General features: G+C 46.3%; 69 protein-coding genes and 1 other annotated feature (1 of these 70 running past the window's edge). Of the genes, 68 read left to right on the forward strand and 1 reads right to left on the reverse strand.

Annotated elements, in window-relative coordinates; genetic code table 11:
• Positions 1 to 236: 236 nt before the first annotated feature.
• The 67 genes from E0698_RS21915 to rpsI all read left to right on the forward strand — a co-directional run bounded on the left by E0698_RS21915 (position 237) and on the right by rpsI (position 53952).
• Positions 237 to 1424, forward strand: a complete 1188-nt coding sequence (locus E0698_RS21915; protein ID WP_192512907.1) for a GNAT family N-acetyltransferase — start codon at positions 237 to 239, stop codon at positions 1422 to 1424.
• Positions 1425 to 1993: 569 nt separating this feature from the next.
• A complete protein-coding gene (locus E0698_RS21920; protein WP_134912275.1) occupies positions 1994 to 2458 on the forward strand; it encodes a CtsR family transcriptional regulator in 465 nt (154 codons plus the stop codon).
• Positions 2459 to 2521: 63 nt separating this feature from the next.
• On the forward strand, positions 2522 to 3046 hold the full coding sequence (locus tag E0698_RS21925; protein ID WP_134912276.1) for a UvrB/UvrC motif-containing protein: 525 nt from the start codon (positions 2522 to 2524) through the stop codon (positions 3044 to 3046).
• A gap of 29 nt (positions 3047 to 3075) precedes the next feature.
• Complete coding sequence (locus tag E0698_RS21930) at positions 3076 to 4140, forward strand: protein arginine kinase (RefSeq protein WP_134912277.1); 1065 nt, start codon at positions 3076 to 3078, stop codon at positions 4138 to 4140.
• A gap of 44 nt (positions 4141 to 4184) precedes the next feature.
• Entirely contained in the window at positions 4185 to 6629 is a 2445-nt protein-coding gene (gene clpC / locus E0698_RS21935) for an ATP-dependent protease ATP-binding subunit ClpC (RefSeq protein ID WP_134912278.1), read from the forward strand.
• A gap of 313 nt (positions 6630 to 6942) precedes the next feature.
• A complete protein-coding gene (gene radA, locus E0698_RS21940) occupies positions 6943 to 8316 on the forward strand; it encodes a DNA repair protein RadA (protein WP_192512908.1) in 1374 nt (457 codons plus the stop codon).
• Between the two features lie 12 nt (positions 8317 to 8328).
• Complete coding sequence (disA, locus tag E0698_RS21945) at positions 8329 to 9405, forward strand: DNA integrity scanning diadenylate cyclase DisA (RefSeq protein ID WP_134912280.1); 1077 nt, start codon at positions 8329 to 8331, stop codon at positions 9403 to 9405.
• A 54-nt stretch (positions 9406 to 9459) separates the two neighbouring features.
• Positions 9460 to 10206: a CDP-diacylglycerol--serine O-phosphatidyltransferase gene (pssA, locus tag E0698_RS21950; RefSeq protein WP_134912282.1), complete on the forward strand. Its 747-nt coding sequence runs from the start codon at positions 9460 to 9462 to the stop codon at positions 10204 to 10206.
• Between the two features lie 191 nt (positions 10207 to 10397).
• Positions 10398 to 11483: a PIN/TRAM domain-containing protein gene (locus E0698_RS21955; RefSeq protein ID WP_192512909.1), complete on the forward strand. Its 1086-nt coding sequence runs from the start codon at positions 10398 to 10400 to the stop codon at positions 11481 to 11483.
• Positions 11484 to 11553: 70 nt separating this feature from the next.
• The gene (gene ispD / locus E0698_RS21960) at positions 11554 to 12252 is read left to right on the forward strand and encodes a 2-C-methyl-D-erythritol 4-phosphate cytidylyltransferase (RefSeq protein WP_192512910.1); all 699 of its coding nucleotides are present in this window, start codon (positions 11554 to 11556) and stop codon (positions 12250 to 12252) included.
• Entirely contained in the window at positions 12249 to 12740 is a 492-nt protein-coding gene (gene ispF / locus E0698_RS21965) for a 2-C-methyl-D-erythritol 2,4-cyclodiphosphate synthase (RefSeq protein WP_134912287.1), read from the forward strand. Before ispD ends, ispF begins: the two co-directional genes overlap by 4 nt.
• 24 nt (positions 12741 to 12764) lie before the next feature.
• Positions 12765 to 14225 (forward strand): glutamate--tRNA ligase, encoded by a 1461-nt coding sequence (gltX, locus tag E0698_RS21970; protein WP_134912289.1) that lies wholly within the window; start codon positions 12765 to 12767, stop codon positions 14223 to 14225.
• A 485-nt stretch (positions 14226 to 14710) separates the two neighbouring features.
• A complete protein-coding gene (gene cysE, locus E0698_RS21975) occupies positions 14711 to 15391 on the forward strand; it encodes a serine O-acetyltransferase (RefSeq protein ID WP_192512911.1) in 681 nt (226 codons plus the stop codon).
• Between the two features lie 24 nt (positions 15392 to 15415).
• Positions 15416 to 16819, forward strand: a complete 1404-nt coding sequence (gene cysS / locus E0698_RS21980; RefSeq protein ID WP_192512912.1) for a cysteine--tRNA ligase — start codon at positions 15416 to 15418, stop codon at positions 16817 to 16819.
• Positions 16816 to 17274 carry a Mini-ribonuclease 3 gene (locus E0698_RS21985; RefSeq protein ID WP_134912295.1) on the forward strand — a complete coding sequence of 153 codons (459 nt, stop codon included), beginning with the start codon at positions 16816 to 16818 and terminating at the stop codon, positions 17272 to 17274. Before cysS ends, E0698_RS21985 begins: the two co-directional genes overlap by 4 nt.
• A gap of 59 nt (positions 17275 to 17333) precedes the next feature.
• Positions 17334 to 18080, forward strand: a complete 747-nt coding sequence (gene rlmB, locus E0698_RS21990; protein ID WP_025685949.1) for a 23S rRNA (guanosine(2251)-2'-O)-methyltransferase RlmB — start codon at positions 17334 to 17336, stop codon at positions 18078 to 18080.
• Between the two features lie 4 nt (positions 18081 to 18084).
• Positions 18085 to 18606, forward strand: coding sequence for an NYN domain-containing protein (locus E0698_RS21995; protein WP_149096353.1), 522 nt, complete (start codon positions 18085 to 18087; stop codon positions 18604 to 18606).
• A 177-nt stretch (positions 18607 to 18783) separates the two neighbouring features.
• A complete protein-coding gene (gene sigH, locus E0698_RS22000) occupies positions 18784 to 19428 on the forward strand; it encodes an RNA polymerase sporulation sigma factor SigH (RefSeq protein WP_016324748.1) in 645 nt (214 codons plus the stop codon).
• A 332-nt stretch (positions 19429 to 19760) separates the two neighbouring features.
• On the forward strand, positions 19761 to 19910 hold the full coding sequence (gene rpmG, locus E0698_RS22005; RefSeq protein ID WP_023990562.1) for a 50S ribosomal protein L33: 150 nt from the start codon (positions 19761 to 19763) through the stop codon (positions 19908 to 19910).
• A gap of 20 nt (positions 19911 to 19930) precedes the next feature.
• The gene (gene secE / locus E0698_RS22010) at positions 19931 to 20122 is read left to right on the forward strand and encodes a preprotein translocase subunit SecE (RefSeq protein WP_013312170.1); all 192 of its coding nucleotides are present in this window, start codon (positions 19931 to 19933) and stop codon (positions 20120 to 20122) included.
• A gap of 22 nt (positions 20123 to 20144) precedes the next feature.
• Positions 20145 to 20678 (forward strand): transcription termination/antitermination protein NusG, encoded by a 534-nt coding sequence (gene nusG, locus E0698_RS22015; protein WP_014278324.1) that lies wholly within the window; start codon positions 20145 to 20147, stop codon positions 20676 to 20678.
• Between the two features lie 73 nt (positions 20679 to 20751).
• Positions 20752 to 21177: a 50S ribosomal protein L11 gene (gene rplK, locus E0698_RS22020; protein WP_014278323.1), complete on the forward strand. Its 426-nt coding sequence runs from the start codon at positions 20752 to 20754 to the stop codon at positions 21175 to 21177.
• An 88-nt stretch (positions 21178 to 21265) separates the two neighbouring features.
• The gene (rplA, locus tag E0698_RS22025) at positions 21266 to 21958 is read left to right on the forward strand and encodes a 50S ribosomal protein L1 (protein WP_014278322.1); all 693 of its coding nucleotides are present in this window, start codon (positions 21266 to 21268) and stop codon (positions 21956 to 21958) included.
• Between the two features lie 68 nt (positions 21959 to 22026).
• Positions 22027 to 22178: a sequence feature (ribosomal protein L10 leader region), on the forward strand.
• A 72-nt stretch (positions 22179 to 22250) separates the two neighbouring features.
• Positions 22251 to 22754, forward strand: coding sequence for a 50S ribosomal protein L10 (rplJ, locus tag E0698_RS22030; RefSeq protein ID WP_134912299.1), 504 nt, complete (start codon positions 22251 to 22253; stop codon positions 22752 to 22754).
• Between the two features lie 69 nt (positions 22755 to 22823).
• Positions 22824 to 23189: a 50S ribosomal protein L7/L12 gene (rplL, locus tag E0698_RS22035; RefSeq protein WP_025685943.1), complete on the forward strand. Its 366-nt coding sequence runs from the start codon at positions 22824 to 22826 to the stop codon at positions 23187 to 23189.
• Positions 23190 to 23336: 147 nt separating this feature from the next.
• On the forward strand, positions 23337 to 23951 hold the full coding sequence (locus E0698_RS22040; protein WP_192512913.1) for a class I SAM-dependent methyltransferase: 615 nt from the start codon (positions 23337 to 23339) through the stop codon (positions 23949 to 23951).
• A 342-nt stretch (positions 23952 to 24293) separates the two neighbouring features.
• Entirely contained in the window at positions 24294 to 27839 is a 3546-nt protein-coding gene (rpoB, locus tag E0698_RS22045; RefSeq protein WP_192512914.1) for a DNA-directed RNA polymerase subunit beta, read from the forward strand.
• A 144-nt stretch (positions 27840 to 27983) separates the two neighbouring features.
• On the forward strand, positions 27984 to 31598 hold the full coding sequence (gene rpoC / locus E0698_RS22050; protein ID WP_134912304.1) for a DNA-directed RNA polymerase subunit beta': 3615 nt from the start codon (positions 27984 to 27986) through the stop codon (positions 31596 to 31598).
• A gap of 231 nt (positions 31599 to 31829) precedes the next feature.
• A complete protein-coding gene (locus E0698_RS22055; protein WP_014278316.1) occupies positions 31830 to 32081 on the forward strand; it encodes a ribosomal L7Ae/L30e/S12e/Gadd45 family protein in 252 nt (83 codons plus the stop codon).
• 143 nt (positions 32082 to 32224) lie between these two features.
• Positions 32225 to 32647, forward strand: coding sequence for a 30S ribosomal protein S12 (gene rpsL / locus E0698_RS22060; RefSeq protein WP_007432587.1), 423 nt, complete (start codon positions 32225 to 32227; stop codon positions 32645 to 32647).
• A 50-nt stretch (positions 32648 to 32697) separates the two neighbouring features.
• Positions 32698 to 33168 carry a 30S ribosomal protein S7 gene (gene rpsG, locus E0698_RS22065; protein ID WP_007432586.1) on the forward strand — a complete coding sequence of 157 codons (471 nt, stop codon included), beginning with the start codon at positions 32698 to 32700 and terminating at the stop codon, positions 33166 to 33168.
• Between the two features lie 47 nt (positions 33169 to 33215).
• On the forward strand, positions 33216 to 35294 hold the full coding sequence (gene fusA / locus E0698_RS22070) for an elongation factor G (RefSeq protein WP_192512915.1): 2079 nt from the start codon (positions 33216 to 33218) through the stop codon (positions 35292 to 35294).
• Positions 35295 to 35388: 94 nt separating this feature from the next.
• Positions 35389 to 36579 carry an elongation factor Tu gene (gene tuf, locus E0698_RS22075; protein ID WP_044647207.1) on the forward strand — a complete coding sequence of 397 codons (1191 nt, stop codon included), beginning with the start codon at positions 35389 to 35391 and terminating at the stop codon, positions 36577 to 36579.
• A gap of 339 nt (positions 36580 to 36918) precedes the next feature.
• On the forward strand, positions 36919 to 37227 hold the full coding sequence (rpsJ, locus tag E0698_RS22080; RefSeq protein ID WP_005544556.1) for a 30S ribosomal protein S10: 309 nt from the start codon (positions 36919 to 36921) through the stop codon (positions 37225 to 37227).
• 32 nt (positions 37228 to 37259) lie between these two features.
• Complete coding sequence (gene rplC / locus E0698_RS22085) at positions 37260 to 37883, forward strand: 50S ribosomal protein L3 (protein WP_192512916.1); 624 nt, start codon at positions 37260 to 37262, stop codon at positions 37881 to 37883.
• 26 nt (positions 37884 to 37909) lie between these two features.
• On the forward strand, positions 37910 to 38533 hold the full coding sequence (gene rplD, locus E0698_RS22090) for a 50S ribosomal protein L4 (protein WP_192512917.1): 624 nt from the start codon (positions 37910 to 37912) through the stop codon (positions 38531 to 38533).
• Positions 38533 to 38823, forward strand: a complete 291-nt coding sequence (rplW, locus tag E0698_RS22095; RefSeq protein WP_013312159.1) for a 50S ribosomal protein L23 — start codon at positions 38533 to 38535, stop codon at positions 38821 to 38823. Before rplD ends, rplW begins: the two co-directional genes overlap by 1 nt.
• 30 nt (positions 38824 to 38853) lie before the next feature.
• Positions 38854 to 39684, forward strand: coding sequence for a 50S ribosomal protein L2 (rplB, locus tag E0698_RS22100; protein WP_134912313.1), 831 nt, complete (start codon positions 38854 to 38856; stop codon positions 39682 to 39684).
• 72 nt (positions 39685 to 39756) lie between these two features.
• The gene (gene rpsS, locus E0698_RS22105; protein WP_025685935.1) at positions 39757 to 40035 is read left to right on the forward strand and encodes a 30S ribosomal protein S19; all 279 of its coding nucleotides are present in this window, start codon (positions 39757 to 39759) and stop codon (positions 40033 to 40035) included.
• A gap of 36 nt (positions 40036 to 40071) precedes the next feature.
• Positions 40072 to 40404 (forward strand): 50S ribosomal protein L22, encoded by a 333-nt coding sequence (rplV, locus tag E0698_RS22110; RefSeq protein WP_013312157.1) that lies wholly within the window; start codon positions 40072 to 40074, stop codon positions 40402 to 40404.
• A gap of 13 nt (positions 40405 to 40417) precedes the next feature.
• Positions 40418 to 41083: a 30S ribosomal protein S3 gene (gene rpsC, locus E0698_RS22115; RefSeq protein WP_014278312.1), complete on the forward strand. Its 666-nt coding sequence runs from the start codon at positions 40418 to 40420 to the stop codon at positions 41081 to 41083.
• Positions 41084 to 41085: 2 nt separating this feature from the next.
• Complete coding sequence (gene rplP / locus E0698_RS22120) at positions 41086 to 41520, forward strand: 50S ribosomal protein L16 (RefSeq protein WP_192512918.1); 435 nt, start codon at positions 41086 to 41088, stop codon at positions 41518 to 41520.
• Positions 41510 to 41707: a 50S ribosomal protein L29 gene (gene rpmC / locus E0698_RS22125; RefSeq protein WP_014278310.1), complete on the forward strand. Its 198-nt coding sequence runs from the start codon at positions 41510 to 41512 to the stop codon at positions 41705 to 41707. The genes rplP and rpmC overlap by 11 nt, the downstream gene beginning before the upstream one ends.
• 50 nt (positions 41708 to 41757) lie before the next feature.
• Positions 41758 to 42021 (forward strand): 30S ribosomal protein S17, encoded by a 264-nt coding sequence (gene rpsQ, locus E0698_RS22130; RefSeq protein ID WP_025685934.1) that lies wholly within the window; start codon positions 41758 to 41760, stop codon positions 42019 to 42021.
• A 34-nt stretch (positions 42022 to 42055) separates the two neighbouring features.
• A complete protein-coding gene (gene rplN / locus E0698_RS22135) occupies positions 42056 to 42424 on the forward strand; it encodes a 50S ribosomal protein L14 (protein WP_007432573.1) in 369 nt (122 codons plus the stop codon).
• 36 nt (positions 42425 to 42460) lie between these two features.
• Positions 42461 to 42814, forward strand: a complete 354-nt coding sequence (gene rplX, locus E0698_RS22140) for a 50S ribosomal protein L24 (RefSeq protein WP_013312155.1) — start codon at positions 42461 to 42463, stop codon at positions 42812 to 42814.
• A 31-nt stretch (positions 42815 to 42845) separates the two neighbouring features.
• Positions 42846 to 43391, forward strand: coding sequence for a 50S ribosomal protein L5 (gene rplE / locus E0698_RS22145; RefSeq protein WP_025685933.1), 546 nt, complete (start codon positions 42846 to 42848; stop codon positions 43389 to 43391).
• Between the two features lie 76 nt (positions 43392 to 43467).
• Positions 43468 to 43653, forward strand: a complete 186-nt coding sequence (locus E0698_RS22150) for a type Z 30S ribosomal protein S14 (RefSeq protein ID WP_013312154.1) — start codon at positions 43468 to 43470, stop codon at positions 43651 to 43653.
• A gap of 32 nt (positions 43654 to 43685) precedes the next feature.
• A complete protein-coding gene (gene rpsH / locus E0698_RS22155; protein WP_014278308.1) occupies positions 43686 to 44084 on the forward strand; it encodes a 30S ribosomal protein S8 in 399 nt (132 codons plus the stop codon).
• 33 nt (positions 44085 to 44117) lie between these two features.
• Entirely contained in the window at positions 44118 to 44660 is a 543-nt protein-coding gene (rplF, locus tag E0698_RS22160; RefSeq protein WP_014278307.1) for a 50S ribosomal protein L6, read from the forward strand.
• Positions 44661 to 44775: 115 nt separating this feature from the next.
• Positions 44776 to 45144, forward strand: coding sequence for a 50S ribosomal protein L18 (gene rplR, locus E0698_RS22165; RefSeq protein ID WP_044647212.1), 369 nt, complete (start codon positions 44776 to 44778; stop codon positions 45142 to 45144).
• A gap of 27 nt (positions 45145 to 45171) precedes the next feature.
• Entirely contained in the window at positions 45172 to 45669 is a 498-nt protein-coding gene (gene rpsE / locus E0698_RS22170) for a 30S ribosomal protein S5 (protein ID WP_013312151.1), read from the forward strand.
• Between the two features lie 12 nt (positions 45670 to 45681).
• Entirely contained in the window at positions 45682 to 45867 is a 186-nt protein-coding gene (gene rpmD / locus E0698_RS22175; RefSeq protein ID WP_014278305.1) for a 50S ribosomal protein L30, read from the forward strand.
• A gap of 43 nt (positions 45868 to 45910) precedes the next feature.
• Complete coding sequence (gene rplO, locus E0698_RS22180) at positions 45911 to 46351, forward strand: 50S ribosomal protein L15 (RefSeq protein WP_013312149.1); 441 nt, start codon at positions 45911 to 45913, stop codon at positions 46349 to 46351.
• The gene (gene secY, locus E0698_RS22185; RefSeq protein ID WP_025685931.1) at positions 46351 to 47649 is read left to right on the forward strand and encodes a preprotein translocase subunit SecY; all 1299 of its coding nucleotides are present in this window, start codon (positions 46351 to 46353) and stop codon (positions 47647 to 47649) included. Before rplO ends, secY begins: the two co-directional genes overlap by 1 nt.
• Positions 47650 to 47739: 90 nt before the next feature.
• The gene (locus E0698_RS22190; protein ID WP_149096347.1) at positions 47740 to 48384 is read left to right on the forward strand and encodes an adenylate kinase; all 645 of its coding nucleotides are present in this window, start codon (positions 47740 to 47742) and stop codon (positions 48382 to 48384) included.
• Between the two features lie 5 nt (positions 48385 to 48389).
• Positions 48390 to 48929 (forward strand): M24 family metallopeptidase, encoded by a 540-nt coding sequence (locus E0698_RS22195; protein ID WP_149096346.1) that lies wholly within the window; start codon positions 48390 to 48392, stop codon positions 48927 to 48929.
• Positions 48930 to 48938: 9 nt separating this feature from the next.
• The gene (locus E0698_RS22200) at positions 48939 to 49247 is read left to right on the forward strand and encodes a KOW domain-containing RNA-binding protein (RefSeq protein ID WP_134912322.1); all 309 of its coding nucleotides are present in this window, start codon (positions 48939 to 48941) and stop codon (positions 49245 to 49247) included.
• A 2-nt stretch (positions 49248 to 49249) separates the two neighbouring features.
• Positions 49250 to 49465, forward strand: coding sequence for a translation initiation factor IF-1 (gene infA, locus E0698_RS22205; protein WP_006212898.1), 216 nt, complete (start codon positions 49250 to 49252; stop codon positions 49463 to 49465).
• Positions 49466 to 49583: 118 nt separating this feature from the next.
• The gene (rpmJ, locus tag E0698_RS22210) at positions 49584 to 49697 is read left to right on the forward strand and encodes a 50S ribosomal protein L36 (RefSeq protein WP_003333770.1); all 114 of its coding nucleotides are present in this window, start codon (positions 49584 to 49586) and stop codon (positions 49695 to 49697) included.
• A 21-nt stretch (positions 49698 to 49718) separates the two neighbouring features.
• A complete protein-coding gene (gene rpsM / locus E0698_RS22215) occupies positions 49719 to 50087 on the forward strand; it encodes a 30S ribosomal protein S13 (protein WP_007432560.1) in 369 nt (122 codons plus the stop codon).
• Between the two features lie 19 nt (positions 50088 to 50106).
• Positions 50107 to 50502: a 30S ribosomal protein S11 gene (gene rpsK, locus E0698_RS22220; RefSeq protein WP_013312144.1), complete on the forward strand. Its 396-nt coding sequence runs from the start codon at positions 50107 to 50109 to the stop codon at positions 50500 to 50502.
• Between the two features lie 135 nt (positions 50503 to 50637).
• Entirely contained in the window at positions 50638 to 51582 is a 945-nt protein-coding gene (locus E0698_RS22225; RefSeq protein WP_014278300.1) for a DNA-directed RNA polymerase subunit alpha, read from the forward strand.
• A gap of 34 nt (positions 51583 to 51616) precedes the next feature.
• Positions 51617 to 51982, forward strand: a complete 366-nt coding sequence (gene rplQ / locus E0698_RS22230; protein WP_013312143.1) for a 50S ribosomal protein L17 — start codon at positions 51617 to 51619, stop codon at positions 51980 to 51982.
• Positions 51983 to 52132: 150 nt separating this feature from the next.
• On the forward strand, positions 52133 to 52918 hold the full coding sequence (truA, locus tag E0698_RS22235) for a tRNA pseudouridine(38-40) synthase TruA (protein WP_192512919.1): 786 nt from the start codon (positions 52133 to 52135) through the stop codon (positions 52916 to 52918).
• Positions 52919 to 53101: 183 nt separating this feature from the next.
• Positions 53102 to 53539: a 50S ribosomal protein L13 gene (gene rplM / locus E0698_RS22240; protein WP_014278298.1), complete on the forward strand. Its 438-nt coding sequence runs from the start codon at positions 53102 to 53104 to the stop codon at positions 53537 to 53539.
• Positions 53540 to 53559: 20 nt separating this feature from the next.
• On the forward strand, positions 53560 to 53952 hold the full coding sequence (gene rpsI, locus E0698_RS22245; protein WP_134912326.1) for a 30S ribosomal protein S9: 393 nt from the start codon (positions 53560 to 53562) through the stop codon (positions 53950 to 53952).
• Between the two features lie 365 nt (positions 53953 to 54317).
• On the opposite strand, the gene E0698_RS22250 is transcribed toward rpsI, so the two are convergent.
• Complete coding sequence (locus E0698_RS22250; protein WP_192512920.1) at positions 54318 to 56018, reverse strand: NAD-dependent malic enzyme; 1701 nt, start codon at positions 56016 to 56018, stop codon at positions 54318 to 54320.
• Positions 56019 to 56329: 311 nt separating this feature from the next.
• Here E0698_RS22250 and E0698_RS22255 point away from each other — a divergent pair, with 311 nt between their 5' ends.
• A protein-coding gene (locus E0698_RS22255; RefSeq protein ID WP_192512921.1) for a phosphoadenylyl-sulfate reductase crosses the window boundary here: on the forward strand, positions 56330 to 56609 show its 5' end (the start). 413 nt of this gene lie beyond the right edge of the window; the window shows 280 of its 693 coding nt (coding positions 1-280); it begins with the start codon at positions 56330 to 56332; its stop codon lies beyond the right edge, outside the window.

A 56609-nucleotide genomic window follows, 5' to 3' on the forward strand; every position in this document is an offset into this window, starting at 1 on the left:
ACGACCGTTAAGCCCTCCAGCGCCGATGGTACTTGGACCGCAGGGTCCTGGGAGAGTAGGACGTCGCCAAGCAAAAGTAAGAAGGATCATGATCTCCTTGAGATTGTGGTTCTTTTTTTATACATTTTTACTATAACCATCTGTTCCTAAGGTTGACAGAGAACCAAGGCTTTGCGACACTCTAAAGGTGTGATCTTTTTGTGGAAGTCCAAGTATGCGAGCGAGGTGACAAACTTATGGAAATCAGGCAATTACAACGTGAGGAATTTGAAGCTGCTATTGAGTTGTCTCAATATGCTTTTCAGTTTACAATGTCCTCGGAGGATCTGGAGAAATCCAAAAAGAAATTCAAACCAGAACAAACTTGGGGGATATTCGACGGAACGGACTTGAATGCGAAGCTGACTTTGTTACCGCTACAGGTATACATACAAGGTCAGGTTTTTGACATGGGGGGCATCGCTGGTGTGGCAACGTGGCCGGAAAAACGGCGCGGGGGTCTGGTTTCACGCCTTTTAACGCATGCGCTTGAAGAGATGAAGGATGCGGGGCAGAGTCTTTCTTTTTTACATCCTTTCTCCTTTGCCTTCTATCGTAAATTTGGATGGGAAACGTATATTGAATACAAAAAGTATATCATTCCGATTGATAAATTCCCTGCCAAGCTTAAAACCAAAGGTACGGTCAAACGGGATGTGAAGGATATTTCTGAGCTGGACCAAGTGTATCAAGCCTACGCTTCGCGTTATAATGGTACACTGGTACGAAACAAGGAATGGTGGCAAGAGCGGACATTAAATAAAAACTACCGAACCGTAGTGTACTACTCTGAAGCAGGCGATCCTCAGGGATATGCTTTATACAAAATTGAAGATAAGCAATTGAATTGCGACGAACTGGTATATATTAATGAAACGGCACGGCGGGCGTTGTGGACGTATTTTGCCAATCATGATTCGATGATAACCCAAGGTAAATTTATTTACATTCCGGCCGATGATAAGCTGCCATTTCTACTGGATGATCCACGAATTCAGCAGGAAACAGTGCCTTATTTTATGGGCCGTATTGTAGATGCTGCTGCTTTTGTGGAGAAATATCCTTTTGAGGCCATGGGAGAGGAAACACATTTGAACTTATATCTGACAGATCGATATGCTCCATGGAATGAAGGAATATGGACATTGACGGTCACCGCGGAAGGGCAAGGACATTTGGACAGAGTGGATTCAAACAGTTCTTCCGAGGACGCAATAGAAGCTGACTTGAGTGTGAGTATCCAATCGCTGACCACCCTGATGCTTGGCTATCAGCGGCCTGATGATCTGTATAAGTGGAGTCGTATTACAGGGCGCAGCGAGTCTGTATCTGCATTAGAACGTGTAATACCGGTAACACAAACATTTTTGCTGGATTTTTTCTAATTGTAACGATCTTAAATGCTCCTGAGTCTTCATTTTTTAGGGAATATAGCTTAAATACCTTTTATAAAGTGTGGATGATTTTAACGATATTTTTCAGAACTCTTTCCGTAAAGGGAAGAGTTTTTCTTATATTGTATAAAACATAATTAGATTGCGAAAAATGATATTGACCCCTTGGCAAAAATATATTTTGTGCTATAATGTGAATATAGTCAAAGAAAGTCAAAGTCAATGGAGCCTGTAGTGCTTCATTAGAATGGTGTGAATACGCTGAGTTTTTAGCCGTATATAATACATTGACACCAACACAGCATGAAAAGATAGACCTGATTTGTTGATAAACATCCACTGTAATCTCATGGGCGTGAGGAAAGGTGTATGATCTATTACGAATAAAGGTCACACTAGAAGCTAAACGGGATGTTTTTAAGTGAGGACGGAGGGTGAATTAGCTCCACTACTGGCTTAGATTACTGACTTTACCGTTTGGTTAAGTTCAATATACGGCGGACTCTGTGGAGCGTGAAATGTACTGAATATTTGCGTTTCCGTTAGTGGAGGATGATGAAATGCGCAATGTTTCCGATATTATTGAACAATATTTGAAGAGCATATTGCTGGAAAGTCCCAAAGGTTTAGTGGAAATTCAGCGTAATGATTTGGCTGACCGCTTTTCCTGCGTGCCGTCGCAAATTAATTATGTAATCAGTACCCGCTTTACGCTGGAAAAAGGCTATGTGGTGGAAAGTAAGCGCGGTGGTGGGGGATACATTCGCATTCAGCGAATTCAACTGCCCGCACAGCATGCGATCCATACCCATCTCCATCAAAGCATTGGAGAGGAAATTAGTCAATCGGCAGCGGAAGGACTGATTTATCAGTTGGAGGAAGCCCGTTTTTTAAGCAAAAGGGAAGCTGGTTTAATGAAGGCCGCTTTATCAAGGGACACATTATTGCTGAAGCTTCCCTATCGTGACCAGCTACGGGCAAGGCTGCTTAAGGCTATGCTGATTTCGTTGCTGGTGGCCAGATAGCGTGTGATTCAAGATTTGGATGTAGGGATTTGTAAAAATCCTGACGCTGAAGGAGGTGCTTTTATGCTGTGCCAAGAATGTAATAAACGGCCGGCAACTTTGCATTTCACCAAAATTGTGAATGGCGAAAAGACAGAGTTTCATATTTGTGAGACGTGTGCGAAGGAAAAAGGGGAGATGATCCCTGGTACACCTAATGGCTTTTCAATTCATAGCCTATTGTCGGGTATGCTGGATTTCGAATCCAGTACAAAGAGCCAGTCGCCAGGCCATAGCGGTCCGCAGAACCTGCAATGCAAGGAGTGTGGCATGACCTATGCACAGTTCAGTAAGCTGGGACGCTTTGGGTGCCCGTCGTGCTATCAATATTTTGACAGCCGTCTGGACCCGTTGTTCAAGCGTGTGCAGGGCAATACGAGCCATGTGGGCAAGGTTCCGGTTCGCACCGGAGGTCGATTGAAGGTTAAACGGCAAATTGACGATCTGAAAAAAGAGATGCAACAACATATTGTACAGGAAGAATTCGAATCAGCCGCTGAGCTTAGGGATCAAATCAGAGAGCTTGAAAAAGAAATGACTGAAGAGTAAAGTTTGTGAAGAGTAGGAGGGGATGCGTAATGCCTAATATCCGGTTTACGGAAAAGCCGCTAAGTGATTGGATGCGTGGTGATGCTGCGGATTCAGAGATTGTCATTAGTAGCCGGGTGAGAATTGCGCGTAACTTGCAGCATCTGCCTTTTCCCATGCTTGCTACCAACCAGCAGTCGGAAGAAGCACTTCAACGCTTGACGGATATCCTTCAGTATGATGATTTAGGACGCTTTGGTACCTTTCATACCCTGAAAATATCCGAGTTGGATGAGATCGACAAGCAGGTGCTAGTTGAGAAGCATTTGATTAGTCCTAATTTGGCGAACGAATCTCGTAACGGTGCTGTTTTGATTAGCGATGATGAATCGGTTAGTGTTATGATAAACGAAGAGGATCATCTGCGTATCCAGTGCTTATATCCGGGATGTCAGGTTAGAGAAGCTTGGGAACGTGCTATGGTTATTGATGATGCATTTGAGGCGCATGTCGATTATGCATTTGATGATCGTAGAGGTTTTCTGACCAGTTGTCCGACGAATGTTGGCACAGGGATGAGAGCTTCAGTGATGATGCATCTGCCCGCACTGGTCATGACTCATCAGATTAACCGCATTTTGTCTGCTGTTTCACAGGTAGGTCTTACCGTTCGCGGTATTTATGGTGAAGGCAGCGAAGCGGTCGGCAATCTGTTTCAGGTATCCAATCAGATTACACTGGGACAAACCGAAGCGGAAATTATCGAAAATCTGCATGGCGTTGTGCTGCAAATTATAGAGCACGAACGTTCCGCCAGGGAACGGCTGATGAATGAGTCCATGCTGCGGATTACAGATCGGGTGATGCGTTCATTCGGTATTTTGTCATATGCAGCGGTACTGGATTCCAAGGAGGCCGCACAGCGGTTGTCCGATGTACGTCTTGGCGTGGACTTGGGGATTTTGGAGCGTCCATCCACCGCAGCGATGAATGAGCTGAATGTGATGACGCAACCCGGATTTCTGCAAAAAAGCTTTGGTGATAAAATGAATACCGGTGAGCGCGATATGTACCGGGCGAAGCTGATCCGGCAAAAATTAGGCACAACCCTTTAATATATAGAATGATCTGAAATACACACTGTGGAGGTGCAGGATATATGATGTTTGGAAGATTTACGGAACGCGCACAAAAAGTGCTTGCCTTGGCTCAGGAAGAAGCTGTTCGATTGGGACACAACAACATTGGCACGGAGCACATTTTGCTCGGCCTCATTCGTGAAGGTGAAGGAATTGCAGCGAAAGCCTTGATTGGTTTAGGGCTAGGACTGGAAAAAATTCAGGATGAAGTGGAAACGCTGATTGGACGCGGTCAAGAACAACCGACGAACATTGCCTATACTCCACGCGCCAAAAAGGTTATCGAGCTGTCTATGGATGAAGCTCGTAAGCTGGGCCATACCTATGTAGGTACAGAGCATATTTTGCTCGGTCTTATCCGTGAAGGCGAAGGTGTAGCAGCCCGTGTACTGAATAACTTGGGTATCAGCCTGAACAAAGCACGTCAGCAAGTGCTTCAATTGCTTGGCAGCAGCGAGGCTGTTTCCAGCCATCACGGTGCTCCGGCTAATGTCAGCACACCAACGCTGGACAGCTTGGCACGTGATTTGACGGCATCTGCGAAGGAAAACAATCTGGACCCTGTCATTGGGCGTAGTAAGGAAATTGAGCGTGTAATTCAGGTGCTCAGCCGCCGTACGAAGAACAATCCGGTTCTGATCGGTGAGCCAGGGGTAGGTAAAACGGCAATTGCCGAAGGACTGGCTCAAAAAATTATTGCCAATGAGATTCCCGAAACGCTGCGTGACAAGCGTGTTATGACACTGGATATGGGTTCTGTGGTAGCAGGTACCAAATATCGTGGTGAATTCGAGGATCGCTTGAAAAAGATTATGGACGAGATTCGTCAGGCCGGAAATATCGTACTGTTCATTGACGAGCTGCATACGCTGATCGGTGCAGGTGGAGCGGAAGGTGCAATTGATGCCTCCAACATTTTAAAGCCTGCTCTGGCACGTGGCGAGCTGCAATGCATCGGTGCGACAACGCTGGACGAATACCGCAAATATATTGAGAAGGACGCTGCTTTGGAACGTCGCTTCCAGCCGATTACGGTAGATCAGCCTTCTCCAGAAGAAGCTATTCAAATCTTGTATGGCCTGCGTGACCGTTATGAAGCGCATCACCGTGTGAAAATTACGGATGAAGCCATTGAAGCGGCAGTAAAATTGTCGGATCGTTATATCACCGACCGCTTCCTGCCGGATAAAGCAATTGACCTTATTGATGAAGCAGGCTCCAAGGTAAGGCTGAATTCCTACACGGTACCGCCAGACCTGAAACAGCTGGAAAACCGTCTGGAAGATATCCGTAAGGAAAAGGATTCGGCTGTACAAAGCCAGGAGTTCGAAAAGGCGGCTGCACTGCGTGATACAGAGCAGAAAATTCGTGAAGAGCTGGATGTTACGAAAAACCAATGGAAAGAGCAACAGGGACGTACAGATTCCGAAGTAACACCGGAGGATATTGCTCAGGTCGTTGCGATCTGGACAGGTGTTCCGGTCAGCAAGCTGAAAGAGGAAGAAACGCATCGCTTGCTGAACATGGAAGAGTTGTTGCATGAGCGGGTCATTGGGCAGGATGAAGCAGTTAAGGCAGTTAGCCGGGCTATTCGCCGGGCACGTGCCGGTCTGAAAGATCCGAAACGTCCAATCGGCTCCTTTATTTTCCTCGGTCCAACCGGGGTTGGTAAAACCGAGCTGGCACGCGCTTTGGCTGAATCCATGTTCGGAGATGAAAATGCGGTTATCCGAATCGATATGTCCGAATACATGGAGAAGCATTCCACGTCCCGTCTGGTAGGAGCGCCTCCAGGATATGTTGGATATGAAGAAGGCGGTCAACTGACTGAGAAGGTACGTCGTAAACCTTACTCCGTCGTTCTGCTGGATGAGATTGAAAAAGCACATCCAGAAGTATTCAACATTCTCCTGCAAGTGCTGGAAGATGGACGTCTGACGGATTCCAAAGGCCGTGTTGTCGATTTCCGCAACACACTCATCATCCTAACATCCAATGTGGGTGCACAGGCGATCAAACGTAACTCCACGCTCGGCTTTACAGCTGTTGTGGACGCTGGAGCGGATTATGATAACATGAAGGGCAAAGTGATGGATGAACTGAAGAAAAGCTTCCGTCCCGAGTTCTTGAACCGGATTGATGAAATTATCGTTTTCCATTCTCTCGAAGAAAAACACATTGCCGAAATCGTGTCGCTTATGTCCGAAGAGCTGCGTAAGCGTCTGAATGAGTACGAGGTGGACTTTGAGTTGACAGACAAGGCTAAGGCATTCCTTGCGAAGGCAGGCTTTGATCCGGCGTATGGTGCGCGTCCATTGCGTCGTGCAATCCAGAAGCATATCGAGGACCGTCTGTCCGAGGAGTTGCTGTCGGGTAATATCACTAAAGGTGATTCTCTCTTCATTGATGAAGAGAACGGTGCGTTGACCGTAACGAAAAAGGATAACGTATCTGCGAAGTCCTGAGCATTGTACTGAGTAGGCAATAAGAGTTAACGATAATCCTCGGCTTTTGCCCAAAAGGACAGAAGTACGATAGGTTAGCACAATAAAAGTGGTCAGAAAGGGTGTCTCGCAGGCTGAAAAGCTGTGGCGAAGGCACCCTTTTTGTGCATAAAGCACTGTGGAACGGTCGGATAAGTGCTTTGGAAAAGTTTGTGATATCGCTTTACGTCCGCCAAGCTTCAATGGTAAACTTTTATTGTTACAGCTCTTTCCGGGCTGTGTGAAGATAAATCCGACATTGATCGTTGTCATATAAGGAGCCAAGGAACAAAGTATGGCTAAAGTGAAAACTAAATTTTCCTGTACGGAGTGCGGTTATGAATCGCCCAAATGGTATGGAAAATGTCCCGGATGCCAGGCATGGAATTCCATGGTGGAGGAAACGGAAAGCGTTGTTAAAACTCAAGGAATGGGTTCTTCCCTTCTTACTCATAGCACAAAAGATAAACCGCTTCCTATTATCGAAGTGGAGAGTGGTAAAGAAGCACGAATTTTGACGGGAATTGGCGAATTGAATCGCGTGCTCGGGGGAGGCGTGGTGCCGGGTTCACTCGTTCTGGTGGGCGGTGATCCGGGGATTGGAAAATCTACGCTTATGCTACAGACATCGAATGAGCTGGCTTTAACCGGTTTAAAGGTGCTTTATGTGTCAGGTGAGGAATCCGTTCGTCAGACGAAGCTGCGTGCAGACCGTCTCGGTGCCTTGTCCCCCAATTTATACGTATTATGTGAGACGAATTTGGAGACGATTGAAGAAGCGGTAGACAGCTTGAAACCGGAGTTTCTGGTGATTGACTCTATCCAGACTGTATATTTGCCTGAGGTGACGAGTGCGCCGGGGAGTGTAGCACAGGTACGGGAATGTACTTCACGTTTTATGCGGATTGCCAAGGGATTAGGTATTGCAACGGTGCTGGTAGGACATGTAACCAAGGAAGGGGCCATTGCAGGCCCGCGTCTGTTGGAGCATATGGTCGATTGTGTGCTTTATTTTGAAGGAGAGCGCCATCATACGTATCGGCTGTTGCGTGCGGTTAAGAATCGTTTTGGCTCTACGAATGAAATTGGTATTTTTGAAATGGTTGAAAGCGGCTTGCGTGAGGTGTCGAATCCTTCCGAGCTGTTCTTGTCCGAACGACCTCTAGGGGTGGCTGGTTCCACAGTCGTCGCCAGTATGGAAGGAACCCGACCTGTATTAGTTGAGCTGCAAGCGCTGATTGCGACTACACATTTTCCTTCTCCGCGCCGAATGGGTACAGGGGTTGACCATCACCGAATGGGATTGATTATAGCCGTGTTGGAAAAGCGGATGGGTATGTTTTTGCAAAATCAGGATGCGTATCTAAATGTGGCCGGGGGCGTAAAATTGGATGAACCAGCGGTGGACCTGGCTATAGCGGTGAGTATTGCTTCCAGCTTTCGGGATGCGCCTACCAAGCCGTACGATGTGATTTTTGGCGAGGTGGGGTTGACGGGTGAGGTGCGCGCTGTATCCCGAGCGGAGCAGCGTGTGCGGGAAGCAGAGAAGCTGGGTTTTAAACGGGTGATTATGCCGGAGAAGAGTCTGAAGGGCTGGACGCATCCGAAAGGGATACAAATTGTAGGAGTAGGAACGGTGGCAGATGCATTGGCAGCCGCATTAGATTAGGGGGCAATGAGAATGAAAGAAGCGAGCCAACTGGATAAAATGAATGATTTGCTGCGGCTTGTGGCACCGGGAACTCCCTTTCGCGACGGACTGGAAAACGTGCTGCGCGCCAAAACGGGCGCTCTTCTGGTCGTTGGCTATAGCCCGGAGGTAATGGAGGTCGTGGACGGCGGCTTCTCGATTAACTGTGATTTTTCACCGAACTATTTGTATGAACTGGCTAAGATGGACGGTGCCATCATACTGAGTGAGGATTTGAAACGAATTTTATACGCAAATACGCAATTGATTCCCGATTCTTCTATCTCATCGATTGAAACGGGTATTCGTCACCGGACAGCGGAGCGGGTTGCCAAGCAAACTGGCAAGTTAGTCGTGTCCATTTCCCAGCGGCGTAATATTATTACATTGTATCAGGGAACGCTGAGATACGCGCTCAAGGAAATCGGGGTTATTTTAACGAAAGCCAATCAGGCCATTCAGACGCTAGAAAAGTATAGATCCGTGCTAGGGCAAGCCTCGACGAATTTGACGGCATCCGAATTTGAAGAATTGGTTACCATGCCCGAAGTCGTAAATGTCATCCAACGGATCGAAATGGTGCTGCGCATCAAAATGGAAATCAAACGATTTATTAACGAGCTTGGGAATGAGGGCCGTTTAATTAGCATGCAGATGGATGAGCTTGTCAGTAATATCGAGGAAGAGGCCTGGCTACTGTATAAGGATTATGCCAAAGACGATAGCGATGAGAAAATTCGTGGCATTATATTGGGCCTCAAGCGTTCCACGGACGATGAGCTGCTGGATGCAAATCATATTGTGCGTTTGCTGGGATACCCGTCTTCGGCTGCGACATCAGAAGAATATATCGTGGCGCGCGGTTATCGGGTGCTGAACAAGATACCACGTCTACCGAATGTGATCATTCACAATCTGGTGGAGCGGTTTGGACGTTTTCCGCATGTTATGACAGCGACGATTGAAGAACTGGATGAAGTAGATGGCATTGGAGAAGTCCGTGCGCGTACCATTAAAGAGGGACTCAAACGATTGCAGGAACAAGTTTTCATTGACAGGCAAATGTAAATGTAATACAGTGAAAGGATTATAATGGAACAATTCATACATTGAGGTGAAGAGATGATTACCAAATCAATTCCGAACATGTGTACCTTGGGTAACTTGTTTCTCGGAATGATCGCCATTTTATTGGCCGTAGACGGAAAATACAGTCTTGCCGCTATTATGGTTATTGTCGCCATGTTGTTGGACGGACTGGATGGACGAATGGCCCGGGCGCTAAATGCCCAGAGCGAATTCGGTAAAGAACTTGACTCCTTATCAGATATGATATCTTTTGGTGTAGCTCCCGCAGTTATTATGTACATGGTTGCTTTTCATGATGCTAATTCGGCTTTGGCCTGGACGGTTACGGCTATTTTTCCGATGTGTGGAGCGTTACGTTTGGCTCGTTTTAATGTACGTCCCGGTGTCCCGGGTTATTTTACAGGCTTGCCGATTCCGGCAGCAGGTGGAGTGCTGGCGACTTTATCTTTGTTTCATAATGATGTCTCTATGTTATACATGTCGGTTGCGATGCTGCTTGTCTCTTATTTGATGGTCAGCTCGATGAAATATCCGAATTTAAAAAAGGTGGGCCTTCCGAAGAAAGCGATCTGGATCGCTCCATGGGTTGTGGTTGCTGCCGTTGTACTGGCAGTTAAATTCCCGGATCAATTATCGAAGCTGATTTTCGTACCGTTGGTGCTGTATGCATTGTATGGCATGAAACTGAATATCCGTAAGCTGTCACGTAGACGCGGGCGCGGACGGGGACGTTCCACTCAGGAAGAACAGGATGACCAATACCGTCATTCACAACATTAGAATTAGGCGAGAAAACAATAAAGCATTTATATCCTTGAATCATTTCAGGGAGATAGATGCTTTTTTTATGCATAAAAAATCAAATACATAGGGTTAGTTGCGGGAGAATTGGATCATACTGGTAGGGAAAGTGATGTATAACCAATAAATATCAGGGTGCAAAAAGAAAACAAAGGAGGTATAGAGACTCGATGTTAAGAAAGGCTATTTTAACTTTTACAGGATTGTGCGGAGCATGGTTCGGCTATACGTTATACCATCGGGTAGGAGGTATCGTATCATGGCTGCCCCAGTGGTTGAGTGATGGTTCTTTACCGGGAATGGCTGTTTGGATGATTGCGGGAGCTGTGTTATTTATGGCTGGATGTTCGCTCGCCGGAACAGCTGTGGCGAATCGTTTACAGCAGGGGATCGAAGGTTTGGTACGGATTCCAATGAACGAGATGATGGCAGGTGCGATTGGATTGGCGGTGGGCTTGATCCTTTCCTTAGCAGTTTACCCGCTCTTGTCATGGCTGGGGGCACCAGGTCAACTGATTCAAACGGCTGTTACCATCGTATGCGGATATGTGGGTGTGATGGTCGGACTGGAAAAGCGGGACGAGCTGTCCTCATTTTGGAGTTCGGGATTTTTTGGTCGACATACGGGTGTGGAAGAACGCAAGCTGGAGGAACATAAAATTTTGGACACCAGCGTGATTATAGACGGACGTATTGCGGATATTTGCAAGACGGGTTTTATCGAAGGCACGATTGTTATTCCGGAATTTGTGCTGGAGGAGCTTCAGCATATTGCAGATTCGTCGGATTTGCTCAAGCGTAACCGCGGGCGGCGAGGTCTGGATATTTTGAACAAGATTCAAAAAGAGTTGGATGTAAATGTATTGATTTACGAAGGCGATTTTGAGGAGATTTCAGAGGTCGACAGCAAGCTGGTCAAGCTGGCAAAGGTGCTACAGGGTAAGGTGGTAACGAACGATTTTAACCTGAATAAGGTGTGCGAGCTTCAAGGTGTATCGGTGCTGAATATTAATGACTTGGCAAATGCAGTGAAGCCTGTAGTGCTGCCCGGTGAGGAAATTATGGTGCAGATTATCAAAGACGGCAAGGAGCATGGGCAAGGTGTGGCCTATCTGGATGATGGTACGATGATCGTTGTGGAAGGCGGACGTGACTACATCGGTTCGCTGATGGAGGTGCTGGTTACAAGCGTACTTCAGACCTCTGCGGGGCGTATGATTTTTGCCAAACCGAAATTATTGGAAAAAGCTCAATAAACGCGGTATGATGAAGTAGATGTGTAATCATACGGATCGTCCAGATGCGATCAAGGCAGGAGTCATTTCAATGAACAATCGGGTAGGAGTCGTCATTGTGGCGGCCGGGCGCGGCTCCCGTATGGGAACGCCGGAAAGCAAGCAATTTTTGCTTTTGCGGGACAAGCCCATCTTCATACATACACTTGAAATATTCGCAGCCATGCCCGAAGTGGATGAAATGGTGATGGTGACGGGGGCAGAAGATGTCGAGCGCTGCCAAGAATGGATTCGTCAATACCGGATCAGCAAGGATGTACAAGTGGTGGCTGGTGGCAGTGAACGCCAGCATTCGGTATATCGCGGTCTGAGCCACCTGCAAGCAGATTGGGTGATGGTGCATGATGGTGTGCGTCCACTCATTCAACCTGAGCTTATACGTTCGTGCCTGGAGACAGCTATGCGTACCGGTGCTTCTGTAGCGGCGGTGCCTGTAAAGGATACAGTCAAGCAAGTGAACGGGGATGGTATCATTACAGCAACGCCGGATCGCCGAAGTCTGTGGAGTATTCAAACGCCACAGACTTTTCGTCTTTCCGATCTGTTGCGGGCCTATGAGAAAGCGGACCAGGCGGGATTTTTGGGGACAGACGATTCTATGCTGGTGGAGCGATTAGGGATTCCGGTGACTGTCGTTCAGGGCAGCTACAAAAACATCAAAATTACCACGCCTGAGGATTTGGATATGGCGGCGTTATGGGTAAAGACAGAGGGAGAGGATATCAGATGATCAGAGTGGGACAAGGGTTTGACGTCCACCAACTGGTGGAAGGAAGGCCGTGCATTATCGGGGGCGTGAATATTCCTTATGAAAAGGGATTGCTGGGTCATTCCGATGCTGACGTGCTGCTGCATGCGGTTAGCGACGCTATTCTGGGCGCGCTCGGTCTGGGTGACATCGGGAAGCACTTTCCGGATAACGATCCCGAATTCAAGGATGCCGACAGTCTCAAGTTGCTGGAGCATGTATGGAGTTTGGCCAAAGAGCGGGGATACCGCTTGGGGAATATTGATTCTACGATTATTGCGCAAAAGCCCAAAATGGCATCTTACATCCCGCAGATGAATGAAGTTATCGCTCGTGCGTTGGAAGCAGAAGATCCTTCCCAGGTAAACGTTAAGGCAACTACGACGGAGCAGCTTGGCTTTGCCGGGCGGGGTGAAGGAATCGCGGCTCAATCGGTTGTCTGTCTTGTAAAGGGTATGCTATCATCTTGAGAACTTAGATTTGGAGGAGATTTTATGAGCACGGAAGTTCGTGTACGTTATGCCCCAAGCCCAACAGGGCATCTGCATATTGGAAATGCCAGAACGGCTTTGTTTAATTATTTGTATGCTCGGAACCAAGGTGGCAAATTTATTATTCGTATTGAAGATACAGATGTGAAACGCAACATTGAAGGCGGGGAAGAGAGCCAGCTTAAATATCTGAAATGGCTGGGTATGGATTGGGATGAAAGCGTGGATGTCGGAGGCGAGTATGGACCTTACCGTCAGACTGAACGTTTGGATATATACAAAACCTATTGGCAGGATCTGCTGGATCGTGGCCTGGCTTACCGCTGTTACTGCACCGAAGAAGAACTGGAACGCGAACGTGAAGAACAGACGGAACGTGGGGAGACACCACGCTACTCCGGGAAGCACCGTGATCTGACGGAGGAACAGTGTCAGGCATTCGAAGCGGAGGGTCGTGTACCAAGTATCCGTTTCCGCGTACCAGAAGATCGCGAATATACGTTTAATGATATGGTCAAAGGCCAAATTACGTTTAATTCGAAGGAAAGCGGCGATTTTGTTATCGTCAAAAAAGACGGTATTCCGACATATAACTTCGCTGTAGCAGTAGACGATCATTTGATGAAAATATCACATGTGTTGCGGGGCGAGGACCATGTCTCCAATACACCGCGACAATTGATGATCTTTGAAGCGCTTGGATGGGAGCCTCCAATCTTTGGTCATATGACACTGATCGTGGGCGATGATCACAAAAAGCTTAGCAAACGCAACGAGTCCATTATTCAGTTCATGGAGCAGTACGACAAATTGGGCTACTTGCCAGAAGCTATATTCAATTTTATTGCGCTGCTGGGCTGGTCCCCGGAAGGCGAAGAAGAAATTTATGACCGGGAACAATTGATTTCGATTTTCGATCCTAACCGTTTGTCCAAAAGTCCGGCTGTCTTTGATACGAACAAGCTGGCTTACCTGAACAATCATTATATTAAAAAAGCCGATCCTGAGCGGATTGCTGGTATGGCGATTCCTCATTTGCAAGCAGCGGGGCTGTTACCGAATGAATTATCGGAGGAACAACAGAATTGGGCTAAGGCTCTTGTTCGCTTATATCAGGAACAAATGACCTCTGCGTCCGACATTGTGGCTTTGTCTGAGCTGTTTTTCCGTTCGCATCTGGAGCTTGATGCTGAAGCGGCGGCAGTATTGGCCGAAGAGCAGGTTCCTGAAGTACTTAAAGCCTTTGCTGGCAAGGTTGAAGTGAGCGAGGAATTTACCGCTCCACAAATGGCCAAGCTGATCAAGGAAGTTCAAAAGGAAACTGGCTTTAAAGGGAAACAGTTGTTCATGCCGATTCGTGTGGCCCTTACAGGTCAAACTCATGGACGCGATTTGAACGAAACGATCTTCCTGCTCGGACGTGACAAGGTCCTGGACCGTCTCAAGGCACAAATTAAAGGCTGATATTTCTTGTCAATTTGTTGTCTTTTCGCTATAATGACTCCATTGATACGGATTGATATTTACGTGTAAAGGCTGAGAACAGGAGAAGTACACTGCATAAGGGCATTTGCCAGAGAGGACGGCCGAGGGGAACCCCGGGGCTGGAAGCCGTCCAGATGACCTGCGGAGGAAATGCGCCTGGGAGCCGTGCGCCCGAACCCAATTAGCGTCGACTGCTGATGTGGCAAGGGTGTGCCGAATCGTTCTCGTTACCGGACGCCAAAGACGGGCTTCTCTGCTTATATGCAGCAGGTATGCCCGAAGCAGAGTGGGACCACGTTCATGCGTCTCTGCAGCTTAGGCTGCGGAGGCGCTTTTTCATTTTTATCAGACTCAAACTTGTTAAAGGTGAAAAATGTCGAAGCGTGCTGTCGAATGCAAAAATTGGCGAAACGCGGAGTGGTGTGGAGATGCGGCAAGGAAATGGGGGAAATAGGAGGGGCGACATGTTCAGACATATCAAATCCGACATTCAGACTGTTTTGGATAATGATCCGGCCGCCCGGAGCAAGCTGGAGGTTATTTTTACGTATTCCGGCGTTCATGCACTTTGGGCACATCGAACCGCACATTGGTTTTATCTGCGAAACTGGTGTACTCTAGCTCGTTTTATATCGCAAGTATCGAGGTTTATGACAGGGATTGAAATCCATCCCGGTGCTCGTATTGGAGATCGGCTGTTCATTGACCATGGCATGGGAGTTGTCATTGGGGAAACCTGCGAGATTGGTGATGATGTCGTATTATACCAGGGGGTCACTCTTGGAGGGACGGGGAAAGAGAAAGGGAAGCGCCACCCTACGATTGGGAATAATGTGGTTATAGGCTCTGGGGCCAAGATATTAGGCTCTTTTACGATTGGGGCGCAGTCCAACATTGGCTCCAACTCGGTTGTGCTAAAAGAGGTACCGCCAAACAGTACGGTGGTGGGTATCCCGGGACGGGTTGTCAGACAGGACGGTAGACGTCCGGATCGACTTAGTCACCAGTTACCCGATCCGGTCGTGGATTCTATGCGGGAGCTTCAACTGGAAATAGAACGATTGCGTGCAGAAATATCTGATTTGAAGGATGGGCGATCCGCTCAGAAACATCAGGTGGCCCAAGAGAATAAAATAGAAAAATGATTTTCATGAGGGAGGAACATAACAATGCCGCTTCAAATTTATAATACAATGACGAGGAGTCGGGAGCCTTTTGTGCCACTGGAGCCTGGAAAGGTTAAAATGTATGTATGCGGACCTACCGTGTATGATTACATTCATATTGGCAATGCACGACCTGTAATTGTATTTGACGTGGTGCGCAGCTACCTAGAGTACTTGGGCTATGATGTAAACTATGTGGTGAATTTTACGGATGTCGATGATAAATTAATCCGCAAAGCTCGGGAACTTGATATGGATGTTTCGGCAGTTGCTGAGAGATTTATTGCTGCCTACCATGAGGATCTGGCAGGATTGAATGTTCCTGCTGCCAGCATGAACCCTCGTGTAACAGAGAGCATGGACCTGATTATTGATTTTATTAAGGAATTGGTAGACAAAGACTATGCCTATGAGAATGATGGGGATGTGTTCTATCGGACCAAAAAGTTCAAAGATTACGGACAACTATCAGGTCAAAAATTGGAAGAGCTTCAGTTCGGAATTCGCATCAATGTGGATGAACGCAAGGAAAATGCCGAGGACTTTGTACTCTGGAAGGCAGCGAAGCCGGGCGAAATTTATTGGTCGAGCCCTTGGGGAGATGGACGACCAGGCTGGCATATCGAATGCTCTGCTATGGCTCGCCATTATTTGGGGGATACACTGGATATTCATGGGGGCGGACAGGATCTGCAATTTCCGCATCATGAATGTGAATGCGCACAATCCGAAGTGATTACGGGTAAGCCATTATCTCGCTACTGGATGCATAACGGATATATTCGCATTGATAATGAAAAAATGTCGAAATCACTCGGTAATGGTATTTTGGTAAAAGATTTGCGCGCTCGTCACAAGCCAGAGGCTTTACGCTATTTTATGCTTTCGACTCATTACCGGAATCCGTTGAACTACAACCAAGAGACGATGAGTCAGGCGGAGAATAGTGTCGAACGGATTGCCAATGCAGTTACCAACGTGAAGCATCGTTTAGCCAATGCGCTGGAAGGCAACGGGGAAGTGTCAGTGGAACTGCAAGCCAAGCTTGACGGGATCTTGCAGCAGTTTGGCGAAAAAATGGATGATGATTTCAATACACCTGACGCGATTACTGCTGTATTTGACTGGGTTAGCGAAGCGAATCATCTGTTGCAGCGCGATGTCGTAAATCAGGCGGAATTGAAGGCTGTATTGCATACCTTTCATACGATGAACAACGTACTTCGTATTTATGCGGAACCGAGAGAAGAATTGTTGGATGATGAAATTGAACAATTGATTGCGGAACGTGTCGAGGCACGCAAAACCAAGAACTGGGGCAGAGCCGATGAAATTCGCGATCTGCTGGCTGCCAAAGGAATCGTGCTTGAGGATACAGCACAGGGTATGCGGTGGCGGCGAAAATGAGTGATAAGCCATTGAATACGGGAGCTTCGGAAGGTGCGGGAAACTGGTTCCCGTATCCTGCGTCCAAGCCGGCCCGCCTGATGCCGCCGATTGCGCTGGCTTACATTGGCGATGCCGTGTATGAGGTTGCGGTGCGGCAATATTTGCTGGCGCAGCCCAATCTGCGCCCGAACCATTTACATCGGCGAGCCACAGGGCTAGTCTCTGCCAAGGCGCAGAGCCGTATGCTCACGCTGCTGGAGACGGTACTGACGGAGGAAGAACGTGATATTGTTAGACAAGGCAGAAATGCCAAGTCAGGAAGCCTGCCCAAAAATGCTGATGTGCTTGAGTATCGTCATGCTACTGCGCTGGAGGGACTGTTCGGTTTTCTTTATTGTGACGGACGTTTGGACAGAATGAGAGAATTGATTACGTACGGCATTGCACAAATGGAAAATACAGAAAAATCTTAATTGGGAACGAGCGGATCAAATGCATTGAGCATTGGCCGTTTCCCGGGAGGAAGCTAGATATGGAAGAAGAATGGATTGCCGGTAAGCATTCGGTAACGGAGGCGCTTCGTTCAGGCAGAACGATAAATAAAATATGGATTGCGGATAATGCACAAAAGCACCTGACATTGCCCATTACGGCTGAGGCTAAAAAAGCGGGGATCATTGTGTTACAGGTGGACAAGCGTAAGCTTGATCAAATGGTTCCGGGAATACAGCATCAGGGAGTGGTTGCACAGGCTGCACCTTTTGCCTACGTTGAAGTGGAAGAACTGCTCGCAACTGCTCGTAGCAAGGGAGAGGAGCCGTTTTTAATCCTATTGGATGAGATTGAAGATCCGCATAATCTGGGGTCTATCCTTCGGACAGCGGACTGCACAGGTGCACATGGCGTAATCGTGCCCAAAAGACGTTCGGCGGCAGTAACTGTAACGGTGTCCAAAACATCGGCGGGGGCGGTTGAGTACGTTCCAGTGGCGCGTGTGAACAATTTAGGGCAAACGATCGACCGCCTCAAAGAGGAAGGCGTATGGGTAGTCGGCACGGATGTGACAGCTACGGACCCGGTTTTTGGAAATGGTGTATTCACGGGACCAGTGGCTATTGTCATTGGTAACGAAAATAAAGGGATAGGCCGTTTGATCCGTGAGAAATGTGACGTACTCGTTAAGCTGCCGATGGCTGGGCAAATCAATTCCCTGAATGCTTCTGTAGCCGCAGGTGTCGTGATGTACGAAGTGTTGCGCGGACGACAGGCACGGGGCTGATGATATGGCTGACACGCGGGATGTTCTGCTTGTGGACGGTTACAACATGATTGGAGCCTGGCCCGAACTTTCCGCACTGGTACAATCTGGTATGCAGGAAGCGAGGGACAGACTGCTTGAACGACTCGCGGATCATCAGGCGTATTCCGGCAGAAGAGTCATCGTCGTATTTGATGCTTACCGGGTGCCAGGATTGGGTAAAACGTATGCCCAGAGTAAAGTCCAGATTTATTTTACAAAAGAAAAAGAAACCGCTGACGAGTGTATCGAGCGATTGGTTCGGGAGCTAAGCAGCCGAAGAAGAAGCATTTATGTAGCAACAAGTGATCAGGTGGAACAACATGTCGCTTTTGGACAAGGAGCGCTCAGGGTGTCGGCGCGTGAACTTTTGATTGAGATTGAGGAATCTGAAAAGGAAGTGAAAAAGCGGATAGAGCAGGATAGCGCCAAATTGTCCCGCAATTCGCTGGATGCCAAGCTAAGCCCGGAGCTTCGAAAGCTGTTCGAGCGCTGGAGAAGAGAATAATCCAGAAAAAGAAAATCCAGTAATTGGACAGTTCCCCATTTTGAAACCATTGACAATTTTGTTAGTGCTCTTCTTTTTTAGGCTGTTGTGGTTGACGGTATCAGGTTACATCGCGTATACTTGTCCTATATTTGAGAGAGTAACGGGTATCTTGCGTTGCAGCCGGAGGGATTGTTAGTGAGTGTGGACCTCAAGGATATCATGTTGTCAAAGTTTGATTACAAAAATGATGAAGACATTGTCGGAGCAGTCCATGAAGGTGATGGGGAGGCACTGGAGTTTCTGATTAATAAATATCGGAACTTCGTGCGGGCCAAGGCCAGATCCTACTTCCTGATCGGCGCTGATCGCGAGGATATTATTCAGGAGGGCATGATTGGTCTCTACAAATCTATTCGTGATTTTAAGGGAGACAAGCTTGCTTCGTTCAAGGCCTTCGCCGAGCTGTGCATTACAAGACAGATTATTACGGCAATCAAGACGGCCACACGACAAAAGCACATTCCTCTGAATTCCTACGTATCTCTGGACAAGCCCATTTATGATGAAGAGTCGGATCGGACGTTACTGGACGTGATTTGCGGAACACAGGTAAGTGATCCTGAAGAACTGATTATCAATCAGGAAGAGTTTGTAGGCCTTGAGGACAAAATGTCCGAGATTCTGAGCGAGCTGGAACGGAAGGTACTTATGCTGTATCTGGACGGACGTTCATATCAGGAAATTGCCGAGGATCTTGACCGCCACGTGAAATCTATTGATAATGCGCTGCAACGGGTCAAGCGCAAACTTGAAAAGTATTTGGAAGTAAGGGATAGCTGAAAGTAGAGGCTGGCAGGGAAAAGGCTCGAGTCCGAGTCTTTTTTTATTCGTTAAGGGCAGGATATGCAGGTTTATATGTGTGAAGAATGATTTATACTAAAAAGATAAATAATAGATATCGCATGGATCTTGGAGAGGTTTTTCAGAGATGATTTTACAAGGATGAACAGATGTTAAAATGCACCACAGCCGGGACTGCGAAATGTATGCAAACATTCGTTGACATGGAAAACCGCGTGTGATAAAGTGTTTTAGGTAGGCCTAAATTCGCGGTTTTTTTTAGGATCAATTATGAGACTTCCGGTGTTGGATGTCTTCGGGAGGTGCACATCATGCGGGTAATTATTACTTTGGCTTGTACAACATGCAAACAAAGAAATTACACAACGACTAAAAACAAGCGTAATCACCCCGACCGCATGGAGATGAAGAAATTCTGTAAGTCCTGTAACGAACAGACTTCTCATCGGGAAACCAGATAGTTTTTGGAGGTGTAGTCGGCGTGAAACGCAGTTTCAAGTCTCTGTTTTCCTTTTTCTCTGAAAGCTGGGCTGAACTCAAGAAGGTTCGCTGGCCCAATCGTAAAGAACTGACCAACTATACGCTGATTGTCATTGGGACGATTGCGTTTGTCACGATTTATTTTTGGGTTCTCGATATCGGCATTTCCGCTGTGATCGAAGCGATTATCTAGGAAGGGTTCCAGGTGGCTTGATATGGAAAAAAGATGGTACGTCGTTCATACCTATTCAGGGTATGAGAACAAAGTCAAAGCCAATTTGGAGAAACGCGTTGAGTCCATGGGCATGGAGGACAAGATTTTCCGCGTTCTTGTTCCAATGGAAGAAGAACTGGTAACCAAGGACGGTAAGAAAAAGACCGTTATGCGTAAAGTATACCCTGGTTATGTCTTGGTCGAAATGGTTCAAACCGACGACTCTTGGTATGTTGTGCGCAACACACCAGGTGTTACGGGATTTGTAGGATCAACAGGCTCGGGTTCCAAACCGACAGCTTTGCTTCCAGAAGAAGTTGAACAGATTCTGAAGCATATGGGCATGGTAGAGCCGAAACCGAAGATTGAATTCGATGTTAAGGAATCCGTGCGAATTAAAGTTGGTCCTTTTGCGAATTTTGTGGGCTCCGTGGAAGAAATTTTGGTTGAGAAGAGCAAGCTTAAGGTTCACGTCAACATGTTTGGACGGGAAACCCCGCTTGAGTTAGATTATACTCAGGTGGAGAAAATATAGATTTTTCTTACAGGTTTCTTGTGGGAGGATCATTAGGTCCGTCTACCACTATTGAGTCAAGGAGGTGTCATCCGTGGCAAAAAAGGTAATCAAAATGGTAAAACTGCAGATCCCTGCAGGTAAAGCTAATCCAGCGCCTCCAGTAGGTCCAGCTTTGGGTCAAGCAGGTGTCAACATCATGGCATTCTGTAAAGAGTTCAATGCTCGTACTGCTGATCAAGCAGGCCTGATCATCCCGGTTGAAATTTCGGTGTTTGAAGATCGTTCTTTTACATTCATCACCAAAACTCCACCGGCTGCTGTGCTGTTGAAAGTTGCTGCTAAAATCGAAAAAGGTTCCGGTGAACCGAACAAAACGAAAGTTGCAACTGTAAATCGCGCTACCGTTCGTCAAATTGCTGAGCAAAAAATGCCTGACCTTAACGCAGCTTCCGTAGAATCGGCAATGCGTATGGTTGAAGGTACTGCTCGCAGCATGGGTATCACCATCGTAGATTAATTTATATTAGTCTTCGTGTGCCGGCAGTTTGACTGTCCGGCAAGTGTGGGAGGAATATCCGCTAATACCACATAAGGAGGAAAAGATTATGGCTAAACATGGTAAGAAGTACTTGGAAGCCGCTAAGCTGATCGACAGCGAAGCGACTTATGAGCCTTTAGAAGCCGTTGAATTGGTGAAAAAAGGCGCAACTGCTAAATTTGACGAAACTGTTGAAGCAGCAGTCCGTCTGGGCGTAGATTCCCGTAAACAAGACCAGGCTGTTCGTGGTGTTGTTGTCCTGCCACATGGTACGGGTAAAACACAGCGCGTTCTGGTATTTGCAAAAGGTGACAAAGTGAAAGAAGCCGAAGCGGCTGGCGCTGATTTTGTTGGCGATCAAGATATGATCAACAAAATTCAACAAGGCTGGTTCGAATTCGACGTCTGCGTTGCGACACCTGATATGATGAGTGAGGTTGGTAAACTGGGTCGTTTGCTCGGTGGTAAAGGCTTAATGCCAAACCCTAAAGCAGGCACAGTTACTTTCGACGTTGCCAAGGCTGTTCAAGAAATCAAAGCTGGTAAAATCGAATACCGTCTCGACAAAGCGGGTCAAATTCATGCGCCAATCGGCAAAGCATCCTTCAGTGCTGAACAACTGAACGAGAATCTTAAAGCTTTGATCGAAGCCTTGAACCGTGCGAAGCCAGCGGCTGCTAAAGGTGTTTACCTGAAAAACATCGCTATTTCTTCGACTATGGGACCAAGTGCTCGTGTGAACGCATCTGTTTACAAATAATATTTTGATTGACACGTTCAATTGATTTTGTTATTCTGTAAAAGTTGTGAGTCCGTGTGACTGACCATTAAAGTTGAATATGCTTACCGTAGACAGTAGGGGCCTTCGGGCTTAATCTCCTACCGAGGTGTTATGATAGAGCGTTTCATGTGACGGGCTTGTCCCGTTCATGTAGATTTATCAAGCCTTCGTACTCTACGGAGGCTTTTTTCATGCTCATGAAGGTAGCTTTGTGCGACCGCCGGATAGGTCGGTCGAGCAAAGCGGATAAATTGATCAGGAGGTGTACAGTTTGGCAAATGCAAAAGTGATTCAAGCAAAACAAGAAGCTGTTGAAGTTGTAGCTGCAAAATTGCGCGAGAGCGTAACAACTGTGGTTGCTGACTATCGCGGTCTGAATGTTGCCCAAGTAACTGAGCTGCGTAAGCAGCTTCGCGAAGCCGGAATCGAATTTCAAGTGCTGAAAAACACGCTGCTCCGTCGTGCAACTGCGGCAGCAGAATTGACTGAACTGGACGCAGTATTGACAGGTCCTACTGCAATCGCGTTCGGCAAAGATGATGCAGTGTCTGCAGCTAAAATCTTGAATGATTTCGCTAAGAAAAACACTGCGCTGGAACTGAAAGGTGCAGTTGTAGAAGGCCGTGTTATCGGTGTTGAGGAAATCAAAGCGTTGGCAGAACTGCCATCCCGCGAAGGTCTCCTTTCCATGCTCCTCAGTGTGCTTCAAGCTCCTGTGCGCAACTTCGCGCTTGCAGTTAAAGCTGTTGCGGAAAAAGAAGAGCAAAGCGCATAAGTTAGGGATTAAAGCTGCTGTATAGCAGATTGAAAACAAAAAAATAAGAATTTAAATGGAGGTTCAACCATGAGTAAAGAGCAAATCTTGGAAGCAATTAAAGGTATGTCCGTATTGGAACTGAACGATCTTGTTAAAGCAATCGAAGAAGAATTCGGCGTAACTGCAGCAGCTCCAGTAGCTGTAGCAGGTGGCGCAGCAGGTGGCGCAGCAGAAGCTGAGCAATCCGAGTTCGACGTAATTTTGACAAGCGCTGGCGCTTCCAAAATCAATGTTATCAAAGCAGTTCGCGAAATTACAGGTCTTGGCCTGAAAGAAGCAAAAGAACTGGTTGACAACGCTCCAAAACCACTGAAAGAAAAAATCGCGAAAGAAGAAGCTGATTCCCTGAAAGCAAAATTGGAAGAGGCAGGCGCTTCCGTAGAAGTGAAATAATTGACTGTTATCTAGCAGACAATGCACTAAAACAAACCCCTTGAGGTGATCTTCAAGGGGTTTATTGCTGTAAAACGGCAGTACAAGCATGTCTGAAACATTTTAGTGAAGGCTATGATGGTATTACAACCAAGGAGGTGGTCATGAATGTCTGATCATTATTACTCCAAACGGCCAGAGACGGCGCACGAACGGCGGAGCCTGGAAACAGTGCTGCGGGGGCGGACATACCGTTTTGCCAGCGATTCAGGCGTTTTCTCGAAGCAGGGAATTGATTACGGTAGCCGTGTGTTGATTGAGGCGATGCAGCTTCCTGCGCAGGCTTCAGTGCTGGATGTAGGGTGTGGCTATGGACCGATTGGTTTGACGGCAGCTACGCTTGTACCGAATGGTCACGTTACAATGGTGGATATTAACGAGCGAGCCGTTCAACTGGCTATAGAGAACGCGGAACGGAATGGAATTACCAATGTGACGATAAAGCAAAGCGATCTATTTGAGGCAGTAAAAGATGATCGGTTTGACGTGATTCTAACGAATCCACCTATACGTGCGGGTAAGGAAACGGTGCATACCATTTTCGAGCTTGCTTATGAACATTTAAATGAAGGTGGAGCTTTGTGGGTGGTTATACAGAAAAAGCAGGGTGCCCCTTCGGCAAGCGCTAAAATCGAGAGCCTTTTCGGACGTGTGGAGGAAGTTACGAAGGATAAAGGTTACCGTATTTTGAAGGCGAAAAAAAGTTTCAGAAAAATGCAATAGGACCATTGACTTGAATCCTGGTCTGTGATATCATTATAAAATGTCAGTATTAGGATGCCCTCCATGGCTTTAGTTTGTTGAAATGTCAATAGGTTTATGCGTAGAAGGGTATAGTATTTATACCTATTACGTATAATACAATCATTTTGGGCAAATCTACAAGTGATGAAGATCTTCCGGTAAGAGGATTCTGCAGATACGTTGCTCTTTTTTCGAATGCATTCGAGTAAGGGCTTTTCTGTATTTGTGGATTGAATCTTCTGTCTGTGTCTTATTATAAGGTCACAAACAAAGGTTCGCAATGAATTTTTAAAGTGAGTAGACATGAGGGGTGAGTTTAAGTTGGCAGGACATCTTGTTCAATATGGTCGACGCACTCGGCGCAGTTATGCACGTATTAACGAGGTACTCGAGGTTCCGAACCTGATTGAGATCCAGCAAAAATCCTATGATTGGTTTTTGGAGGAAGGATTGCGGGAGATGTTTCGGGATATTTCGCCAATTCAGGATTTCACAGGAAATCTGATTTTGGAGTTTATCGATTATTCTCTCGGAGAACCCAAATATACCGTTGACGACGCAAAGGAACGCGACGTAACGTATGCAGCACCGCTTCGGGTAAAAGTCCGGCTTATTAATAAAGAGACCGGGGAAGTGAAAGAGCAGGAAGTATTCATGGGAGACTTCCCGCTGATGACTGATACGGGTACGTTTATTATTAACGGTGCGGAACGGGTTATTGTCAGCCAGTTGGTTCGCTCTCCCAGCGTCTATTTCAGCACAAAAGTCGACAAGAATGCGAAAACAACATACACCGCAACGGTAATTCCTAACCGGGGGGCTTGGCTCGAACTGGAGATGGATGCGAAGGACATTATCTATGTCCGGATTGACCGTACCCGTAAAATTCCGGTTACGGTGTTGCTGCGTGCGCTTGGCTTTGGCACTGATGCTGAGATTCTGGATTTGCTCGGCAATGACGAATATATCCGTAACACGCTTGATAAAGACAACACAGACTCTACGGAAAAAGCGCTGATTGAGATTTATGAGCGTCTTCGTCCGGGTGAGCCACCTACACTGGATAATGCAAAGAGCTTGCTCGTTGCACGTTTCTTTGATCCAAAACGTTATGATCTGGCCAACGTAGGCCGTTACAAAATCAATAAAAAGCTTCACATCAAAAACCGTCTGTTCAATCAACGGCTTGCTGAGACTTTGATTGATACGACAACCGGTGAAATCATCGCTGAAGCAGGACAAATGGTGGATCGCCGCTTGTTGGACGAGATTTTGCCCCAACTTGAGGAGTCGGTAGGACACCGTACGTATCATGTTGCTACTGGCGTGCTGGAAAGCAACGATATTCCTCTTCAAACAATCGACATATTCTCGCCGATTGAGGATGGTAAAGTTGTAAAACTGATTGCCAACGGAAATATTGATAAATCGGTTAAAAATATTACGCCTGCCGATATTATTTCCTCCATCAGTTATTTTATTAACTTACTTCACGGAATCGGAAGCACGGACGATATTGACCATTTGGGCAACCGTCGTTTGCGCTCTGTCGGCGAATTGCTCCAGAACCAGTTCCGTATCGGTTTATCCCGTATGGAACGCGTGGTGCGCGAAAGAATGTCGATTCAGGATGCTAATGTGATTACGCCGCAGGCGCTGATTAACATACGTCCGGTAATTGCTTCGATCAAGGAGTTCTTTGGTAGCTCCCAGCTGTCCCAGTTTATGGATCAGACGAATCCACTTGCCGAATTGACACACAAACGCCGTTTGTCCGCACTCGGACCCGGCGGTTTGACACGTGAACGCGCAGGCATGGAAGTACGTGACGTCCATCCGAGTCACTACGGCCGTATGTGTCCTATCGAGACACCAGAGGGACCAAACATTGGTTTGATCAACTCCTTGTCTACCTTCGCACGTATCAACGAGTACGGATTTATCGAAGCTCCTTATCGTTGGGTAGATCCAAAAACCGGAAAAGTTACAGACCAAATTGATTACCTGACGGCTGATGAAGAAGATAACTACATCGTAGCCCAGGCAAATGAGGAACTGACAGAGGACAGCACTTTTAAGGAAGAAGTTGTCATTGTCCGTTACAACAAGCAGTCTGATAACATCATTCCAATGGCAAGTAGCCGTGTTGACTATATGGACGTTTCGCCTAAGCAGGTCGTGTCCGTGGCAACTGCACTGATTCCGTTCCTGGAGAACGATGACTCGAACCGCGCGTTGATGGGTTCCAATATGCAACGGCAGGCCGTTCCTTTGTTGATTCCGAAGTCTCCTTTGGTCGGAACAGGAATGGAGCATAAGGCTGCGAAAGATTCCGGGGTATGTATTGTATCCAAATACGACGGTGTAATCGAACGTTCTTCAGCTAACGAAATTTGGCTGCGTCGCATCGAAGCAGTAGATGGTTCTGAAGTGAAGGGCGACATAGTTAAGTATAAATTACACAAATTTATGCGTTCGAACCAAGGAACATGCATTAACCAACGTCCAATCGTCAATAGAGGCGATGTGGTGAAAGCTGGCGATATTCTCGCAGATGGTCCTTCCACAGAGATGGGCGAGCTGGCATTGGGACGTAACGTTGTCGTTGCCTTCATGACTTGGGAAGGTTACAACTACGAGGATGCGATCCTGCTGAGTGAGAAGCTGGTTAAGGAAGACGTATACACCTCCATTCATATTGAGGAATACGAATCCGAAGCCCGCGACACGAAGCTTGGACCGGAAGAAATCACCCGTGATATTCCGAATGTCGGTGAAGAAGCGCTCCGTAATCTGGATGAGCGTGGAATTATCCGCATTGGTGCCGAAATCGGCGCAGGTGACATTCTCGTTGGTAAAGTAACGCCTAAGGGTGTGACAGAGCTGACAGCCGAAGAACGCCTCTTGCATGCGATCTTTGGTGAGAAGGCACGCGAGGTTCGCGACACTTCTTTGAGAGTTCCTCACGGAACAGACGGGATTGTTGTGGACGTAAAAGTATTTACACGTGAGAATGGCGACGAACTGCCACCAGGCGTAAACCAACTGGTTCGTGTATACATTGCTCAAAAACGTAAAATTTCCGAAGGCGATAAAATGGCCGGACGTCACGGTAACAAGGGTGTCGTTGCCCGTATTTTGCCTGAAGAAGATATGCCGTTCCTTCCGGACGGTACACCAGTACAAGTCGTTCTGAATCCGCTGGGTGTACCTTCACGGATGAACATCGGACAGGTGCTTGAAATTCATCTGGGTATGGCTGCAATGCGTCTTGGTATTCATGTAGCAACGCCTGTATTCGATGGTGCCAAGGAGTATGACGTGTTCGATACGATGGAAGAGGCAGGCATGCAGCGCAATGGTAAGACGGTGTTGTATGACGGACGTACCGGTGATCGTTTTGAACGTGAAGTTACTGTCGGTGTCATGCACATGATCAAACTGGCGCATATGGTTGACGATAAAATCCATGCTCGTTCTACAGGTCCTTACTCTCTCGTTACGCAACAGCCGTTGGGTGGTAAAGCTCAATTCGGTGGTCAGCGCTTCGGGGAGATGGAAGTATGGGCGCTGGAAGCCTACGGCGCGGCTTACACGCTTCAGGAAATTTTGACTGTCAAATCCGATGATGTGGTTGGACGTGTTAAAACATACGAATCCATCGTCAAAGGTGAAAATGTACCTGAACCGGGTGTGCCTGAATCATTCAAGGTCTTGATCAAAGAGCTGCAAAGCTTGGGTATGGACGTGAAGATTCTGTCCGGAGACGAACAAGAGATCGAAATGAGAGAGCTTGATGATGAAGATGATACAACCAGCGACAAGCTGAGTTTGAATCTGGAAGGCTCTGAGGTTGGCGTAGAGTAGTCTGTCTGCTGACTGAATCATATCAGCTTTGTTATATGCCTCGATCCATTCTCTACAGGATGGATCGAGCTTCTTGATACCGCCCGGTGCTGCCGGGCGGTATCAAACCTAAAAACTCAGGATTTGGTTAAGGAGGGTTGCTCCTTGTTGGACGTTAACAATTTCGAATATATGAAAATCGGGCTTGCTTCCCCCGAAAAGATTCGTTCTTGGTCCCGCGGAGAAGTCAAAAAACCGGAGACGATTAACTATCGTACGCTTAAACCGGAAAAAGAAGGACTATTTTGCGAGAAAATTTTCGGACCTACGAAAGACTGGGAATGTCATTGCGGTAAGTACAAGCGCGTGCGCTATAAAGGTGTTGTCTGTGACCGTTGTGGCGTAGAGGTTACCCGCGCTAAGGTTCGTCGTGAGCGTATGGGTCACATCGAACTGGCTGCCCCTGTATCGCATATTTGGTACTTTAAAGGCATTCCGAGCCGTATGGGTCTTGCTCTTGATATGTCTCCAAGATCTCTGGAAGAGATCATTTACTTCGCATCTTATGTTGTAACTGATCCAGGAGATACGCCATTGGAGAAAAAGCAACTCCTGTCCGAGAAAGAATACCGCAGCTACCGTGAAAAATACGGCTACGGATTTCAGGCAGGTATGGGTGCTGAAGCGGTTAAGAAGCTCCTTCAAGATTTGGATATAGACAAAGAACTGGAATTCCTGAAAGAAGAGTTGCGTACAGCTCAAGGACAACGTCGCAACCGTGCGATCAAGCGTCTTGAAGTGATTGAGGCGTTCCGTAACTCCGGCAACCAGCCGGACTGGATGATCATGGACGTGTTGCCTGTTATTCCTCCTGAGCTCCGTCCGATGGTACAGCTGGATGGTGGACGTTTTGCTACCTCTGACCTGAATGACTTGTACCGCCGTGTTATTAACCGTAACAACCGTCTGAAACGCTTGCTAGATCTGGGTGCACCGGATATTATCGTACAAAATGAAAAACGGATGCTGCAGGAAGCTGTTGACGCTCTGATCGATAATGGTCGTCGTGGCCGCCCTGTTACAGGTCCGGGTAACCGTCCTTTGAAATCCCTCAGCCATATGCTGAAAGGTAAACAAGGACGCTTCCGTCAAAACTTGCTCGGAAAACGTGTTGACTACTCCGGTCGTTCCGTTATCGTTGTAGGTCCGTACTTGAAAATGTACCAATGCGGTTTGCCGAAAGAAATGGCATTGGAACTGTTCAAACCTTTTGTCATGAAAGAACTTGTGAACAAAGGTCTTGCACACAACATTAAGAGCGCGAAACGTAAAGTAGAGCGCGTGAGCGCAGAAGTATGGGATGTGCTCGAAGAAGTAATCAGGGAGCATCCGGTTCTTCTGAACCGTGCCCCTACGCTGCATAGACTCGGTATCCAGGCGTTTGAACCGATTTTGGTTGAAGGTCGTGCAATCCGTTTGCATCCGCTCGTATGTACGGCATATAATGCCGACTTTGACGGTGACCAAATGGCGGTTCACGTTCCATTGTCTGCGGAAGCCCAAGCAGAAGCTCGTTTGCTCATGCTGGCATCCGGTAACATTTTGAATCCGAAAGACGGCAAACCTGTTGTTACTCCTTCCCAGGATATGGTCCTTGGTTCTTTCTATCTGACTATGGATAACAAAGAAGAAGAAGGCAGCAACATGATCCTTCGCAATATGAACGAGGCTATATCGGCTTACCAGCGCGGTACAGCGGGTCTTCATGCTCGTGTAGCTATTCCGGTTAAAGCTTTGAATAAAACGAGCTTTACGGAAAAACAACAGGATGCAATGCTGATCACCACGGTTGGTAAAATTATCTTTAATGAAATTTTCCCGGCCAGCTTCCCGTACATCAATGATGCTACCCGTGCCAACCTGCTTTATGGTACTGCTGAGGAGTTCTTTGTTTACGAAAAGGGTGTAAACCTTACAGAAGCGATTCAAAATGCTCCGCAAGCTAACGGGGTAGGTAAGGATTACCTTGGTAACATTATTGCCCGTTGCTTTGAAACTTACCATACAACAGAAACAGCTGTGATTTTGGATAAAATCAAACAGCTTGGCTTTACGTATTCTACTCGTTCAGGTGTAACTGTTGCTGTATCGGACGTTATCGTGCCGGTGGAAAAACAAGGAATTCTTAAAGGTTCTGAGGACAAAGCGCAAGTCGTAACGAATCAATACCGTCGTGGTTTGATTACGAACGAGGAACGCTATGACCGGATTATTGATATTTGGTCCAAAGCGAAAGATGATATTACCGAAGTGCTGATGAAGTCCATGGATCGCTACAACTCGATCATGATGATGGTAGACTCCAAAGCGCGGGGTAACAAATCACAGATTACCCAGCTCGGCGGTATGCGTGGTCTGATGGCGAATCCATCCGGTCGTATTATCGAGCTCCCAATTAAATCGAACTTCCGTGAAGGTTTGACAGTACTCGAGTACTTCATCTCCACTCACGGAGCGCGTAAAGGTTTGGCGGATACAGCGCTTCGTACGGCTGACTCAGGTTACCTGACTCGTCGTCTTGTCGATGTAGCGCAGGATGTTATCGTGCGTGAAGAAGATTGCGGAACGGACAAAGGCTTTACAGTAAGCCGTATTCAGGACGGTAAAGAAGTTATTGAGGATCTGTATGACCGTCTGGAAGGTCGCTATTGCTTTGAAACGGTACGTCATCCGGAGACTGGCGAGATTTTGGCTGGCCGTAACGAATTGATCGATTCCGACAAAGCGGAAGCAATTGTTAAAGCTGGTGTACAAAAGCTTCAAATTCGTTCAGTACTGAGCTGTCGTGCCAAACATGGCGTCTGCAAGAAATGCTACGGTCGCAATCTGGCTACTGGCAAACACGTTGAGATTGGTGAAGCAGTTGGTATTATCGCGGCACAATCCATCGGTGAACCAGGAACCCAGCTTACAATGCGTACATTCCACACAGGCGGTGTAGCGGGCGACGATATTACACAAGGTTTGCCGCGTATTCAGGAGCTTTTCGAAGCACGTAATCCTAAAGGTCAGGCAACCATCAGTGAAATTGACGGTACAGTTAAAGAAATTCGTGAAGGTAAAGATCGCCGTGAGATCGATATTCAGGGTGAAGCTGAAACGAAAACTTATTCGGTTACGTATGGTTCTCGTCTGCGCGTAAGCGAAGGCATGACTGTTGAAGCCGGGGATGAACTGACAGACGGTTCAATCGACCCTAAAGAAATGCTGCGCATTAAAGGTATTCGCGGGGTACAGAACTATATCCTTCAGGAAGTTCAACGCGTATACCGGAATCAGGGCGTAGAAATCAATGATAAGCACGTGGAAGTTATGATTCGTCAAATGTTGCGTAAAATCCGTATCCTTGATGCGGGGAATACAACGCTGCTTCCAGGCTCCTTTGTTGATGTGCACGAGTATGAAAATGCGAACAAGACAGCAATTCTCAGTGGCCAAGAGCCAGCGGTAGCCAAACCGGTTCTGCTTGGTATCACCAAGGCATCTCTGGAAACTGACTCCTTCTTGTCAGCAGCTTCCTTCCAAGAGACCACTCGCGTGCTGACCGATGCGGCTATAAAAGGCAAAGTCGATCAGTTGCTTGGTCTGAAAGAGAACGTTATTATTGGTAAGTTGATCCCTGCGGGTACAGGTATGAATCGTTACCGCAGTGTGAAATTTGCCCAACCGGAAGGGGAGCAACCCTCGTCCGAAGAACTCGAACCGATTTCGGCCGAGTAATATAACGTTAACAAATGGCATGATGGGCCCGGAACATCGCATCTCTGATGAGGCTTTTAGATTGTGGCTTTGTCAGACGGTGTTCCGGCGCTTTTTCTTGAAATGAAATGTATTTCTTTGTTAAGCAAACTATAGTCGATAATTGTCTTGACATTGCTTATAGTCAATGCTAATATAGCAAAGGTGCGTGAGTAGCCTATATGCTATTGTGTCTTTTCGGAGGAATGAGATATGTCTAAAGAACAGGGACTGCAAGATGCTCATGTCAAAATCGGTACCAAACAAACCATTCGTATGGTCGAATTGGGCTTCGCCTCTGAAGTATATGTGGCGGAAGACGCAGATCCGCGTCTCACTTCCAACATCATTGCTTTGTGCAACAAGCAAGGAGTCAAGGTGACTCTTGTAGATACAATGAAAAATCTCGGAGCTGCATGTGGGATTGAAGTGGGAGCCGCTATGGCTGCTATCGTAAAACAATAGGGTAAGGAACGTTTTTGTCTAAGAGAATGAATTCTTGGCGGCAAAGACTTTTCATTTGTTCTTTTATGAACCGCCTGGGTCTGTGGGCTTAGAAATGGTTTGTGAAGCAACAGGAAAAATTGAGGAAGGGGGTGGCAACCACAATGCCAACTATTAACCAACTGGTTCGTAAAGGACGTCAAGCCAAAATCGAGAAATCGAAATCACCGGCTTTGCAAAAAGGGTTTAACGCCTTGAAACGTGAAGCTACCGACATCAGTGCCCCGCAAAAACGCGGAGTTTGCACACGTGTAGGTACTATGACTCCAAAAAAACCAAACTCCGCACTTCGTAAATATGCTCGTGTTCGTTTGACGAACCGTGTAGAGGTGACTGCTTACATTCCGGGTATCGGACACAACCTGCAAGAACACAGTGTAGTGCTGATTCGCGGCGGTCGTGTAAAAGACCTTCCGGGTGTACGTTACCACATCGTTCGCGGTGCTTTGGATACTGCAGGCGTAAACAACCGCATGCAAGCTCGTTCCAAATACGGCGCAAAACGCCCTAAAGCTAAAAAATCCTAATGAATATAAACCGAATAAATCGGTTTAACATGTAAGAAAGGGGGATATCCATGCCACGCAAAGGTCCAGTTACCAAAAGAGACGTGTTGCCAGATCCGGTATACAACAGCAAGTTGGTTACCCGCCTGATCAACCGCATCATGCTCGACGGAAAACGAGGCGTTGCTCAAAGCATTCTGTACAATGCGTTCAAGCTTATCCAAGAACGTACGGGGAATGACCCGATGGAAGTTTTTGAAGCAGCTATCAAGAATATCATGCCAGTCCTGGAAGTTAAAGCACGCCGTGTCGGCGGTGCTAACTACCAAGTACCAATCGAGGTAAAACCAGAAAGACGTACTTCCCTGGGTTTACGTTGGCTCGTAAACTACTCCCGCAACCGCGGCGAGAAAACGATGGAAGAGCGTTTGGCGGCTGAGATTATCGACGCTTCCAACAACACAGGTGCTTCCGTGAAAAAACGCGAAGATACGCACAAAATGGCTGAAGCGAACAAAGCGTTTGCTCACTACCGTTGGTAGGATTCAGCTCAAAAAAATAACTTCAATTTTGAAGGGAGACCCATTTCATGGCAAGAGAGTTCTCCTTGACGAATACACGTAATATCGGGATCATGGCTCATATTGACGCGGGTAAAACCACAACAACAGAGCGGATCTTGTTCTACACAGGACGTACGCACAAAATCGGTGAAGTTCACGAAGGCGCTGCGACAATGGACTGGATGGAACAAGAACAAGAGCGCGGAATCACGATTACTTCCGCTGCGACGACCGCTGCCTGGAAAGGTCACCGCGTCAATATCATCGACACCCCGGGGCACGTTGACTTCACTGTTGAAGTTGAACGTTCCCTTCGTGTATTGGACGGAGCAGTTGGTGTTTTCAGTGCGAAAGAAGGCGTTGAGCCTCAGTCCGAAACCGTATGGAGACAGGCTGATCGCTACGGCGTTCCGCGGATCGCATATGTGAACAAAATGGATATCATTGGTGCCGACTTCTTGAATGTTGTCTCTGACATGCGTGATCGCCTTCAAGCGAACGCAGTTGCGATTCAATTGCCAATCGGTGCAGAAAATGATTTTATTGGTATCATCGATATCGTTGAACAAAAAGCTCATATGTACAAAGATGATCTTGGTCAAGATATCGAAGAAGTCGAAATTCCTGCGGAATTCAAAGATCAAGTTGAAGAACTCCGTAATGAATTGATCGAGAAGGTTGCTGAACTGGACGAAGAATTGACAATGAAATACCTGGAAGGTGAAGAAATTTCGGTTGCCGAAATTAAAGCTGCTCTCCGCAAAGGTGTTGTAGATGTTAAAATCTTCCCAGTTATCTGTGGATCTTCTTACCGTAACAAAGGTGTTCAGCTGATGTTGGATGCTGTTCTCGACTATTTGCCGGCTCCTACTGACGTGCCAAGTATTCAAGGGCATTTGGAAGACGGTACGGAAGTTGAACGTCACTCTTCCGATGAAGAGCCATTCTCCGCATTGGCCTTCAAAATCATGACGGACCCTTACGTTGGTAAGTTGACATTCTTCCGCGTGTACTCCGGTGTTCTTCAATCCGGTTCATATGTATTGAATGCAACAAAAGGCAAACGTGAACGTATCGGACGTATTCTTCAAATGCATGCGAACAGCCGTCAAGAAATCACTGTAGTTTACTCCGGTGATATTGCGGCAGCCGTAGGTTTGAAAGATACAGGTACAGGTGATACACTGTGTGATGAGAAGAATCCAGTTATTCTCGAGTCCATGAATTTCCCTGATCCGGTTATCGAAATCGCGGTTGAGCCTAAAACCAAAGCTGACCAAGATAAAATGTCTGTTGCCCTTGGTAAATTGACCGAAGAAGATCCAACTCTTCGCGCTCATACTAACGAAGAAACAGGCCAAACCATCTTGGCAGGTATGGGTGAGCTTCACCTTGATATCATCATCGACCGTATGCGTCGTGAGTTTAAGGTGGAAACCAATGTGGGTAAACCACAGGTTGCTTACCGTGAAACATTCCGTGCTCCAGCACGTGTCGAAGGTAAATTCGTTCGTCAATCCGGTGGTCGTGGTCAATACGGTCACGTATGGGTTGAGTTCGAACCGCTTGAGCCAGGTACTGGTAGCCAATTCGAAAGTAAGGTAGTCGGCGGCTCTGTTCCTAGAGAGTACATCGCTCCTGCTCTTGCTGGTATTGAGGAACAAATGAAAAACGGCGTTATCGCAGGCTTCCCGCTTGTGGACGTTAAAGCTACAATCGTGGACGGATCATATCATGATGTCGATTCCAATGAAATGGCGTTTAAAATTGCCGGATCAATGGCGCTGAAAGCAGCGAAAGACAAATGTAAACCAGTATTGCTTGAGCCGATTATGAAAGTTGAAGTAACGGTTCCTGAGGAATACATGGGTGACGTAATGGGTATGTTGAACTCCCGTCGTGGTCGGATTGAAGGTATGGATTCCCGTAGTGGAGCTCAAATCATTCGTGCGAAGGTGCCTTTGTCCGAAATGTTCGGATACTCGACTACACTTCGTTCCGGTACACAAGGACGCGGCGTGTTCTCTATGGAGCTTTCTCATTATGAAGAAGTTCCGAAGAGCATTGCTGAAGAGATCGTTGCCAAAACCAAAGGCGGCGAGTAATACAATGTATCAGCTGACCGGTATAATCAAGGTTTTTCCAAGAGGAAACCGGCAGCCTAAAAATAAAACAAGTTATTGAGGAGGAATTGTTCAAATGGCAAAGGCTAAGTTTGAACGTAACAAACCGCACGTTAACATCGGTACTATTGGTCACGTCGATCATGGTAAAACTACTTTGACTGCTGCAATCACAACTGTATTGTCCAAAACTTACGGTGGTGCTGCTGTAGCATTCGACCAAATCGATAAAGCTCCAGAAGAGCGCGAACGCGGTATCACAATCTCCACAGCACACGTGGAATACGAAACACCTAACCGTCACTATGCACACGTTGACTGCCCAGGTCACGCCGACTATGTTAAAAACATGATCACTGGCGCTGCACAAATGGACGGAGCGATTTTGGTTGTATCCGCAGCTGACGGCCCAATGCCGCAAACTCGTGAACACATCCTGTTGTCCCGCCAAGTAGGCGTTCCTTACATCGTTGTATTCCTGAACAAATGTGACATGGTTGAAGACGAAGAGTTGTTGGAACTGGTTGAAATGGAAGTTCGTGACTTGCTGAGCGAATATGACTTCCCAGGCGACGACACTCCAATCATTCGCGGTTCCGCTCGTGAAGCTCTGCAAAACCCAGAGGGCGACTATGCTAAGAAAATCGTTGAAATGTTCGAAATAATCGACACTTACGTCCCAACTCCAGAACGCGACACTGATAAGCCTTTCCTTATGCCTGTCGAGGACGTATTCTCCATCACAGGTCGTGGTACAGTTGCTACAGGCCGTGTAGAGCGTGGTACTGTTAAAGTGGGCGAAGAAATCGAAATCATCGGTATTCAAGAAGAATCCCGTAAATCCGTAGTAACAGGCGTAGAAATGTTCCGCAAATTGCTTGACTCCGCTCAAGCTGGCGATAACATCGGCGCATTGCTTCGTGGTGTAGATCGTGCACAAATCGAGCGTGGCCAAGTATTGGCTAAACCAGGTTCTGTTAAACCTCATACAGAATTCTCTGCTCAAATCTACGTTTTGACTAAAGAAGAGGGTGGACGTCACAAACCTTTCTTCACTGGTTACCGTCCACAGTTCTACTTCCGTACAACTGACGTAACTGGTATCATCACTTTGCCAGAAGGTTCCGAAATGGTAATGCCTGGTGACAACATCACAGTTACTGTTCAACTGATCAACCCAATCGCTATCGAAGAAGGAACTAAGTTCTCTATTCGTGAAGGTGGACGTACAGTTGGCGCTGGTGCGGTAGCAACAATCACCAAATAAGAGGCTTTGGCCTTTAAATAAAGCAACATTGTACTGGAACGAGTAACATTGTATTGGAACGGAGCTAAAAGAAGCCCCCCGCCCTGGTGCGGGGGCTTTTCTCTTGAATAAATCGCGAGCTGCGATTGCAATTGTATCTTTTGAAAATAAGATACATTGTTTTTTCGTTTTTGCTTGCAATAGGCAGAATTATTAGATATAATAACTAATGTTGTTTGTGACTGTGCGATGATGTGAGAGGTTACTGACACACCCGGCCCCTTTGCCATGGGAGGGATGTCGGAAAATTTTCACGGAGTATGTCCGATACCAAATTGGGCGATAGAAGGAGGGACTAAAATGGCAAAGCAAAAGATTCGTATTCGTTTGAAAGCTTACGACCACAGAATTCTTGATCAATCCGCTGAGAAAATTGTTGAAACAGCTAAACGTTCGGGCGCAGGTGTATCCGGACCAATTCCGCTGCCAACTGAAAAACAAATCATTACTATTCTCCGTGCGGTACACAAGTACAAGGATTCCCGGGAACAGTTCGAAATGCGCACACATAAGCGTCTGATCGATATTGTTAACCCGACTCCACAAACTGTGGATGCCTTGATGCGCTTGGACCTGCCGTCCGGTGTAGATATCGAAATTAAATTGTAATTTGTGATTAGGAAAAGAAAAGAGGTGTCAACATGAAAGGTATCTTAGGAAAAAAACTCGGAATGACTCAAGTGTTTACCCCTGAAGGTAACGTACTTGCTGTTACGGTTATCGAAGCGGGCCCTTGTGTTGTTCTGCAAAAGAAAGATCTGGAAAACGATGGATACGAAGCTATTCAGCTCGGTTTCTCTGATAAAAAAGAAAAAAGATCCAATAAACCTGAAGCAGGACATGCGAAAAAAGCAAATACTGCACCTAAGCGCTACGTTCGTGAACTTCGTGGCATCGACCTTGCTGCGTACGAGGTTGGCCAAGAACTGAAGGCTGATGTCTTCACAGAAGGCGAATTCGTTGACGTAACAGGTATTTCTAAAGGTAAAGGTTTTGCCGGCGTTATCAAACGTTGGGGACAAAGCCGCGGACCAATGGCACACGGCTCGCGTTACCACAGAGGTCCAGGTTCGATGGGCTCCATTCAAGCTAACCGCGTTCCTAAAGGTAAGCACCTGCCAGGACACATGGGGCATGAAACGGTAACGATCCAACGCCTTGAAGTTGTTAAGATCGATACAGAACGTAATGTATTGCTCGTGAAAGGCTCCATTCCAGGACCTAAAAACAGCTTCCTTAAAGTACTAGAAACGGTGAAGAAATAAACAACTGAAGAAAGGAGGAACACGAAATGCCAAAAGTAGCACTTTTTAATATTAGCGGCAGCCAAGTTGGCGAAATTGAATTGAACGACGCAGTATTCGGTATCGAACCGAATAAACACGTTCTTCATGACGCTGTTGTTATGCAATTGGCTTCCCTGCGTCAAGGTACTCACAAAGTAAAAGGACGTTCTGAAGTACGTGGTGGCGGACGTAAGCCTTGGAAACAAAAAGGTACTGGACGCGCTCGTCAAGGTTCGATCCGTGCACCGCAATGGGTTGGTGGCGGTACTGTATTTGGTCCGACTCCACGCAGCTATGCTTACAAATTGCCTAAAAAGGTTCGTCGCTTGGCGATCAAATCGGCTTTGTCTTCCAAAGTGATTGAGAATGAAATCATCGTATTGGACGCTCTTACACTGAACGGACCTAAAACGAAAGAATTTGCAGCCATTTTGAACAACCTTAAAGCTGACCGTAAAGCATTGATCGTAGCTCCTGGCTATGATGATAATGTGGCTCTGTCCGCTCGTAATATTCCTGGTGTGAAGTTTGTATCCGCAGACGGCATTAATGTTCTTGACGTGCTTGGACACGACAAACTGATCATTACGAAGGATGCAGTTCAGAAGGTAGAGGAGGTGCTCGCGTAATGAAGGATCCTCGTGATATTATCAAACGTCCGGTAATCACCGAACGTACGGCTGGTATGATGAATGACTTGAAATACGTTTTCGAGGTAGACATTCGTTCCAATAAAGTCGAAGTTAAAAAAGCAATCGAAGCGATCTTTAACGTGAAAGTAAGTAACGTAAACACGCTTCGTGTTCCTGCAAAACCAAAACGCTACGGCCGTCATTCCGGCTATACGAGCGAGTGGAAAAAAGCGTTCGTAACGCTGAGCAAAGACAGTAAGCCGCTTGAGTTTTTTGAAACGGTATAATTGAAACTGTAAAGTAAGGAGGGAAACTCAGTGCCAATTAAAAAGTATAAACCGACGTCCCCGGCCAGACGTGCTATGTCTGTATCTACTTTCGAGGAGATCACAACTAATCAGCCCGAGAAATCGTTGCTGGCGCCTCTGAGCAAGCAAGCTGGACGTAATAACCAAGGTAAAATTACGGTTCGTCATCATGGCGGTGGACACAAACGTAAATACCGTATTATCGATTTCAAACGTAACAAAGATGGAATACCGGGCCGCGTTGCTACGATCGAATATGATCCGAACCGTACGTCCAACATCGCACTTATCCACTATGTGGATGGTGAAAAACGTTACATCATCGCTCCTAAAGGCTTGAAAGTAGGAGACGAAGTGGTATCCGGCGTAGGTTCCGATATCAAAATCGGTAACTCTTTGCCTTTGGAAAACATTCCAGTAGGTACGGTTATCCACAACATCGAATTGAAACCGGGCAAAGGTGGTCAACTCGTTCGTGCTGCCGGTACGGAAGCCCAACTTCTTGGTAAAGAAGAGAAGTATGTAACTATTCGTTTGACTTCTGGTGAAGTTCGTCGCGTTTTGAAAGTTTGCCGCGCTACAATCGGTTCTGTTGGTAACGAAGACCATGAATTGGTGAAGATCGGTAAAGCCGGACGTAGCCGTTGGTTGGGACAACGTCCTGAAGTTCGCGGCGTTGTTATGAACCCTAACGATCACCCACACGGTGGTGGTGAAGGTCGCGCTCCAATCGGACGTAAATCTCCGATGTCTCCATGGGGTAAACCAACCCTTGGTTACAAAACACGTAAAAAAGGTAAAGCATCTGATAAATACATCGTTCGTCGTCGTACTAAGTAATAAGACGTGCGCTTAAGTCGCACGTTAACATATTAAGGAACGACAACGTTTTAACGAAGGGAGGATTCATACATGGGTCGCAGTCTCAAAAAAGGACCATTCGTTGATGGTTACCTGCTGAAAAAAGTAGAGGTTTTGAACGAATCGGACAAAAAAGTCGTGATCAAAACTTGGTCCCGTCGCTCTACGATTTTCCCACAATTTATCGGACATACGTTTGGTGTATACGATGGTCGTAAACACGTGCCAGTATACGTAACGGAAGATATGGTCGGACACAAATTGGGCGAATTCGCTCCAACACGTACCTATAAAGGCCATACAGATGACGATAAGAAAACAAGAAGATAATCAACACAGCGTAGTGTTTGAGAGGAGGTAAACTCAATGGAAGCAAAAGCACATGCTAAATCCGTACGGATTTCCGCTCGTAAAGTTAAACTCGTTATCGATTTGATCCGCGGTAAGCAGGTTGGTGAGGCGATCGCAATTCTTCGTCACACTCCGAAATCCGCTTCTCCGGTCGTTGAGAAGCTGTTGAACTCTGCTATTGCAAATGCAGACCACAACTACTCTTTGGACGTGAACAAGTTGGTAGTATCGCAAGTTTTTGTAAACCAAGGTCCTACAATGAAACGGTTCCGCCCGCGTGCAATGGGTCGTGCAAGCCGCATCAATAAACGCACCAGTCATATTACTCTGGTGGTATCTGAAAAATAAGGAGGGAAAACGTGTGGGCCAAAAGGTAAATCCCGTCGGACTCCGAATCGGTATTATCCGTGATTGGGAATCCAAATGGTATGCAGGCAAAGATTTCGGTGATCTTTTGCTGGAAGACGTTAGAATTCGTGAACATCTGAAAAAAAGATTGAAAGATTCCGCTGTATCCCGTGTTGAAATCGAGAGAGCAGCTAACCGCGTCAACGTAACGATTCACACTGCGAAACCTGGTATGGTTATCGGTAAGGGTGGTTCCGAAGTTGAAAACTTGCGTAATGAGATCACTAAAATCGCAGGCGGTAAAAAGGTACACATCAATATCTCTGAAATTAAAAATCCTGAGCTGGATGCAATCTTGGTTGCTGAGAGCATTGCACAACAATTGGAACGTCGTGTTTCTTTCCGTCGTGCTTTGAAACAAGCGATCCAAAGAACTATGCGTTCCGGAGCAAAAGGAATTAAAACTCAAGTAGGCGGACGTCTTGGCGGTGCCGAAATCGCTCGTTCCGAAGGGTACAGCGAAGGAACAGTTCCACTGCATACGCTTCGTGCCGACATTGACTACGGTACAGCGGAAGCTCATACTACTTACGGCCGTATTGGCGTAAAAGTATGGATCTATCGTGGAGAGGTTCTTCCTCCAGCTAAGAAACAAGCTCCTCAGGAAGGAGGCAACTAATCATGTTGGTACCAAAACGCGTAAAACATCGTAAGCAACAACGTGGTCATATGAAGGGTCGTGCAAAAGGCGGCACTACACTGAACTTTGGTGAGTATGGTTTGCAAGCTACTGAACCTGCATGGATTACTAACCGTCAGATCGAAGCTGCTCGTATTGCGATGACTCGTTACATCAAACGTGGTGGTAAGGTTTGGATTAAAATTTTCCCTGACAAACCAGTTACTCAGAAGCCTCTTGAGGTTCGTATGGGTAGTGGTAAAGGTAACGTAGAAAAATGGGTTGCAGTAGTGAAACCAGGCAAGATCATGTTCGAACTTGCTGGTGTTCCGGAAGAGATTGCTCGTGAAGCAATGCGTCTTGCCGCTCACAAACTGCCAATCAAAACTAAGTTTGTGAAACGTGAAGAATTGGGTGGTGAAGCAAATGAAGGCTAGTGAATTTCGCAACCTAACCACTGCTGAAATTGAACAAAAGATCTCTGGGTTCAAAGAAGAACTCTTTAACCTTCGTTTTCAACTCGCTACCGGTCAGCTTGATAACCCGACTCGGATCGGCGATGTACGTAAGGAAATTGCTCGTGCTAAAACCGTGATCCGTGAAAGAGAACTTGGGATTAGCTAAGATATCAGACCGGGTGGAGATTCCGCCTGTAATTAGGAAGGAGGCCAACAATGAGCGAACGTAATGCCCGTAAAGTGTTAGTCGGTAAAGTAGTCAGCGATAAAATGGACAAAACGATTGTGATTGCTGTAGAAACTTACAAAAAACATGATCTCTACCATAAACGTATCAAAGTAACAAAGAAATTCAAAGCTCATGATGAAAACAACACCGCACAAATCGGTGATACTGTTAAAATCATGGAAACTCGCCCTTTGTCCAAAGACAAAAACTGGAGACTGGTCGAAATCATTGAAAAAGCTGTTATAATTTAATGTAGTGTAGTTTTTCCGAAAGGAGGATAAATAAATGATTCAACCATTTACACGTTTGACTGTAGCTGACAATTCCGGCGCGAAGGAACTGATGTGTATCCGTGTGCTCGGTGGTACGGGACGTCGTACAGCTCAAATTGGTGACCTGATCGTTTGTTCCGTAAAACAAGCAACACCAGGCGGCGTTGTCAAAAAGGGTGATGTAGTAAGAGCGGTTGTCGTTCGTACTAAACGTTCTATCCGCCGTAAAGACGGTTCCTATATCGGATTTGACGAGAACGCAGCAGTGGTCGTTAAAGAAGACAAGAGCCCACGTGGTACTCGTATTTTCGGACCAGTTGCTCGTGAACTTCGTGACAAGGACTTCATGAAAATCGTTTCCTTGGCTCCGGAAGTGATCTAAATTCACCTTAAAATGTGCCTGTAGGAGGTGTACGAAATGCCAAAAGTGAAAAAAGTTCTGGAATCCCATAACAACAAGCTGCACGTCAAAAAAGACGACACTGTTCTGGTGATTACTGGTAAAGATAAAGGTAAAAAAGGTCGCGTTATCGCTGCTTACCCTCGTCAAAACCGTGTGCTTGTGGAAGGTGTTAACATGATTAAAAAACACCAAAAGCCTAATCAGTTGAATCCACAAGGCGGCATCATCGAGAAAGAAGCTCCGATTCACGTTTCCAACGTTATGCACATTGATCCGAAGAGCGGAAAAGTAACTCGTGTTGGTTACAAAGTATTGGACAACGGAAAAAAAGTGCGCATTGCAAAACGTTCTGGCGAAGTGATCGACTAATTAATTTTCAAAGAAAGGAGGTCTATGATTCATGGCAACTACAAGAATGAAAGAGCGTTTCTTGAAAGAAATTACTCCTGCCTTGATGCAGAAGTTTAGCTATACATCAGTAATGCAAGTGCCTAAAATCGAGAAAGTTGTAATCAACATGGGTGTTGGCGACGCAGTCCAAAACTCCAAAGTTCTCGATTCGGCTGTGAGCGACATGCAGTTGATCGCTGGTCAAAAACCAGTAATCACTCGCGCAAAAAAATCTATTGCAGGTTTTAAATTGCGTGAAAACATGCCGATCGGTGTTAAGGTAACACTTCGTGGCGAGCGTATGTATTATTTCTTGGACAAATTGTTCAATATCACGCTTCCTCGCGTACGTGACTTCCATGGTGTTTCAACAAAAGCTTTCGACGGACGTGGTAACTACACGCTTGGTCTGAAAGAACAATTGATCTTCCCGGAAATCGAGTACGATCAAGTTGATAAAGTTCGTGGTATGGACATCGTTATCGTAACGACTGCCAAAACTGACGAAGAGTCCCGTGAGCTTCTGACTCAACTGGGCATGCCTTTCGCAAAGTAATGTTGGCATAACGTTTTGGGCGTCTGATATAAAAGACACCCTGTTCTCCGAAACTATTTAGGAGGTGTCAGGCTAAGTGGCAAAAACTTCAATGAAAGTCAAACAACAACGCACACCAAAGTTTAAAGTTCGTGCTTATACTCGTTGCGAGCGTTGTGGTCGTCCACATTCGGTACTGCAAAAGTTTAAGATCTGCAGAATTTGCTTCCGTGAATTAGCTTATAAAGGCCAGATTCCTGGCGTGAAAAAAGCAAGCTGGTAAAAAGTCCTGTTTGGGAAGGAGGTTTATACACAATGACTATGTCTGATCCAATTGCAGATATGCTTACTCGTATTCGTAACGCGAACACAGTTCGTCACGAAACAGTAGAAATGCCTGCATCTACAATGAAAAAACAAATCGCCGACATCCTGAAACGTGAAGGATTCATTCGTGATGCGGAATTTGTTGAAGATAGCAAACAAGGGATCATCCGTGTTTTCTTGAAATACGGTGCAAACAACGAACGTGTTATTACAGGTTTGAAAAGAATCAGTAAACCAGGTCTTCGTGTTTACACGAAGAGCAACGAAATTCCACGCGTTCTGGGTGGACTCGGGATCGCGATCATTTCGACATCCAAAGGTATCATGACCGACAAAGAAGCACGTCAGTCTAAAGCCGGCGGAGAAGTGGTTTGCTACGTTTGGTAAGATAACGTTTAAAAGATAGGAGGTGCAACAGATATGTCCCGTATTGGTCGTAAGCCAATCACAGTACCAAGTGGTGTTGACGTAACTTTGAACAACACAGCGATCACAGTTAAAGGTCCTAAAGGAACATTGACTCGTGAGCTTCATAAAGACATGTCCGTTACTGTGGAAAACAATGAAATCAACGTAATTCGTCCTTCGGACAACAAACTTCACCGCTCTTTGCATGGAACAACCCGCAGCGTTGTCAACAACATGGTAAGTGGTGTAACTGAAGGATTTTCAAAATCTCTGGAGCTGGTTGGGGTCGGATATCGTGCAAGCAAATCCGGAGATAAAATCGTTCTGAACGTTGGATACTCTCACCCGGTTGAAATCACACCGGAAGCGGGCATCGAATTCGAAGTTCCTTCGAACACTAAAATCATCGTTCGCGGAATTGATAAAGAGCGTGTAGGTGCCTATGCTGCTAAAATTCGTTCCGTTCGTGAACCTGAGCCGTACAAAGGTAAAGGGATTAAATACGAAGGCGAGCGCATCATTCGTAAAGAAGGTAAAGCCGGTAAGAAGAAATAAGTTTCTTACCGACTTTGTGCGGTCTTTCTGCCGGAAAGACTTCGTACTCCTTTTTTACCCAGTGCGTCTTAGTATAAAGCTTTAAAAGGCAAACTGAAGGGAGTGAAAACTTAAGATGATTACAAAACAAGATAAAAATAAAGCACGTGTCAGAAGACATCTGCGTGTACGTAAGAAAATCGAAGGTACGGCTTTGCGTCCTCGTTTGAACGTATTCCGTTCTTCCAAACATATCTACGCACAATTGATTGATGATGTAGCTGGTGTAACATTGGTATCTGCATCCACTATGGATAAAGAACTGAGCAGTGAGATCAAAAACGGTGGTAGCGTAGAGGCAGCTAGTAAGGTTGGCGAACTCGTTGCTAAACGTGCAAAAGAAAAAGGTCATGCTAACATCGTATTTGACCGTGGTGGATACTTGTATCATGGACGGATTCAGGCTTTGGCTGATGCAGCTCGCGAAGCAGGCCTTGAATTCTAAGACATTTCTCAAAAGGAGGTTAACGACTTGCGTGTAGATCCGAACACTTTGGAACTGACTGAAAGAGTAGTAAATATTAATCGTGTAGCTAAAGTTGTCAAAGGCGGACGCCGTTTCAGCTTTAGTGCTCTGGTAGTAGTAGGCGACGGTAACGGCTGGGTAGGCGCCGGAATCGGTAAAGCTGGCGAAGTACCTGATGCGATTCGCAAAGGTATTGAAGATGCTAAGAAAAACTTGGTTCACGTTCCGCTTGTAGGAACAACTATTCCTCACCTTGTTACAGGTAAGTTCGGTGCTGGCCGGGTTCTGTTGAAACCGGCATCGGAAGGTACTGGAGTTATCGCTGGCGGTCCAGTTCGTGCTGTACTGGAACTTGCTGGTGTAGGTGATATCTTGACAAAATCTCTGGGTTCTTCGAATTCCATGAACATGGTCAATGCGACATTGGAAGGTTTGTCCCGCTTGAAACGCGCTGAAGAAGTTGCAAAATTGCGCGGCAAATCCATCGAAGAGCTGCTGGGCTAAGGAGGGAATGTCATGGCGAAATTAGAAATTACCCTCGTTCGTTCGTTGATCGGTCGTCCTGGTACTCAAAGAACGACTGTTAAAACGCTCGGCTTGCGTAAAATCAACCATAAAGTAATTCAACCCGACAATCCAGCGATTCGCGGGATGATCAATCAAGTAAGCCATTTGGTTTCTGTTAAAGAAATCGAGGCATAGGAAATAAAGTATTTTAACAATAATCAAGGAGGTGCAACGAACGATGAAGTTACATGAGCTTTCCCCAGCTCCAGGCTCCCGCAAAGAACGTAAACGTTTGGGTCGTGGTCCTAGTAGCGGTACGGGTAAAACTTCTGGTCGTGGTCATAAGGGTCAAAACGCTCGTTCCGGCGGTGGTGTACGTCCGGGCTTCGAGGGTGGTCAAAACCCACTGTATCGTCGCTTGCCTAAACGCGGTTTCGTAAATCCTACTCGTAAAGAGTATGCGGTTTTGAATATCGAAGATTTGAACAGTTTTGCAGCGGGTACAGAAGTAAGCCCTGAGTTTTTGCTGAACAATGGCATTGTGAAAAACGCGAAATCCGGAATTAAAATTCTGGGTAACGGTGAAATCACTGTAAAATTGACAGTTAAAGCGAACAAGTTCTCTCAATCTGCGGTAGAGAAAATTGAAGCTGCCGGCGGTAAAACCGAGGTGATCTAATGTTCAAGACCCTGAAAAATATATGGCGGGTTGAGGATCTTAGAACCCGAATCCTGTTTACCCTGTTTATACTGTTTGTATATCGTATTGGCTCCTTCGTGCCGGTTCCCGGCGTGAACAAGCAAGTCTTTACTTCTCAGGATCAGGCAGGAAGCGAGTTGTTTGGACTCCTTAACACCTTCTCAGGGGGCGCTTTGTATCAGTTCTCGATCTTCGCCCTCGGGATTATGCCATATATTACAGCGTCCATCATTGTACAGTTGCTGTCAATGGACGTTATTCCGAAACTTGCGGAATGGGCTAAACAAGGAGAGCATGGTAAAAAGAAGTTGGCTCAACTTACACGGTATGGTACGGTAATACTGGGCTTGATTCAAGCATTCGGAACGTCGATCGGCTTTAACCGACTGTATGGTGCAGCGATGATTCCAGGAGCGACTTTTGCAGATTATCTGGTAATAGCTATTGTGCTTACAGCAGGAACTACGTTCCTTATGTGGCTAGGTGAGCAAATTACCGAAAAGGGAATCGGCAACGGTATCTCTATCGTTATCTTTGCAGGGATCGCGGCAGGTATTCCAAGACATATTCGGACGGTTGTAGAATCCCAGTTTATTCAGGCAGATCAATTGTTTATGAATATTCTGAAAGCAATTATTATTGCCTTGGTGATTATTCTGATTATTGTGGGTGTTATCTACATCCAGCAAGGTATTCGGAAAATCCCGGTACAATACGCCAAACGTGTAGTTGGTAACAAAATGTACGGTGGCCAGAATACGCATATTCCGATGAAAATTAATGCGGCAGGCGTTATTCCGGTAATCTTTGCGGTATCATTGCTGCAATTCCCGACAATTATTGCGAGTTTTTGGGCAGATCATGCTTGGGCGAAGTGGATTACCACTTACTTGTATTATGACAAGCCGCTGGGTATGGTTTTGTATGTCGTAATGATTATCGGTTTCACATTCTTCTATACCTTTGTACAGATGAATCCGCAGCAAATGGCCGACAACATGAAGAAAAACGGCGGTTATATTCCGGGAATTCGCCCGGGTAAAGCCACGGAGAAATACCTGACACGAGTAATGTCACGTTTGACAATGACAGGAGCTTTGTTCCTGGCAGTCATATCCGTATTGCCGGTATTCTTCGGTTCGCTTTCGGGCTTGCCTCGTTCCGTGCAAATTGGCGGTACTTCATTGCTCATCATTATTGGTGTAGCATTGGATACGATGAAGCAGATCGAAAGCCAACTGATCAAACGCCATTACAAAGGCTTCATCAACAAATAGGCAACAGGTTCCGGCTTAGGATGTTCGCATACTTACCGGCACCTTTTGTGCTGTTTCTTGTGTAGGGGTCGTCTTGAGGAGTGACAGATTGTGAATATTTTAATCATGGGCCCTCCGGGGGCTGGTAAAGGTACACAAGCAGATGTCATTGTGAAGGAATTCGGCATTCCTCATATCTCGACAGGTGACGCGTTTCGCCTGGCGATGAAACAGGGAACACCTATTGGCATTAAAGCCAAGGAATATATCGACAAGGGTGAACTTGTTCCAGATGATGTAACGATTGGCATCGTTGAAGAGCGGCTGCAACAGCCGGACTGTAAGAAAGGTTTCTTGCTGGACGGTTTTCCAAGAACTTTGGCTCAGGCTGAAGCCTTGGATCAAATTTTGGGTCGTTTGGATACGAAGCTTGATGATGTCATCGACCTGAAAGTGGATCGTGACAAATTGTTGCTACGAATCACAGGACGGCGAGTTTGCAAAATCTGTGGAACTAGCTATCATGTTGTCTTTAATCCTCCGAAGGTTGAAGGCATTTGCGATAAAGATGGCGGGGAGCTCTATCAGCGCCCTGACGATAACGAGGATAGCGTAAGAACACGACTTGACGAATATAGTAATAAAACAGCACCACTCCTCACGTTTTATGAGAACCAGAATCTTCTGCGTCATATTGACGGAGAACAGGATATTGATGTGGTTTCCAAAAATATCGTGTCCTTGTTGCGGGGTTAGCTGTAATGATCATTTGCAAGTCGGGGACGGAATTAAGCTTTATGAGGAAAGCTGAGAGAGTGGATACGGAAACGAATCATTTCTTGGTGGAACACATCGAGCCCGGTATGACGACCGGTGAACTTGATCATTTAGCTGATCGGTATATTCGCAGTCAAGGAGCTGTGCCGTCTTTTAAAGGTTATAACGGTTTTCCTGCCAGCATTTGCGCTTCAGTCAACGAACAACTGGTGCACGGATTTCCCGGCAAACGCAAGTTAAACAAAGGCGATATTATCGCGAAGACTCGCCAGTTTACAATGTCGCATGCCATTCGGCAATATATTGAGAATCCAAACCGTGGTATTCCCGAACAGGGACCGAGGCTGAAAACCGGCATGGTGCTGGCTATTGAACTCATGGTTCATATAGGTTCTCGCCATGTGGGGGCGCTGGAAGACAACTGGACGGTCGTAACGGTGAACGTGGCCTCTCGTGCTCGTAACGAGCAAGCGGTGGCGGTCACAACGGACGGCATGGACATTTTCACGAAACTGAGTGCGTAGGTGATTTGAATGATTCAGCAAGGAAACCTGCAAATCGGTCAGCTGGTGAAGATTCTGAAAGGCAGAGATGTCGGACAGATTGCGGTTGTCGTTTCTATAGCGGACAGCAGGTTTGTATATATTGCGGATGGGGACAAACGAAAGTTTGATCAGTCGAAGAAGAAAAACGTTCTTCATCTGATGCCTCAGCCCAAGATTAGTAGCGAGGTTGTAAACAGTTTAAACGAAAGCGGTCGGGTGACAAATGGAAAGCTGCGTCATGCAGTGAAAACTTTCTTGGAGTCGTCCGAATACCAAGCTGAAGAGAAAGGAGACTGACTTTGGCCAAAGAAGATGTCATTGAGGTTGAAGGTACGGTAATCGAGCCACTGCCGAACGCTACGTTCAAGGTAGAGCTGGAGAACGGTCATCAAATTCTTGCACATGTTTCCGGAAAACTGCGGATGCACTTTATCCGTATTTTGACAGGCGACAAGGTGGTTGTACAGTTATCGCCTTACGATTTAACTAAAGGCCGTATTACGTACCGCAAGTAATTCATGCAGGTTTAATTAAACGTACGTCATTTAAAAAAAACTTGTTTTGCTCGGCAAAACGATGTGAATGTTCACGAAGCGAGTTTTACCAGGGTAAAGCTTGGAGGAGGTAATCAACATGAAGGTAAGACCTTCTGTAAAACCTATTTGCGAGAAATGCAAAGTCATTCGCCGTAAAGGGAATGTAATGGTTATTTGCGAAAATCCGAAACACAAACAAAAACAAGGTTAATAGAAGGGGGTGTAGCGTAAAATGGCTCGTATAGCTGGTGTGGATTTGCCACGTGACAAACGCGTTGAGATCGCCTTGACTTACATTTTCGGAATCGGTAAAACGACTTCTCAGAAAATTTTGAAGGAAACAGGCATCAGTGCAAACACGCGTGTTCGTGATTTGACTGAAGATGAAGTGAGCAAATTACGTGAAACGATCGACAAAGAAGTTAAAGTAGAAGGCGATCTGCGTCGTGAAATTTCCTTAAATATTAAACGTCTGACTGAGATTGGCTGCTACCGTGGTGTTCGTCACCGTCGTGGATTGCCTGTTCGCGGACAACGTACCAAAACTAATGCTCGTACCCGTAAAGGTCCTCGTCGGACTGTAGCGAACAAAAAGAAATAAGAAGGGAGGATAACATTCAATGGCTAAACCGAAAAAAGTTGTACGTACAAAACGCCGTGACCGTAAAAATATCGAGACTGGCGTGGCACACATCCGTTCCACGTTCAACAACACGATCGTTACGATCACAGATCCACACGGTAACGCAATCTCTTGGGCCAGCTCAGGCGGCATGGGATTCCGTGGTTCCCGTAAATCTACTCCATTCGCAGCTCAAATGGCCGCAGAAACTGCTGCTAAAGCTGCAATGGAACACGGCATGAAGACTGTCGAAGTCATGGTTAAAGGACCAGGCGCAGGACGCGAAGCAGCAATCCGCTCTTTGCAAGCAGCTGGACTGGAAGTTAACCTGATTAAAGACGTAACTCCGGTACCTCATAACGGATGCCGTCCTCCAAAACGTCGTCGCGTCTAATGAGATTTCTCCTCTGCGTGTAGTATAAATCCGGCGAAAACTGCCAAGAATGGATGTTTAGGCATACTGCATGATAGACTATGGATAAGGTGAATGTTTCATATAGGAGCGACGTTTTGAAGGAGGGATATTGCAGTGATAGAAATCGAAAAGCCGAAAATTGAGACGGTAGACGTCAATGATGATGGCACCTATGGAAAATTCGTAGTAGAACCGCTGGAACGCGGGTACGGTACGACGCTAGGAAACTCGCTTCGCCGTATTCTGTTATCCTCATTACCGGGGGCAGCAGTCACATCGGTTCAGATCGATGGAGTTTTGCACGAATTTGCAACGGTTCCCGGTGTGAAGGAAGACGTAACGGAGATCATACTGAACCTGAAAGCTTTATCGCTTAAAATCCACTCGGATGAAGAGAAGGTACTCGAAATCGATGCGGAAGGCGAAGGAGTTGTAACGGCAGGAGATATCCGTGCGGACAGTGATGTGGAAATTCTTAATCCGGATCTTCACATTGCTACGCTCGGACCGGGTTCGAGACTTCACATGCGTATTTTCGCCAATCGTGGTCGCGGTTACGTTAAGCAGGATCGGAATAAACGTGATGACCAGCCGATCGGCGTCATTCCCGTCGACTCCATCTACACTCCGATTTCACGCGTGAACTATGGCATAGAAAATACGCGTGTCGGCCAGGTTACGAATTATGACAAGCTGACACTTGAGGTTTGGACTGACGGAAGTATCCGCCCTGAGGAAGCAGTAAGCCTTGGAGCAAAAATTTTGACCGAGCATGTGATGTTGTTCGTGGGTCTAACCGACGAAGCAAAAGATGCGGAAATTATGGTCGAAAAAGAAGAAGACAAGAAAGAAAAAGTTCTTGAAATGACGATCGAAGAGCTGGATCTCTCCGTCCGTTCCTATAACTGCCTTAAGCGCGCTGGTATCAATACGGTACAAGAACTCACTACTAAATCTGAAGAAGATATGATGAAGGTCCGCAACCTGGGCCGCAAATCTTTGGAAGAGGTACAAGAGAAGCTCGAGGAACTTGGTTTAGGACTTCGTACGGAAGAATAGTACAGCAACGTTTTTGTGAAGGAGGGGAAACTACATGGCATACCAAAAATTGGGCCGTAACTCGAGTGCCCGTAAAGCTTTGTTTCGTGATTTGGTAACCGATTTGTTCTTGTACGAGCGTATCCAAACTACTGAGGCTAAAGCGAAAGAAGTTCGTTCTATTGCTGAAAAACTGATCACCAAAGCGAAAAAAGGAGATCTGCACGCACGCCGTCAAGTGGCTGCGTTCGTTCGCCGTGAAACTTTGGATGGTGAGCAGGATGCAATCCAAAAGCTGTTTAGCGAATTGGCTACACGTTACACCGAGCGTCCAGGTGGATACACTCGTATCCTGAAATTGGGACCTCGTCGTGGCGATGCCGCTCCAATGGTATATCTGGAACTGGTTGACCGCGCGTAAACAGGCGAAGATGAGGGAAGGGTGGACAGAATCAGCTTGATTCTGAACAACCCTTTTTTTCTCTTGGAGGAGTCCTTGAGGGGCTTCTCCTTTGTTATGTACGGTTATTCCTTATAAGGCCAGTGAATACCCCGCAAAGGTGTGAGAGACATGCGGAACTTGTGCATGAAGGTGAACTATGACGGAACCCGCTATGATGGCTTTCAGACGCAGCCCAGTGGTAATACCATTCAGGACTATCTTGAAAATGCTATTTACTCATTGACGGGCGAACGTCTTAAAATCACAGGCTCAGGCCGCACAGACGCAGGTGTACATGCATATGGACAGGTATTCAATTTTCATACTGAATCACCGATCCCGATACAGCGCTGGTGTCTGGCACTCAATGCCTGGCTGCCTCGTGATATCATCGTTACGGATGCGAAAGAGGTGCCGTTGTCCTTTCATGCACGCCGTATGGCGAAGCGGAAGACGTATCGGTACAGCATTAATGCGAACCGATTTCCGGACATCTTTCACCGTCGTACACAGGCACATCACCCGACGAGTTTGGATATACGAGCGATGGAGGAAGGGCTGGCCCATTTGATCGGCACTTTTGACTATACATCGTTCGCATCCCGACGTTCCCAGAAAACGAACCATGTCCGTACAATTTACGAAGCCTACATGACGGTAGACCATTCCTTTTCACGTCCGGGTTCGGATGATCAGGGAATTATTCATATGTATATTACTGGCAGCGGTTTTTTGCAGCACATGGTTCGGATCATTATGGGGACTTTGCTGGAAGTGGGAGAAGGCAAAAAATCGGCGGATGATATTCCTTCCATTTTGGAGGCTAAAAATCGCTCAAAGGCCGGTCCTACGGCTGTTGGACATGCTTTAACCCTCTGGAATGTGGAGTACGACGAAAACATCAAAAAACATTGATTTTACCCTTGCAGAATTGATGGTTATCCTGTAATATAAAAGTTGTGTTTTCTTAATGGCTTTCCCACAGCCCCAATTAAGACGATCACTTTCAAACAACATCTAATCCATCAATAATGCAGCAACTTAACGAACGAAGATAAATGATGATTTCTGTTAACGAACTTAAGGAGGAAACTTTTCATGCGTACTACGTATATGGCGAAGCCAAATGAAGTTGAGCGCAACTGGCACATCATTGATGCCGAAGGCAAAACGCTCGGCCGTCTGGCAAGCGAAGCGGCTGCGTTGATTCGCGGCAAACACAAGCCACAGTTTACACCACATGTGGACACAGGTGATTTTGTTGTTGTAATCAATGCGGAGAAAATCGTATTGACTGGTAAGAAAATGGAGAAGAAGAAATACTACCGTCACTCCCTGCATCCGGGTGGTCTGAAAGTAACGGTTGCACAAGACATGGTTAAGAACAAACCTGAGCGTATGCTGGAATTGGCTGTTCACGGTATGCTTCCTAAAACTCGTCAAGGCGAGAAAATGAAGCTGAGACTTAAAGCTTACAAAGGCGCAGAGCATCCACATGCAGCACAAAAACCTGAAGTTTACGAACTTCGCGGATAATTAAAAGGGAGGACAGTTTCATGGCACAAGTACAATACTATGGGACAGGTCGTCGTAAACATTCGGTAGCTCGTGTTCGTCTCGTACCGGGTGAAGGACGCATTGTCATCAACAAGCGTGACATTAATGAATATTTCGGTTTGGAAACACTCAAACTGATCGTAAAACAACCATTGAACCTGACTGAAACAGTAACTAACTATGACGTACTCGTTATTACTCATGGTGGTGGTATTTCTGGTCAAGCCGGCGCAATTCGCCACGGTATTTCCCGTGCTCTGCTGAAAGCAGATCCAGAATTCCGTCCAGCTTTGAAAAAAGCAGGCTTCTTGACTCGTGATCCACGTATGAAAGAACGTAAAAAATACGGCCTCAAAGCCGCTCGTCGTGCACCACAGTTCTCGAAACGTTAATATTTCGAATACAGAAGAACCTTTTCCTTATGGAAAGGGTTCTTTTTTTGCTGCTATGAATATTTTTTGAAAATATCCACATGTGGATAAGTGCTACAGCTATCCTGACTAGAATATTTGATTTATCCTCAACCCAGCGAGTAACCAGATAGCAAAGTGTAGGAATGAACTATAGAGCCATATGGATACAAAATAACTGCCTTGATTGCAACGAACACTCGAAGTTGTCCACGTTGTGATCAAAGGCAGTTATGTTATGCACAATCGTATTTGTTTATTTCAAATTCAGTTTATCCCGTTGTGTTCATAACCTGTGACTAAATATGATACGAAGTAAATACTCAACATACTTCCGTACAATCGCCTTAGCTCAGCGCAGTTACACGTTGATAGTTCGGTTTCCACATGAGTTCACGAAGCGACTGCTCAATATGATCTGGTTTGACACTGGCTGTGCCGTCTTGTATAGCTGTTTTGGCCACGGCTAAGGCTACAGCAAAGGATACCTCTTTCAGCTTGTTTACACTGGGTAAAAGGGCGCTTCCCGGCTTAGTGCTGTCCACCATCTCAGCCACAGCATTTGCAGCGGCGGTAAACATGCCTTCGGTGATCGTCTTGGCCTGTACTGCAATCGCGCCAAGCCCCAATCCAGGGAACACAAATGCATTGTTCGATTGTCCAATCTCATAAACCGTCCCTTCATAGGTGACAGGCTCAAAGGGGCTTCCAGTAGCGATAAGCGCCCTACCTTGTGTCCAGCGGATCAGTTCCTCTGGAATTGCCTCTGCGAGCGCTGTAGGGTTAGACATAGGCATAATGATAGGCCGTTCAACGTGGTTAGCCATTTCTTTTATAATTTTCTCTGAGAAAGCCCCCTGGACACCTGAGGTGCCGATCAGTATAGTAGGCTTAATCTGACGAATGACCTCAAGCAGAGTAATTTTACCGTCATCGGACCGTGCCCATGAACGTACTTCGTCTTCGGAACGTAGATAGGGCTTTTGAAAATCGAATATATTCTCCATCCCCTCGGTTAACAGCCCTCGGTAATCATAAGTCCAAAAACGTTGGCTGCTTTCCTTCTCAGATAGTCCTTGCTTCATCATAGCATCTCGAATCTGGTCGGCATTTCCAATCCCTGCAGCACCGGGGCCAAAAATAAGAATACGTTGCTTCTGCAGCGGAATTCCCGTCACCTTTAACGCCGAAATAACAGCTGCTAATGTAACCGCACCCGTTCCTTGTATGTCATCATTAAACGTGAGAATATGTTCTCCGTACTTTTCCATAATATTACGGGCATTAACATTACCCATATCTTCCCAATGAAGAAGTGCCTTCGGGAACTGTCCCAATGTTTGCTGTACAAACGCATCAATAAAACGGTCATACTGCTCTCCACGCACCCGCTGTTGTCGATTACCGATGTAGAGAGGGTCTTGTAGCAGTTTTTCATTGTTCGTCCCAACATCTAAAACGATAGGTAGCACACGCCCCGGATTAATACCAGCTGCCGCTGTATACACCGCTAACTTACCTATGGCGATGTTAATGCCTCCCACACCCCAATCCCCGATACCGAGTATGCTTTCGGAGTCAGTAACCACGATTAAGTCTACATCGTCAGCGCTCAATTGCGTGTTGGCAAAAGCCTGTGCGATGCCGTCCACATTATTAATGGAAAGATATACCCCACCGGGACGATGATACTCATGGCTGTATTCCTGAATAGCTTGACCTACGGTTGGTGTATAGACAATCGGAAGCATTTCGCTCAGGTGATCCGTAAGGAGACGATAGTATAAGACCACATTCCGATTATACAAGTCATTCAACGAAGCATTCTTACGCAGCGTGGTTGGTTGAGCGAGAAACTGCTTGTACGCACGTTCGGCCTGCTCTTCCAAGGTCAGGACCGTCGGAGGCAGTATACCTTCAAGCCCCAACTCCTTCCGTTCATTCGGTGTAAAGGCGACACCCTTGTTTAAAAGCGGATTGGCGAGTACATCTTTTCCTTTAAGCGGAGTAGCGAGCGAACCGTCTTTGTTGACGTAAAAAGCTTCCATTCAAGCGAACCTTCTTTCTATGGCTGATTACTTTTAGTTACCAAGTAACTTTAGGATGATTTCCAAATGTATTGTATAAGAATATTTTATATAAAGTCAATGAACTTGGTCGGATACGGAGGATAGGGTTATAGAATGCTTGCAGGGCAACGATTCTACATTTTTAGGGCCAAAGATTGTATGCATAAGGACACAATCCCTTGGATTGACAATGCACATGAAAGTTTTATACTTTATTTATTCTTATTAGTTTAGTCGGTATTGGAATGCTGGAATTTACTTATGAATCTTCATATGGAGGCGCATTGAAAATGAACTTGTTGGAGAAAGAAGAGTTGATCAAAGTCAAGGCAATTGAGCTGGAAGAGGCTACGCCTGAGGAAATTATTCAGTATGCTGTTCATACGTTTCCGAATCTTACCTTTGCTTGTAGCTTTGGGGCGGAGGATGTAGTGCTTGTAGATATGCTGCAAAAAATTAGTCCCTCCAGTGATATTTTTTATTTGGACACTGACTTTCATTTTCAAGAAACGTACGATACGCGTGATCAGATGAAGGAAAAATACAACATGGATTTTGTGCGGGTATCTC

The sequence above is a fragment of the Paenibacillus sp. 23TSA30-6 genome (genome assembly GCF_014858585.1).
Taxonomy (GTDB): Bacteria; Bacillota; Bacilli; order Paenibacillales; family Paenibacillaceae; genus Paenibacillus.

What these genes read in the sequence shown, in the direction of transcription:
- E0698_RS21915 (WP_192512907.1), top strand. Translation starts at nt 237, where the DNA reads ATGGAAATCAGGCAATTACAACGTGAGGAATTTGAAGCTGCTATTGAG.
- E0698_RS21920 (WP_134912275.1), top strand. Translation starts at nt 1,994, where the DNA reads ATGCGCAATGTTTCCGATATTATTGAACAATATTTGAAGAGCATATTG.
- E0698_RS21925 (WP_134912276.1), top strand. Translation starts at nt 2,522, where the DNA reads ATGCTGTGCCAAGAATGTAATAAACGGCCGGCAACTTTGCATTTCACC.
- E0698_RS21930 (WP_134912277.1), top strand. Translation starts at nt 3,076, where the DNA reads ATGCCTAATATCCGGTTTACGGAAAAGCCGCTAAGTGATTGGATGCGT.
- clpC (WP_134912278.1), top strand. Translation starts at nt 4,185, where the DNA reads ATGATGTTTGGAAGATTTACGGAACGCGCACAAAAAGTGCTTGCCTTG.
- radA (WP_192512908.1), top strand. Translation starts at nt 6,943, where the DNA reads ATGGCTAAAGTGAAAACTAAATTTTCCTGTACGGAGTGCGGTTATGAA.
- disA (WP_134912280.1), top strand. Translation starts at nt 8,329, where the DNA reads ATGAAAGAAGCGAGCCAACTGGATAAAATGAATGATTTGCTGCGGCTT.
- pssA (WP_134912282.1), top strand. Translation starts at nt 9,460, where the DNA reads ATGATTACCAAATCAATTCCGAACATGTGTACCTTGGGTAACTTGTTT.
- E0698_RS21955 (WP_192512909.1), top strand. Translation starts at nt 10,398, where the DNA reads ATGTTAAGAAAGGCTATTTTAACTTTTACAGGATTGTGCGGAGCATGG.
- ispD (WP_192512910.1), top strand. Translation starts at nt 11,554, where the DNA reads ATGAACAATCGGGTAGGAGTCGTCATTGTGGCGGCCGGGCGCGGCTCC.
- ispF (WP_134912287.1), top strand. Translation starts at nt 12,249, where the DNA reads ATGATCAGAGTGGGACAAGGGTTTGACGTCCACCAACTGGTGGAAGGA.
- gltX (WP_134912289.1), top strand. Translation starts at nt 12,765, where the DNA reads ATGAGCACGGAAGTTCGTGTACGTTATGCCCCAAGCCCAACAGGGCAT.
- cysE (WP_192512911.1), top strand. Translation starts at nt 14,711, where the DNA reads ATGTTCAGACATATCAAATCCGACATTCAGACTGTTTTGGATAATGAT.
- cysS (WP_192512912.1), top strand. Translation starts at nt 15,416, where the DNA reads ATGCCGCTTCAAATTTATAATACAATGACGAGGAGTCGGGAGCCTTTT.
- E0698_RS21985 (WP_134912295.1), top strand. Translation starts at nt 16,816, where the DNA reads ATGAGTGATAAGCCATTGAATACGGGAGCTTCGGAAGGTGCGGGAAAC.
- rlmB (WP_025685949.1), top strand. Translation starts at nt 17,334, where the DNA reads ATGGAAGAAGAATGGATTGCCGGTAAGCATTCGGTAACGGAGGCGCTT.
- E0698_RS21995 (WP_149096353.1), top strand. Translation starts at nt 18,085, where the DNA reads ATGGCTGACACGCGGGATGTTCTGCTTGTGGACGGTTACAACATGATT.
- rpmG (WP_023990562.1), top strand. Translation starts at nt 19,761, where the DNA reads ATGCGGGTAATTATTACTTTGGCTTGTACAACATGCAAACAAAGAAAT.
- nusG (WP_014278324.1), top strand. Translation starts at nt 20,145, where the DNA reads ATGGAAAAAAGATGGTACGTCGTTCATACCTATTCAGGGTATGAGAAC.
- rplA (WP_014278322.1), top strand. Translation starts at nt 21,266, where the DNA reads ATGGCTAAACATGGTAAGAAGTACTTGGAAGCCGCTAAGCTGATCGAC.
- rplL (WP_025685943.1), top strand. Translation starts at nt 22,824, where the DNA reads ATGAGTAAAGAGCAAATCTTGGAAGCAATTAAAGGTATGTCCGTATTG.
- E0698_RS22040 (WP_192512913.1), top strand. Translation starts at nt 23,337, where the DNA reads ATGTCTGATCATTATTACTCCAAACGGCCAGAGACGGCGCACGAACGG.
- E0698_RS22055 (WP_014278316.1), top strand. Translation starts at nt 31,830, where the DNA reads ATGTCTAAAGAACAGGGACTGCAAGATGCTCATGTCAAAATCGGTACC.
- rpsL (WP_007432587.1), top strand. Translation starts at nt 32,225, where the DNA reads ATGCCAACTATTAACCAACTGGTTCGTAAAGGACGTCAAGCCAAAATC.
- rpsG (WP_007432586.1), top strand. Translation starts at nt 32,698, where the DNA reads ATGCCACGCAAAGGTCCAGTTACCAAAAGAGACGTGTTGCCAGATCCG.
- fusA (WP_192512915.1), top strand. Translation starts at nt 33,216, where the DNA reads ATGGCAAGAGAGTTCTCCTTGACGAATACACGTAATATCGGGATCATG.
- tuf (WP_044647207.1), top strand. Translation starts at nt 35,389, where the DNA reads ATGGCAAAGGCTAAGTTTGAACGTAACAAACCGCACGTTAACATCGGT.
- rpsJ (WP_005544556.1), top strand. Translation starts at nt 36,919, where the DNA reads ATGGCAAAGCAAAAGATTCGTATTCGTTTGAAAGCTTACGACCACAGA.
- rplC (WP_192512916.1), top strand. Translation starts at nt 37,260, where the DNA reads ATGAAAGGTATCTTAGGAAAAAAACTCGGAATGACTCAAGTGTTTACC.
- rplD (WP_192512917.1), top strand. Translation starts at nt 37,910, where the DNA reads ATGCCAAAAGTAGCACTTTTTAATATTAGCGGCAGCCAAGTTGGCGAA.
- rplW (WP_013312159.1), top strand. Translation starts at nt 38,533, where the DNA reads ATGAAGGATCCTCGTGATATTATCAAACGTCCGGTAATCACCGAACGT.
- rpsS (WP_025685935.1), top strand. Translation starts at nt 39,757, where the DNA reads ATGGGTCGCAGTCTCAAAAAAGGACCATTCGTTGATGGTTACCTGCTG.
- rplV (WP_013312157.1), top strand. Translation starts at nt 40,072, where the DNA reads ATGGAAGCAAAAGCACATGCTAAATCCGTACGGATTTCCGCTCGTAAA.
- rplP (WP_192512918.1), top strand. Translation starts at nt 41,086, where the DNA reads ATGTTGGTACCAAAACGCGTAAAACATCGTAAGCAACAACGTGGTCAT.
- rpmC (WP_014278310.1), top strand. Translation starts at nt 41,510, where the DNA reads ATGAAGGCTAGTGAATTTCGCAACCTAACCACTGCTGAAATTGAACAA.
- rpsQ (WP_025685934.1), top strand. Translation starts at nt 41,758, where the DNA reads ATGAGCGAACGTAATGCCCGTAAAGTGTTAGTCGGTAAAGTAGTCAGC.
- rplN (WP_007432573.1), top strand. Translation starts at nt 42,056, where the DNA reads ATGATTCAACCATTTACACGTTTGACTGTAGCTGACAATTCCGGCGCG.
- rplX (WP_013312155.1), top strand. Translation starts at nt 42,461, where the DNA reads ATGCCAAAAGTGAAAAAAGTTCTGGAATCCCATAACAACAAGCTGCAC.
- rplE (WP_025685933.1), top strand. Translation starts at nt 42,846, where the DNA reads ATGGCAACTACAAGAATGAAAGAGCGTTTCTTGAAAGAAATTACTCCT.
- rpsH (WP_014278308.1), top strand. Translation starts at nt 43,686, where the DNA reads ATGACTATGTCTGATCCAATTGCAGATATGCTTACTCGTATTCGTAAC.
- rplF (WP_014278307.1), top strand. Translation starts at nt 44,118, where the DNA reads ATGTCCCGTATTGGTCGTAAGCCAATCACAGTACCAAGTGGTGTTGAC.
- rplR (WP_044647212.1), top strand. Translation starts at nt 44,776, where the DNA reads ATGATTACAAAACAAGATAAAAATAAAGCACGTGTCAGAAGACATCTG.
- rpmD (WP_014278305.1), top strand. Translation starts at nt 45,682, where the DNA reads ATGGCGAAATTAGAAATTACCCTCGTTCGTTCGTTGATCGGTCGTCCT.
- rplO (WP_013312149.1), top strand. Translation starts at nt 45,911, where the DNA reads ATGAAGTTACATGAGCTTTCCCCAGCTCCAGGCTCCCGCAAAGAACGT.
- secY (WP_025685931.1), top strand. Translation starts at nt 46,351, where the DNA reads ATGTTCAAGACCCTGAAAAATATATGGCGGGTTGAGGATCTTAGAACC.
- E0698_RS22195 (WP_149096346.1), top strand. Translation starts at nt 48,390, where the DNA reads ATGATCATTTGCAAGTCGGGGACGGAATTAAGCTTTATGAGGAAAGCT.
- E0698_RS22200 (WP_134912322.1), top strand. Translation starts at nt 48,939, where the DNA reads ATGATTCAGCAAGGAAACCTGCAAATCGGTCAGCTGGTGAAGATTCTG.
- rpmJ (WP_003333770.1), top strand. Translation starts at nt 49,584, where the DNA reads ATGAAGGTAAGACCTTCTGTAAAACCTATTTGCGAGAAATGCAAAGTC.
- rpsM (WP_007432560.1), top strand. Translation starts at nt 49,719, where the DNA reads ATGGCTCGTATAGCTGGTGTGGATTTGCCACGTGACAAACGCGTTGAG.
- rpsK (WP_013312144.1), top strand. Translation starts at nt 50,107, where the DNA reads ATGGCTAAACCGAAAAAAGTTGTACGTACAAAACGCCGTGACCGTAAA.
- rplQ (WP_013312143.1), top strand. Translation starts at nt 51,617, where the DNA reads ATGGCATACCAAAAATTGGGCCGTAACTCGAGTGCCCGTAAAGCTTTG.
- truA (WP_192512919.1), top strand. Translation starts at nt 52,133, where the DNA reads ATGCGGAACTTGTGCATGAAGGTGAACTATGACGGAACCCGCTATGAT.
- rplM (WP_014278298.1), top strand. Translation starts at nt 53,102, where the DNA reads ATGCGTACTACGTATATGGCGAAGCCAAATGAAGTTGAGCGCAACTGG.
- rpsI (WP_134912326.1), top strand. Translation starts at nt 53,560, where the DNA reads ATGGCACAAGTACAATACTATGGGACAGGTCGTCGTAAACATTCGGTA.
- E0698_RS22250 (WP_192512920.1), bottom strand. Translation starts at nt 56,018, where the DNA reads ATGGAAGCTTTTTACGTCAACAAAGACGGTTCGCTCGCTACTCCGCTT.